This is a genomic window from Gilliamella sp. BG7 (assembly GCF_046635565.1).
GTDB lineage: Bacteria > Pseudomonadota > Gammaproteobacteria > Enterobacterales > Orbaceae > Gilliamella > Gilliamella apicola_P.
In genome coordinates, this window is record NZ_JBIDFB010000002.1 from 230,685 (window position 1) to 285,384 (window position 54,700).

General features: G+C 34.7%; 51 protein-coding genes and 1 pseudogene (1 of these 52 running past the window's edge). 7 read left to right on the forward strand and 45 right to left on the reverse strand.

Annotated features, from left to right (window positions below; all coding sequences use genetic code 11):
* The 20 genes from lpxC to ACGH49_RS02625 all read right to left on the reverse strand — a co-directional run.
* Positions 1–552 carry the 5' portion of a UDP-3-O-acyl-N-acetylglucosamine deacetylase gene (gene lpxC, locus ACGH49_RS02530; protein WP_065607752.1) on the reverse strand. 363 nt of this gene lie to the left of the window's left edge, so 552 of the gene's 915 nt are visible here — the first part of the coding sequence; its start codon is at positions 550–552; its stop codon lies off the left edge, out of view.
* Between the two features lie 69 nt (positions 553–621).
* Positions 622–1,761: a cell division protein FtsZ gene (gene ftsZ, locus ACGH49_RS02535; RefSeq protein ID WP_065607750.1), complete on the reverse strand. Its 1,140-nt coding sequence runs from the start codon at positions 1,759–1,761 to the stop codon at positions 622–624.
* A gap of 81 nt (positions 1,762–1,842) precedes the next feature.
* A complete protein-coding gene (gene ftsA, locus ACGH49_RS02540; protein WP_065607748.1) occupies positions 1,843–3,096 on the reverse strand; it encodes a cell division protein FtsA in 1,254 nt (417 codons plus the stop codon).
* Between the two features lie 21 nt (positions 3,097–3,117).
* Positions 3,118–3,951 carry an FtsQ-type POTRA domain-containing protein gene (locus tag ACGH49_RS02545; protein ID WP_411588124.1) on the reverse strand — a complete coding sequence of 278 codons (834 nt, stop codon included), beginning with the start codon at positions 3,949–3,951 and terminating at the stop codon, positions 3,118–3,120.
* Positions 3,952–3,964: 13 nt separating this feature from the next.
* Positions 3,965–4,873 (reverse strand): D-alanine--D-alanine ligase, encoded by a 909-nt coding sequence (locus ACGH49_RS02550; protein WP_411588126.1) that lies wholly within the window; start codon positions 4,871–4,873, stop codon positions 3,965–3,967.
* Position 4,874: 1 nt separating this feature from the next.
* Positions 4,875–6,323, reverse strand: a complete 1,449-nt coding sequence (gene murC / locus ACGH49_RS02555; RefSeq protein WP_411588127.1) for a UDP-N-acetylmuramate--L-alanine ligase — start codon at positions 6,321–6,323, stop codon at positions 4,875–4,877.
* Positions 6,324–6,483: 160 nt separating this feature from the next.
* On the reverse strand, positions 6,484–7,536 hold the full coding sequence (gene murG / locus ACGH49_RS02560; RefSeq protein WP_411588128.1) for an undecaprenyldiphospho-muramoylpentapeptide beta-N-acetylglucosaminyltransferase: 1,053 nt from the start codon (positions 7,534–7,536) through the stop codon (positions 6,484–6,486).
* The gene (gene ftsW / locus ACGH49_RS02565) at positions 7,536–8,687 is read right to left on the reverse strand and encodes a cell division protein FtsW (protein ID WP_081298061.1); all 1,152 of its coding nucleotides are present in this window, start codon (positions 8,685–8,687) and stop codon (positions 7,536–7,538) included. The genes murG and ftsW overlap by 1 nt, the downstream gene beginning before the upstream one ends.
* A complete protein-coding gene (gene murD / locus ACGH49_RS02570; RefSeq protein ID WP_411588130.1) occupies positions 8,684–10,018 on the reverse strand; it encodes a UDP-N-acetylmuramoyl-L-alanine--D-glutamate ligase in 1,335 nt (444 codons plus the stop codon). Before murD ends, ftsW begins: the two co-directional genes overlap by 4 nt.
* A gap of 22 nt (positions 10,019–10,040) precedes the next feature.
* The gene (mraY, locus tag ACGH49_RS02575) at positions 10,041–11,123 is read right to left on the reverse strand and encodes a phospho-N-acetylmuramoyl-pentapeptide-transferase (RefSeq protein WP_411588131.1); all 1,083 of its coding nucleotides are present in this window, start codon (positions 11,121–11,123) and stop codon (positions 10,041–10,043) included.
* A gap of 4 nt (positions 11,124–11,127) precedes the next feature.
* Complete coding sequence (gene murF / locus ACGH49_RS02580) at positions 11,128–12,501, reverse strand: UDP-N-acetylmuramoyl-tripeptide--D-alanyl-D-alanine ligase (RefSeq protein WP_411588132.1); 1,374 nt, start codon at positions 12,499–12,501, stop codon at positions 11,128–11,130.
* On the reverse strand, positions 12,498–14,051 hold the full coding sequence (murE, locus tag ACGH49_RS02585) for a UDP-N-acetylmuramoyl-L-alanyl-D-glutamate--2,6-diaminopimelate ligase (RefSeq protein ID WP_411588133.1): 1,554 nt from the start codon (positions 14,049–14,051) through the stop codon (positions 12,498–12,500). The genes murF and murE overlap by 4 nt, the downstream gene beginning before the upstream one ends.
* Positions 14,052–14,060: 9 nt before the next feature.
* The gene (gene ftsI, locus ACGH49_RS02590; RefSeq protein ID WP_411588135.1) at positions 14,061–15,812 is read right to left on the reverse strand and encodes a peptidoglycan glycosyltransferase FtsI; all 1,752 of its coding nucleotides are present in this window, start codon (positions 15,810–15,812) and stop codon (positions 14,061–14,063) included.
* On the reverse strand, positions 15,812–16,192 hold the full coding sequence (gene ftsL, locus ACGH49_RS02595) for a cell division protein FtsL (RefSeq protein WP_296208475.1): 381 nt from the start codon (positions 16,190–16,192) through the stop codon (positions 15,812–15,814). Before ftsL ends, ftsI begins: the two co-directional genes overlap by 1 nt.
* Positions 16,185–17,120, reverse strand: coding sequence for a 16S rRNA (cytosine(1402)-N(4))-methyltransferase RsmH (rsmH, locus tag ACGH49_RS02600; RefSeq protein ID WP_296208473.1), 936 nt, complete (start codon positions 17,118–17,120; stop codon positions 16,185–16,187). The genes ftsL and rsmH overlap by 8 nt, the downstream gene beginning before the upstream one ends.
* A gap of 15 nt (positions 17,121–17,135) precedes the next feature.
* Complete coding sequence (gene mraZ / locus ACGH49_RS02605) at positions 17,136–17,582, reverse strand: division/cell wall cluster transcriptional repressor MraZ (protein WP_296208470.1); 447 nt, start codon at positions 17,580–17,582, stop codon at positions 17,136–17,138.
* Between the two features lie 256 nt (positions 17,583–17,838).
* Positions 17,839–18,537 carry a 6-phosphogluconolactonase gene (pgl, locus tag ACGH49_RS02610; protein WP_411588137.1) on the reverse strand — a complete coding sequence of 233 codons (699 nt, stop codon included), beginning with the start codon at positions 18,535–18,537 and terminating at the stop codon, positions 17,839–17,841.
* 13 nt (positions 18,538–18,550) lie between these two features.
* Positions 18,551–20,011: a glucose-6-phosphate dehydrogenase gene (zwf, locus tag ACGH49_RS02615; RefSeq protein WP_411588139.1), complete on the reverse strand. Its 1,461-nt coding sequence runs from the start codon at positions 20,009–20,011 to the stop codon at positions 18,551–18,553.
* A 181-nt stretch (positions 20,012–20,192) separates the two neighbouring features.
* The gene (gene rplY, locus ACGH49_RS02620) at positions 20,193–20,477 is read right to left on the reverse strand and encodes a 50S ribosomal protein L25 (RefSeq protein WP_296208463.1); all 285 of its coding nucleotides are present in this window, start codon (positions 20,475–20,477) and stop codon (positions 20,193–20,195) included.
* A 181-nt stretch (positions 20,478–20,658) separates the two neighbouring features.
* A complete protein-coding gene (locus tag ACGH49_RS02625) occupies positions 20,659–21,531 on the reverse strand; it encodes a D-hexose-6-phosphate mutarotase (protein ID WP_411588141.1) in 873 nt (290 codons plus the stop codon).
* Between the two features lie 180 nt (positions 21,532–21,711).
* Between ACGH49_RS02625 and hemW the strand changes: the two genes are divergently transcribed.
* Positions 21,712–22,839: a radical SAM family heme chaperone HemW gene (hemW, locus tag ACGH49_RS02630; RefSeq protein WP_411588142.1), complete on the forward strand. Its 1,128-nt coding sequence runs from the start codon at positions 21,712–21,714 to the stop codon at positions 22,837–22,839.
* Between the two features lie 240 nt (positions 22,840–23,079).
* Here hemW and ribD read toward each other — a convergent pair whose 3' ends face one another.
* The 13 genes from ribD to rpsU all read right to left on the reverse strand — a co-directional run bounded on the left by ribD (position 23,080) and on the right by rpsU (position 38,632).
* The gene (ribD, locus tag ACGH49_RS02635) at positions 23,080–24,195 is read right to left on the reverse strand and encodes a bifunctional diaminohydroxyphosphoribosylaminopyrimidine deaminase/5-amino-6-(5-phosphoribosylamino)uracil reductase RibD (protein ID WP_411588144.1); all 1,116 of its coding nucleotides are present in this window, start codon (positions 24,193–24,195) and stop codon (positions 23,080–23,082) included.
* A gap of 8 nt (positions 24,196–24,203) precedes the next feature.
* Entirely contained in the window at positions 24,204–24,656 is a 453-nt protein-coding gene (nrdR, locus tag ACGH49_RS02640; protein ID WP_065560389.1) for a transcriptional regulator NrdR, read from the reverse strand.
* A gap of 217 nt (positions 24,657–24,873) precedes the next feature.
* Complete coding sequence (thrC, locus tag ACGH49_RS02645; RefSeq protein WP_411588145.1) at positions 24,874–26,163, reverse strand: threonine synthase; 1,290 nt, start codon at positions 26,161–26,163, stop codon at positions 24,874–24,876.
* Positions 26,164–26,273: 110 nt separating this feature from the next.
* Positions 26,274–27,212 carry a homoserine kinase gene (gene thrB / locus ACGH49_RS02650; RefSeq protein WP_411588147.1) on the reverse strand — a complete coding sequence of 313 codons (939 nt, stop codon included), beginning with the start codon at positions 27,210–27,212 and terminating at the stop codon, positions 26,274–26,276.
* Positions 27,213–29,669 carry a bifunctional aspartate kinase/homoserine dehydrogenase I gene (gene thrA, locus ACGH49_RS02655; RefSeq protein WP_411588148.1) on the reverse strand — a complete coding sequence of 819 codons (2,457 nt, stop codon included), beginning with the start codon at positions 29,667–29,669 and terminating at the stop codon, positions 27,213–27,215.
* Positions 29,670–30,016: 347 nt separating this feature from the next.
* Positions 30,017–30,346: a hypothetical protein gene (locus ACGH49_RS02660; protein ID WP_411588149.1), complete on the reverse strand. Its 330-nt coding sequence runs from the start codon at positions 30,344–30,346 to the stop codon at positions 30,017–30,019.
* A 138-nt stretch (positions 30,347–30,484) separates the two neighbouring features.
* Entirely contained in the window at positions 30,485–31,240 is a 756-nt protein-coding gene (locus tag ACGH49_RS02665; protein WP_075524233.1) for an SDR family NAD(P)-dependent oxidoreductase, read from the reverse strand.
* Between the two features lie 181 nt (positions 31,241–31,421).
* Entirely contained in the window at positions 31,422–31,874 is a 453-nt protein-coding gene (gene uspA / locus ACGH49_RS02670; RefSeq protein ID WP_065560491.1) for a universal stress protein UspA, read from the reverse strand.
* 65 nt (positions 31,875–31,939) lie between these two features.
* Positions 31,940–33,454, reverse strand: a complete 1,515-nt coding sequence (gene pitA, locus ACGH49_RS02675; RefSeq protein WP_411588150.1) for an inorganic phosphate transporter PitA — start codon at positions 33,452–33,454, stop codon at positions 31,940–31,942.
* Between the two features lie 70 nt (positions 33,455–33,524).
* Complete coding sequence (locus tag ACGH49_RS02680; RefSeq protein WP_034914119.1) at positions 33,525–34,496, reverse strand: bile acid:sodium symporter family protein; 972 nt, start codon at positions 34,494–34,496, stop codon at positions 33,525–33,527.
* Positions 34,497–34,569: 73 nt separating this feature from the next.
* A complete protein-coding gene (gene rpoD, locus ACGH49_RS02685) occupies positions 34,570–36,411 on the reverse strand; it encodes an RNA polymerase sigma factor RpoD (protein ID WP_065560489.1) in 1,842 nt (613 codons plus the stop codon).
* An 80-nt stretch (positions 36,412–36,491) separates the two neighbouring features.
* The gene (gene dnaG / locus ACGH49_RS02690) at positions 36,492–38,273 is read right to left on the reverse strand and encodes a DNA primase (protein WP_411588151.1); all 1,782 of its coding nucleotides are present in this window, start codon (positions 38,271–38,273) and stop codon (positions 36,492–36,494) included.
* A 143-nt stretch (positions 38,274–38,416) separates the two neighbouring features.
* A complete protein-coding gene (rpsU, locus tag ACGH49_RS02695; RefSeq protein WP_034882800.1) occupies positions 38,417–38,632 on the reverse strand; it encodes a 30S ribosomal protein S21 in 216 nt (71 codons plus the stop codon).
* 185 nt (positions 38,633–38,817) lie between these two features.
* Here rpsU and hemB point away from each other — a divergent pair, with 185 nt between their 5' ends.
* Positions 38,818–39,831 (forward strand): porphobilinogen synthase, encoded by a 1,014-nt coding sequence (gene hemB / locus ACGH49_RS02700; protein ID WP_411588153.1) that lies wholly within the window; start codon positions 38,818–38,820, stop codon positions 39,829–39,831.
* A 281-nt stretch (positions 39,832–40,112) separates the two neighbouring features.
* Positions 40,113–40,883 carry a transposase gene (locus ACGH49_RS02705; protein WP_411588154.1) on the forward strand — a complete coding sequence of 257 codons (771 nt, stop codon included), beginning with the start codon at positions 40,113–40,115 and terminating at the stop codon, positions 40,881–40,883.
* Between the two features lie 164 nt (positions 40,884–41,047).
* On the opposite strand, the gene nudC is transcribed toward ACGH49_RS02705, so the two are convergent.
* From nudC to epmB, 6 genes are all read right to left on the reverse strand, one after another.
* Complete coding sequence (gene nudC / locus ACGH49_RS02710; protein ID WP_065607693.1) at positions 41,048–41,851, reverse strand: NAD(+) diphosphatase; 804 nt, start codon at positions 41,849–41,851, stop codon at positions 41,048–41,050.
* Between the two features lie 58 nt (positions 41,852–41,909).
* A complete protein-coding gene (gene yidC / locus ACGH49_RS02715) occupies positions 41,910–43,538 on the reverse strand; it encodes a membrane protein insertase YidC (protein WP_065560484.1) in 1,629 nt (542 codons plus the stop codon).
* Positions 43,538–43,780, reverse strand: a complete 243-nt coding sequence (gene yidD, locus ACGH49_RS02720; protein WP_065607689.1) for a membrane protein insertion efficiency factor YidD — start codon at positions 43,778–43,780, stop codon at positions 43,538–43,540. Before yidD ends, yidC begins: the two co-directional genes overlap by 1 nt.
* Positions 43,781–43,827: 47 nt before the next feature.
* Positions 43,828–44,184, reverse strand: a complete 357-nt coding sequence (gene rnpA / locus ACGH49_RS02725; RefSeq protein WP_081298058.1) for a ribonuclease P protein component — start codon at positions 44,182–44,184, stop codon at positions 43,828–43,830.
* An 11-nt stretch (positions 44,185–44,195) separates the two neighbouring features.
* Complete coding sequence (gene rpmH / locus ACGH49_RS02730) at positions 44,196–44,336, reverse strand: 50S ribosomal protein L34 (RefSeq protein ID WP_025314679.1); 141 nt, start codon at positions 44,334–44,336, stop codon at positions 44,196–44,198.
* A gap of 212 nt (positions 44,337–44,548) precedes the next feature.
* Positions 44,549–45,577, reverse strand: a complete 1,029-nt coding sequence (gene epmB / locus ACGH49_RS02735) for an EF-P beta-lysylation protein EpmB (RefSeq protein WP_411588155.1) — start codon at positions 45,575–45,577, stop codon at positions 44,549–44,551.
* A 33-nt stretch (positions 45,578–45,610) separates the two neighbouring features.
* On the opposite strand from epmB, the gene efp reads away from it, so the two are divergent.
* Positions 45,611–46,177, forward strand: coding sequence for an elongation factor P (gene efp, locus ACGH49_RS02740; protein WP_065560482.1), 567 nt, complete (start codon positions 45,611–45,613; stop codon positions 46,175–46,177).
* A 238-nt stretch (positions 46,178–46,415) separates the two neighbouring features.
* On the opposite strand, the gene ACGH49_RS02745 is transcribed toward efp, so the two are convergent.
* Together ACGH49_RS02745 and mazG are read right to left on the reverse strand one after the other, a co-directional pair.
* Positions 46,416–46,856 carry a hypothetical protein gene (locus tag ACGH49_RS02745; protein ID WP_411588157.1) on the reverse strand — a complete coding sequence of 147 codons (441 nt, stop codon included), beginning with the start codon at positions 46,854–46,856 and terminating at the stop codon, positions 46,416–46,418.
* Positions 46,849–47,652 (reverse strand): nucleoside triphosphate pyrophosphohydrolase, encoded by an 804-nt coding sequence (gene mazG / locus ACGH49_RS02750; RefSeq protein WP_411588158.1) that lies wholly within the window; start codon positions 47,650–47,652, stop codon positions 46,849–46,851. Before mazG ends, ACGH49_RS02745 begins: the two co-directional genes overlap by 8 nt.
* Positions 47,653–47,877: 225 nt before the next feature.
* Here mazG and ACGH49_RS02755 point away from each other — a divergent pair, with 225 nt between their 5' ends.
* A complete protein-coding gene (locus tag ACGH49_RS02755; protein ID WP_065560460.1) occupies positions 47,878–49,881 on the forward strand; it encodes an OPT family oligopeptide transporter in 2,004 nt (667 codons plus the stop codon).
* A gap of 146 nt (positions 49,882–50,027) precedes the next feature.
* Positions 50,028–51,950 carry an ABC transporter ATP-binding protein gene (locus tag ACGH49_RS02760; protein ID WP_411588159.1) on the forward strand — a complete coding sequence of 641 codons (1,923 nt, stop codon included), beginning with the start codon at positions 50,028–50,030 and terminating at the stop codon, positions 51,948–51,950.
* A gap of 67 nt (positions 51,951–52,017) precedes the next feature.
* Here the strand turns inward: ACGH49_RS02760 and ACGH49_RS02765 are convergent, their stop codons facing one another.
* Positions 52,018–52,590 (reverse strand): TetR/AcrR family transcriptional regulator, encoded by a 573-nt coding sequence (locus ACGH49_RS02765; protein ID WP_411588161.1) that lies wholly within the window; start codon positions 52,588–52,590, stop codon positions 52,018–52,020.
* 181 nt (positions 52,591–52,771) lie between these two features.
* Here ACGH49_RS02765 and ACGH49_RS02770 point away from each other — a divergent pair, with 181 nt between their 5' ends.
* Positions 52,772–53,323, forward strand: coding sequence for an HPP family protein (locus ACGH49_RS02770; RefSeq protein ID WP_411588163.1), 552 nt, complete (start codon positions 52,772–52,774; stop codon positions 53,321–53,323).
* Between the two features lie 222 nt (positions 53,324–53,545).
* Here ACGH49_RS02770 and nusG read toward each other — a convergent pair whose 3' ends face one another.
* The 3 genes and pseudogenes from nusG to ACGH49_RS02785 form a co-directional block, all read right to left on the reverse strand.
* Complete coding sequence (gene nusG, locus ACGH49_RS02775; RefSeq protein WP_411588164.1) at positions 53,546–54,091, reverse strand: transcription termination/antitermination protein NusG; 546 nt, start codon at positions 54,089–54,091, stop codon at positions 53,546–53,548.
* A gap of 1 nt (position 54,092) precedes the next feature.
* Positions 54,093–54,494: a preprotein translocase subunit SecE gene (gene secE / locus ACGH49_RS02780; protein ID WP_411588166.1), complete on the reverse strand. Its 402-nt coding sequence runs from the start codon at positions 54,492–54,494 to the stop codon at positions 54,093–54,095.
* A gap of 134 nt (positions 54,495–54,628) precedes the next feature.
* A pseudogene (locus ACGH49_RS02785) lies at positions 54,629–54,700 on the reverse strand (elongation factor Tu); the annotation flags it as partial.

A 54,700-nucleotide genomic window follows, 5' to 3' on the forward strand; every position in this document is an offset into this window, starting at 1 on the left:
TTGACGAATAAACGATTCAGACGAAAAATCTAGTTGATAACGTTGTGAACTACTGTCGATAGCCGGATGTTGAAAATCAATAGTGAAATCCAGTTTAAAGCCACTATAAGGTCTTACTTCAGCCCATTTATCACCATTTTCAACTCGAACTGTTTCTTTTACACACAAAAACTTTTTAAATGCGTTTTGCTCAGCTATACCAGCATCAAGCAATAAATAAACAAACGGACTTGCACTACCATCCATAATTGGTATTTCAGGGGCATTAACTTCAATAATAAGATTATCAATACCAAGCCCTGCTAATGCAGCATTAATATGCTCAACAGTAGAAATACGAACATTATCTTCATTTATCAAACAAGTACAAAGCATTGTATCACGCACAGACTTCGCATCCACGGGAAAATCCACATATGGATTTAAATCAGTACGACGATAAATAATACCTGTATTTTCAGGCGCAGGACGTAATGTCAAAGTAACCTTTTTGCCGGTATGTAAACCAACACCAGTTGCTTGAATAGTCTTTTTTAATGTTCTTTGTTTCACTTTGCACCTACTTTTTTGTTTGTTCTTACTGATTTCGACAATAAAAAATCAAATAAGTTCAAATTTACTTTAATTCGCTTGCTTCCGTATGAAAGCAGGAATATCTAAAATTTTATGATCTTCAAGAGGAGAAGCTGTTGGTTCATTAACAACTTTAGCTAATTTATCTTCCTGTTGTCCCAAAGGATTACTTTGACCAAATAATTCATTGCGTGACACTGGTTTAGGCATTTTAACTTCTGGACGTTTATCCATACCAATACCCGTTGCAACCACTGTTACTCTAATTTCATCAGACATATCAGGATCGAAAGTTGTACCAACAACAACTGTAGCATTATCAGAAGCAAATGCTCTAACTGTACTACCTACTGTTTCGAACTCTTCTAAACCAAGATCTAACCCAGCTGTTACATTAACTAATACACCTCGGGCACCAGATAAATCTATATCCTCAAGTAATGGGCTAGAAATCGCCATTTCAGCAGCTTCTTCAGCTCGATTATCACCACTAGCTCGTCCAGAACCCATCATAGCATATCCCATTTCAGACATCACGGTTCTTACGTCAGCAAAGTCAACATTGATATGACCAGGTTTAGTAATAAGCTCAGCAATACCTTGTACCGCACCTTTTAAAACACCATTAGCTGCAGCAAATGCATCAAGTAATTTAACACCTCGACCTAATACTTTTAATAATTTATCATTCGGAATAGTAATTAGTGAATCGACATGTTTTGCTAATTCACAAATACCTTGCTCAGCAAAAGCCATACGCTTCTTACCTTCAAAGCCAAAAGGTTTAGTGACAACAGCAACTGTTAGAATCCCTAGTTCTTTTGCTATTTCCGCAACAACAGGTGCTGCACCAGTTCCGGTGCCTCCGCCCATTCCAGCTGCGATAAAAACCATATCAGCCCCTTCAATTGCTCCACGGATGACCTCTCGATCTTCCTCAGCAGAATTTCTTCCGACTTCTGGATTAGCACCTGCACCAAGTCCTTTAGTAACATTAGTGCCGATTTGGATAGTTTGACCTACTTTAATTCTTTTTAAGGCCTGCGCATCTGTATTTGCTGCAAAAAATTCTACACCTTCAATATGTTCAGCAATCATATGCTCGACAGCATTACCACCGCCACCACCTACACCAATAACTTTAATGACTGCTGCTGGTTCATCATCTGCAACCATAGGTTCAAACATAACTTATCTCCAAATTTACGATCTGCGGATATTGTACAGATAATCGTCTACAATGTCCACGAAGTTCTTGAAATATATTAGCTAAAATTCTTTTTTAAACCATCCGGTCAATCGTTTAGCTATCCCTTTTAATGATGATTTATTACTATCTTTACCATCATCATTTAATAAACTTTGTTTTCCATAATGCAATAACCCTATAACAGTTGAACAATAAGGTTTTTGAACATAGTCGGTTAATCCTGATATATTCAATGGCTGACCAATACGAACTTGATTCTGAAAAACTTTTTCAGCACACTCAACCATTCCTTTTATTTGAGCCGCACCACCAGTTAAAACAATACCTGCAGCTAATTGATATTTGATATTCTGTTTTTTAAGTTCATCTTGTAATACAAGTAATTCTTTTTGTACCAACGCAAGAAGTTCTGAATAGCGTGGTTCAATTACATCAGCAAGAGTTTGTCGTTGCAATGAACGAGAGGGTCTTCCACCAACACTTGGAACATCGATAACTTCATCTTTACCAATTAACGAGCCTACAGCACAACCATAGCGAATCTTAATGTTTTCTGCATCCATAGGTGGTGCGCCAAACGCATATGCAATATCACTAGTAACAACATTTCCAGCGTAAGGAATTACAACAGAATGACGTAAAGCACCACCTGTATATACAGTTATATCCATTGTACCGCCACCCATATCAATTACACAAACACCAAGCTCTTTTTCGTCGTCTGTTAAAACCGCATAACTGGAAGCCAATCCAGAAAAAATAAGTTGATCCACTTTCAAACCACAACGTTCTACTGCCTTCACAATATTTCGAGCCATATCATTATGACAAGTAATTAAGTGAACTTTGGCTTTCATCCTTACTCCAGATAGACCAATAGGATTTTTAATACCTTCTTGCAAATCAATAGAATATTCTTGTGCAATGACATGCAAAATACGGTGCTCATCTAAAATTCTGACTGATTTTGCTGTATGAACAACATTATCAACATCCTCTGTGGTTACTTCTTCATCTTCTATTGGCACCATACCTATTTCATTTTGGCAACGGATATGTTTACCAGAAAGACTTAAATATACTGAGGATATTTGGCAGTCAGCCATTAATTCAGCTTGATCAACCGCTCGTTGAATTGATTTCACGACAGACTCAAGATCGTTCACACCACCTTTATCAACCCCTTTTGATGGACAATGTCCCACACCAATGATATTGACAATACCATCAGGAAGAACTTCACCAACAAGAGAAAGTACTTTGGATGTACCAATTTCTAATCCAACGACCAATTTTTTTTCTGTTGCTTTCATACTCCAGCCTTAATTTATTCCTTACTGCACCATATTTTCTCTTTGCACTGAAATACCATTTTCATAACGTAGATCAGCGACCATTATTCTTTCATTTTCTGACATTCTTGATTGAATTTCTGGAAATAACTTAATAAACTGTTGATATCTTTGTTCAATATCTTCACTACCTAATAGTAATTTTATTTCTTGATTTTCTAGGCAAAAACCTGATATACACTGTTTTACCATCAATTGCCACGCATTACGTTCATCAGTTATTGCTGCTTTAATATGTAACGCCAATTGATTATTAGCGAATTTTTTAGAAAGATTTTCTAATTTATAATAAGTTTCTAGCGCAAACTTTGCCTTACCTTCAGGACCATATAACTTAGGTAACTGTAAGTTGGCAATACGGTCAAGTGGTACGCTAAATACATTACCATTTTTATCAAGTAAAAATAAGTCATTCCAATAAAGCACTGGCTTATATTCTTCCACATAGACAATTAACCTGTCTGGCCACTGTTTACGTACACTGGTTTGTTTCATCCACGGAAATCGCATTACTTCTTGTTGAATATCATTAACATCTTGACCTATATAGGTATTAGGCAATCCTAATCCCAAAATTGCTTCCCGTAGATCATTCTCAGTGGTATAGGTATGCTCTCCATTTAATGTTAATTGAGACAATACCATTTGTTCGGGATCATCCATCCAATTTTTAAAACTTTGAACGACCCATATACTAATAAAAATAATCACAATAAAGAACAAAAATCCTATTAATTGCTCAGTATTACGAAAAATAAGCAGCCGTCTTCTGTTTTTATCTTCTCTTCTATGTGCTGCTTGCCGAACTTGTTTCATAAAATAAGGCCAATTATAAAGTTGCCAAATTTAATATTCTGGCAACAAGTTCATTAAATGACCATCCATGTTCTTTTGCCGCCATTGGTACCAAACTGTGATCTGTCATACCTGGAGCAGTATTAACTTCAAGTAAAAATGGTTTTTGATTAGCATTAAACATAATGTCGACTCTTCCCCATCCTCGACATCCTACTGCTTTATAAGCATCTAACGCTAATTTACGAATTTCCTGTTCTTGTTCATCAGGTAAACCGCTTGGACAAAAATACTGAGTGGTATCAGATAAATATTTCGCATCATAATCATAAAATTTGGTTGCGGGTTTAATATGGATTGAAGGTAAAACCTCTTCACCAACAATTGCTACTGTAAATTCTGGACCAGCTAAAAATGACTCAACCATCACTACACTATCATATTTAAAAGCCGCACTAATAGCTGCTTCCAATTCAGATGCTTCATTAACTCTAGCCATTCCCACACTTGAGCCTTCATGACTTGGTTTAACAAACAACGGTAAACCAAGCTGTTTAACTATAGCACCAGTATCAATTGATTGTGATTTTTCAACCATAACATATTCAGCAACAGGTAAATTGAGTGATTTCCACACTAACTTAGTTTTCAGTTTATCCATTGTTAAGGCTGATGATAAAACATCACTACCGGTATAAGGAATATTTTGATAAGTCAAAATCGCTTGGACAATACCATCTTCCCCACCACGTCCGTGTAAAATAATAAAAGCTTTTGTATAACCTTCTTCTTTTAAATTAGTAATAGGATGATATTTAGTATCAATAAGATGCGCATCGATACCATTTGCCAATAATCCTGCATGTATAGCCTTACCTGACTTAAGTGACACTTCCCGTTCAGCTGAAGTACCACCATACAATACAGCAACTTTATCTACCATTTTATAAAACCTCTTCTGATGATAATTGAGTTTTGACTAATTGGCGCGCTATACGACCAACACTACCAGCACCTTGTGTAATTAATAAATCACCACTTTGTAAAACTTCTTGCATTATTTCGGGTAGCAAATCTAAATCCGAAACATAAATGGGGTCAACTTTGCCACGATTGCGGATAGAACGGCATAACGAACGGCTATCGGCACCCGCAATAGGTTGCTCTCCTGCGGAATAGACATCTAACATAACAAGTGCATCGACTTGAGAAAGCACTTGTGCGAAATCGTCAAATAAATCCCGAGTACGCGTGTATCGATGTGGTTGGAATAACATAACCAATCTTCGTTCAGGCCAGCCGTTTCTTGCTGCTTGAATTGTTGCATTAACCTCGCTAGGATGATGACCATAATCATCAACCATCATTATATCGCCACCATCAACATGCGGGAATATACCTAATAAATCAAAACGCCGACTAGTACCAGCAAATTTAGCTAATGCATTTATAATTGATTCATCATCAATACCATCTTCTGTTGCTGCAATTATCGCAGCCACCGAGTTTAAAGCATTATGTTTACCAGGTGCATTTAACTCAATCTGCAAATCTTGGCGATCAGGGCGACAAACGGTGTAATAGCTTACGCCTCGTTCTTGACGATAATTTTTAATGACAACGTCAGCCTCTTCGCTAAATCCATAAGTGATGATTTTACGTCCCACAATCGGTAGTAACTCTCGATTAATAGGATCGTCGTAACACATAATAGCTAAACCATAAAATGGAAGGTTATGTAAAAATGAAATAAATGTTTGTTTTAGATTATCAACACTACCTTGATAAGTGTCCATATGGTCAGGCTCTATATTTGTTACAATAGATACCATCGGTTGCAAATGAAGAAATGAAGCATCACTTTCATCAGCCTCAGCAATAAAATAACGGCTACTTCCTAATTGAGCATGTGTTCCTGCCGCCTTAACTAAACCACCATTAACAAAGGTTGGATCGAGTTTCGCTTCAGCATAAATAGAGGTAACCATAGCAGTAGTTGTAGTTTTACCATGAGTACCAGCAATTGCTATACCATATCGAAAACGCATTAATTCAGCTAACATTTCAGCACGTTGAATAACAGGTATACGTGCTGCACGAGCGGCAATTACTTCAATGTTATCTTGCGAAATAGCTGAAGATATAACAACAACGCTAGAATTAATCACATTTTCAGCCGCATGACCAATAACAATTTTTGCCCCTAATATTTCTAGATGTTGAGTGACCGCATTTTCAGCAATATCTGATCCACTAATTTTGTATCCTTCATTAGCAAGAACCTCAGCAATTCCTCCCATACCAGCACCACCAATACCCACAAAGTGAATATGTTTGACTCGCTTCATTTCAGGAATAATTGCTCTTAACTTAGCTAATTCCTTTGTATTCACTATTTAACTCCTAAATTAATTTATAGTTTACAGTACATATCATCATTGAACATTTCTATCTTAGTTATTTTTTATTGCTCAAATGAATCATTGACTCAAACATATGTATAACCCGAAACATTTTGACAAAATTATTACATAAATTTATGTCAAAAACTAATCATTTTATCACCGAATCAAGGGCTTTTGCCACTTTCTCTGTGGAATTCACAATAGATAAACTTTTAGTTTTTATTGCCATTTCCATTAATTTATCTCTGTTCAAATTACATAACAAGTTAGATAGCGATTCAACACTGAAATCAGGTTGTTCTATAATACTAGCAGCACCTATATCTGCTAGTGATTTTGCATTCCAAAATTGCTGACGATCTTTATGCATAAATGGAATAAAAATAGCACCAATACCAACTATTTCAATTTCACTGACGGTTAATGCTCCACTACGACAAATTACAATATCTGCCCAATTGTATGCATCTGCAACATCTTGGATAAATTCAGTCACTTTATTATTGGTCATATCGCAATTTTGGTATGACTGAATTACGGAATTCAACATTCCTTTACCTGTTTGATGCCATACTACATATTTATCGGATAATTTTGTTATCACTTGAGGCACAATATCATTAATAACTTTAGCTCCTTGGCTACCTCCCATGACTAATACTCTAATTGGCCCATCACGATCTTTTAATCTTTCTTCAGGTTTTGCCACAGTCAAAAGTTCACTACGAACAGGGTTGCCAACTACTTCTGCCTTAGGAAAAGCAGTAGGGAATGCTTGTAAAACTTTAGTTGCTATTTTAGCTAGATATTTGTTGGTTAAACCTGCTATACCATTTTGTTCATGTACTACAATCGGTATACCAAGCGTTTTTGCTGCAATCCCCCCTGGGCCTGAAACATATCCTCCCATACCTAGAACAACATCAGGACGATAAGTTTTCAAAATTTTTCTAGCTTGTAAAATTGCTTTTAAAATTTTATAAGGTGCTTTTAATAATGCCATAACACCTTTGCTTCGTAGCCCTGATATTTCGATAAAATCAATATCAATACCATTTTTAGGAACTAAGTGTGCTTCCATTCGATCGGCAGTTCCTAACCATCTTACCTGCCAGCCTTGCTTCATTAAATATTGCGCCACAGCAATACCCGGAAAAACATGCCCTCCAGTTCCTCCTGCCATAACTAATAATTTTTTCATTATTTTATTAACCTTATTCTTGCTTGGGCTTGTTGTTGTCTAAATTCAAAATCAATTCGGAGTAATATTGCTGTTGCAATACTCATCACAATAAGACTTGATCCACCATAACTAATAAATGGTAGTGTTAATCCTTTAGTAGGCAACATACCAGATGTAACACCCACATTTACAAATGTTTGAAAACCAAACCATATCCCGATTTCACAGGCTAAATAACCAGAGAACAATGAACTTTCATTCAGTGCTCGATAACCAATTGCAAGCGCCTTAAATGTTAGAAAGAAAAGTAATGACAATAAAGCAACTACACCTATATATCCATACTCTTCTGATATAATTGAGAAAATGAAATCAGTATGACATTCGGGTAAATAACCTAATTTCAGTACAGAATTTCCCATACCTTGTCCAGTAACGCCTCCATTACCAATTGCCATTAATGAGGCGACTAATTGATAACCTGAACCTGTAGCATCTTGCCAAGGGTCAAGAAAGGTTAACAGTCGTGTTAAGCGGTAAGACTCATACAAAATCAAACAAATTACTGCTCCAACTCCCGTTAGCAAAATAGCAATAAATTGCCACAATTGCGCACCTGCAATAAATAAAATGCCAATAGTGACCATAAATAAAACAATAACAGTACCTAAATCTGGTTGTTTAAGTAACAAAATAGAAAGTATAGTCATAACAACCATTGGTTTAAAAAAACCCCAAAAGCCACTTTGTACTTCTTCAGATTTACGTGATAAATAACCAGCTAAGAATAAAAATAGCGCTAATTTTGAAAGTTCTGCAGGTTGAAAATTGAATACTCCTAGAGGTATCCAACGAGATGCTCCATTAATCGAAGAACCAATACCTAACACAACGATTAACATAATAATAGCAATAATAAGTAAAACAGAAGCAAACTGTTGCCAACGTTGCATTGGAATATAAAACGTAATAAACATTAAAAATAATGATAGTCCTAACTGAATAAGTTCTCGTTGTGTATAAAAGAAAGGATCGCTTTCATTAAATGCCATTGAAGAAGATGTCACCATGATCAAACCAAAGATCATTAAACCTAACACAGTCCAAAGTAGCTGGTTGTCAAATGGTATGTGGGGATTAACTTGTTTTTTTAACCAAAAGAGTGTCATTTTGTACTCCTTTGAGTATATTGTTCAGCAAGTTGTGCAAACTGTTTTCCGCGTTCAATATAATTCTTAAACTGATCTAAGCTTGCGCAGGCTGGAGAAAGTAAAACCACATCATTTGGTTCAACTTTTTGAGCAATAACTTGCATTGCATCAGACAATCTTTTAGTTACAGTTGTTATATGAGGGGCTAGCTTAGCAAGGATAAAACGATCACGACCAAAACAAAAAATTTCTAGATTTCTGTTTTCAAAAAAAGGAATCAATGGCGAAAAATCTGCTGATTTTCCATCCCCGCCTAATAATAAAAATAATTTCCCTTTGCAAACCACGCTATTTAATGCTGCTTCTGTACTACCTACATTGGTTGCTTTGGAATCATTAATCCACTTCACTCCATTTCTTTCCAACACTAACTCAAAACGATGTGGTAGGCCATGAAATGAAATAATTGTTGCTATACTGGATTTCCGTGAAATTTTCAGTTTATCAACTATAGCTAAAGCTGCTAACGCATTAAGATAATTATGGCATCCCGCCAGTTTCATTATTTTAGTCGCTACTACTAGCTGCTCTTGTGCAATCAAATGTTCAAAGTGGAAATCTAAATGATAATTCCCTTTATTCACGCCAAATGATACGCAGTTTTTTTGTTGGTCAGTTGGAATGGTTAACTTATCATCATGGTTAATTACACAATACTTGGCATTATGATAAATACGTTGCTTAGCCTCAACATATTGCATTAATCCAAGAGGATAACGATCCATATGATCTTCTGAAATATTTAAGATTGTTGCAACTGTAGCTTTTAAACTCTGAGTTGTTTCTAGCTGAAAGCTAGACAGTTCAAGAACATATACATCGTAATCTTGATTCAATAACGATAATGCTGGCTGCCCAATATTACCACCAATAGCGACTTTAATACCTGCCGACTTAATAATTTCACCAACTAATGTTGTTACTGTAGTTTTACCATTTGCACCTGTAATGGCTACAATTTGCTTACTGTTTTGTTGATTCAATTCACGGCAAAATAGTTCAATATCGCCAATAATTTCAATACCTTTTTTAGCTGCCTGTTGTAGTTCAGGTGTTGATAAAGCAATTCCTGGGCTGACTATTATTAAATCAGCATCAAGCAACCAATCAACATTTAATTCCCCTAAATGGCAAGCAACACGTTTGTCTAATTGTTCCATCCCTGATGGCGACTTACGAGTATCAATAACTTTAGGTATAACATTTTGAGCAAGAAAATAGTCTACACAAGAAAGTCCTGTGACACCTAAGCCAATAATAACGACATTTTTTCCTTGATAGCTAACCATAATTTGATCCTAATATCTTTTATTAACGTAATTTCAAAGTTAATAAACCTATTACAACTAACATCAATGAAATTATCCAAAACCGCACAATAACACGCGGTTCTGGCCAACCTTTTAATTCATAGTGATGATGAATTGGTGCCATACGGAAAATTCTTTTACCCCGTAATTTAAATGATCCTACTTGTAAAATTACGGATAAAGTTTCAATAACAAAAATTCCGCCCATAATCAGTAATAAAAATTCTTGTCGTAATAAAACAGCAATAATTCCAAACACGCCACCTAAAGCTAGCGATCCAACATCTCCCATAAAAACCATCGCCGGATATGTGTTAAACCATAAAAAACCAAGCCCAGCCCCAATAATTGCAGTACAAACAATCATCAACTCCCCGCTGAATTTAATATAAGGAATATTCAAATAAGCAGCAAAATTGACATTCCCTGTAGCCCATGCTACAAGCGTAAAACCAGCGGCTACAAAAACAGTTGGCATAATTGCTAATCCATCAAGTCCATCTGTTAAATTAACGGCATTACCAGCCCCAACAATAACTACATAAGTTAATAAAATAAACCATAGTCCCAATTGAGGCATCACATCTTTAAAAAATGGCACAACAAGCACTGTTACCATGCTATCTTTACCATAAACATAAAGACCAAAAGCAACAATTAATGCAATAACCGATTGCCAAAAGTATTTCCATCTAGCAATTAATCCAGCACTATTTTTACGAATCACTTTTAAATAATCATCAGCAAAGCCAACAATGCCATAACCAATTAAAACAAACAAAGTTACCCAAACATAAGGATTGCGTAAATCTGCCCATAGCAATACCGATAAGGAAATTGAGGCTAAAATTAGCGTCCCCCCCATAGTCGGTGTTCCTTTTTTACTTAAATGGGACTCAGGTCCATCATGGCGAATAACTTGACCAATCTGTAATTTTTGTAGCCAGTCAATGACTTTTTGCCCCAAAAATAATGAAATTGCTAACGAGGTTAATAAACCTAAAATAGCTCTTACTGTTAAATAAGAGATAACATTAAAAAAGGTAAAATGTTTAACTAAATATTCCGATATCCAAAGCAACATAATCTTAATCCTGACTCATTTTGAGTTGTTCAATTTGAATTTTTTCGATAACTTCTTCCATTTTTGCACTACGCGACCCTTTAACTAACATTGTTAAATTTGGTTGTTGGCGTAACAGCATTAATAAATAATTCACTGCATCTTGTTTATTATTGAAATGGTGACCCACACCACTAAACTGGCTAATAAATTGACTTAATTTGCCTACACTTACTACACAATCAATTTTTTCATCATGAGCAAGCTCACCTATTTGGCAATGATATTTTTCAGCTTCTGGCCCTAGCTCTCCCATATCACCGACGACTAAAATCCGATAACCAGGCTGTTTTACCAAAACTTTGACAGCCGCTGACATCGATCCAACATTAGCATTATAAGTATCATCCCAAATTAATTGGGTTTGATTTAATTTTATTGGAAATAATCGTCCTTTTACAGGCTTTAAAGAGGCTAAGCCTTGTTGAATCTGATTCAAAGTCGCTCCGACAGAAAGTGCTAAAGCTGATGCCGCGATCGCATTTGAAATATTATGTTTCCCAACTAGCGATAACATAATCTCACATTCACCTTTAGGTGTATGTAATGTAAATGTTGTATTTTTTTCGTGTTGAATATTACTAGCATAAAATTGAGCAGAAGGGTTCGTTAACGAAAAAGTCCAAACTGTTTTGTTTACTAACTGAGTAAACCATTTATCAGAACAACTATCTAAATTAATAATAGCAATACCACCATCAAGCAATCCTTGAAAGATTTCGCCTTTAGCTTTTGCTACACCTTCAAGTGATCCAAAACCTTCTATATGTGCTTCTGCAATATTATTAATTAAAGCGCTTTGTGGTTTAACAATATTCGTAGTATAGGCTATTTCACCAATATGATTAGCGCCTAATTCTATAACTGCAAACTGGTCTTGTTTAGTTAAACGTAACAGTGTTAATGGCACCCCGATATCATTATTGAAATTGCCTTGTGTATAAAGGGTCTGTCCACAGTGTTGTAATATTGCCGCAGTCATTTCTTTAACGGACGTTTTACCTGATGAACCTGTAAGTGCAACAATTTTAGCTGTACTTTGCTGCCGGATAAAATTAGCGATTACCCCTAAAGCCAAGCGAGTATCCTTAACAACAATCTGTGGTATGGTCTTATTAAGTTTATGATCAACGATTACAGCTATAGCACCATCTTTAATAGATTGTTCAGCAAAAACATGTCCATCAAAATTATTTCCAACAAGTGCGATAAACAGTGATTGTTTTATTATTTTTCGTGAATCAGTACAAATCGTATCAATCACAGCACTTTCGTCTTGAATATAATAAGATTCACCATTAACTATTTTTTTTATTTGCTCAATGTCTAATGGAATCATGATTGATTCTCTACTCCTAGAATTTTTTTCACTGTTTCTTGATCTGAATAGTGATATTTGGTATTACCAATTATTTGATAGTCCTCATGCCCTTTACCTGCAATTAAAATGACATCATTAGGCTTAGCCTGCTTTAATGTTTGTGTAATAGCCTGTACTCTATTGGTAATTATGTGTACATTATCGGTATGATGTAAACCTTGTTGGATATCGTGAATAATCTTCATTTCATCTTCAGTACGTGGATTATCATTAGTCAAAACAATTTTATCGGCAAATTGTTCTGCGATTTCAGCCATTAAATGTCTTTTGCCGGTATCTCTATCACCACCACATCCAAAAATTACCCATAAAGAACCTTTACAATGAATTCGACTAGCTTGCAAAGCTTTCTGTAACGCATCTGGAGTATGCGCATAATCAACAATAACCGTTGAGCTATTTTTTACATGTAAAACCTCCATTCGCCCACATATTGGAGTCAAAAAAGAAGCCATATTAACAACAGCAAAAAATGGATAGTTCAATGTTAAAAGTGTCGCTATTGCCAATAGCAAATTAGAAACATTAAATTCACCTAGCAATCGGCTAATAATAATGGCATTTCCCCAACTTGATTCCATATGAATTTGGGCACCTTTATCATGATATTCGATCATTGATACACCAACATAAGGTATATTTAACGCCTTGAGTCGACGTAATGATTTTGTTTGACATGATACAGCTGTCACTTGTGGAAGTTTTTCAATCCATCTTTTACCATATTTGTCATCATAATTAATAATTGATTTACCCGCAGTTAAAACTTGTTTTTCTTTTTCATCGAGACTAAATAACGACCATTTTGCTTTTGCATATCTACTCATTGTTTTGTGATAATCAAGATGATCTCGACTTAAATTGGTAAATACAGTAGCAGCGCAATTTAGCCCTTTAACCCGATTCATAACAAGCCCATGTGAAGAAATTTCCATCGTTACAACTTTGACCTGTTTCTCTACAAATTCAGCTAATAAAGTTTGTACATCTACTGCCGATAACGTTGTATTAATTGATGGCTCAAGTTCATTATAAATCCCATTACCAATAGTTCCCATTAGTGCTGTTTTTTCATTCAATAATGTTAAACATTGGGCAATAAGCTGACTAACGGTTGTTTTCCCATTGGTTCCGGTCACACCAATAATGGATAAATTTTTTGATGGAAAATGATAAAACTCATTAGCAATCAGAGATAAACGTTGTGAAAGTTGGAAAACACCAATTTGTGGAATTATTGATTTATTTTCATGCTTAATATAGTCAATTTTTAGGTCATTTGATTTTCTACTTGCCTCTACTAAGATAACAACCGCCCCCATTGAAATAGCTTGAGGAATAAATGTTCGTCCATCAACTGTATGACCTTTGATTGCGATAAACACATCATTTTTTTCCACTTTACGACTATCTATACGCAAATGATTAAGTGGAAAATCATCTAGTTTTAAATTACATCTTCCACCTAATAATTCAAATAATGTTTTAAACGAGTTTGTTGCTAACATTTTCACCTACTAATAAATAATCATTTGCCCATCAACTTGACGATCAGGCTTTACATTCATCGTTCTAAGCACACCGCCCATAATGCGACTGAAAACAGGTGCAGAAACCGAACCACCATAATATTGCCCCGCTTTAGGGTTATCAATAACAACAACAAGTGAATACTTTGGTGCTGTTGCTGGAGCGATACCTGCGGTATAAGCTAAATATTGATTAACATACCGTCCACCAGATAACTTTTTCGCTGTTCCTGTTTTAACTCCGACACTATAACCTGGAACCGATGCTTTAGTTCCTCCACCAGTAACAGCTACAGCCTCCATTAATTGAACGACTGTTTTAGCATCTTTTTCAGAAACTACACGTTTACCCTTAACAGGTTCCGTGACTTTTAAAATTGATACTGGTCGGTAAATCCCATAACTACCGATGGTTGCATAAGCTCTTGCTAATTGTAATGGAGTAACACTTAATCCATATCCAAACGCAAATGTTGCTCGCTCAATATCAGCCCATTTTCTGGTTCTATCAGCTGCAATTGAACCACTAACTTCACCACCTAAACCTAATTCCGTTGGTTGACCTAATCCAAATCGACTATAGAATTCTACAAGATCACTCTGTTGCATTTGTAAAGCTAGCTTACTTACGCCAACATTACTTGATTTTTCTAAGATACCTGCCAAATTAAGTGTTTTTTGATATGACACATCTTTAATTTCATAACGATTAACATAAAAAGGTCTAGTATCGATAATAGTATTTAAGTTAGCAATTTTCTTTTCTAAAGCAGCCATTACAACTAGCGGTTTAACCGTAGAGCCTGGTTCAAACGCATCAGTAACTGCTCTATTTCTCAATAAATTATAATCAATTGATGAACGATTATTAGGATTATAAGATGGACTAGTTGCCATCGCTAAAATCTCACCAGTATGTACATCAATCAATACAGCTGTTCCACTGTCTGCTTTGTTAAATTTAACCGCTTGACTAAGTTCACTATATACTAGCGATTGTAAACGTTCATCTATACTTAATATTAAATCTGATGCAGTTTCAGTATCTGTACGTTTCAATTCTTCAATAACACGACCTACCCGGTCACGCCTTATAACTCTTTGTCCCGATTCGCCAATTAACCATTTATTAAAACTTTTTTCGACACCTTCAGAACCTTTTTCAGTACCATTTTCATCAATGTCTGTAAGCCCAATTAATTGGGCTATATTTTCTGCTGCTGGATAATAACGTTTAGATGTTTTCGCAAAAGATATCCCTGGTAATTTTAGTTTTTTTAAATAACCAGATATTGTTGGTGTTACTTGCTTAGATAAATAAACAAATCTCACTGATGGATTACTTAATTTTTGTTCTAGCGTTGACATCGGAATATTTAACGTTTGAGCTAATCCTTGCCATCTAATATCATCAATTTTCACACCACCTTTTTGTACAACAATTTTGGGATCCGCCCAAACATCAAACATCGGCACACTTACCGCTAACGCACGCCCATTACGATCAGTGATCATTGCTCTTGGAGCATCCATTTCTTGGTGACGAAGTGAACGTTTATTTCCTTCAGCTATGAGTTTATCTGGTTCAATAATTTGCAACAATGCCATTCGAACCATAAGACAAATAATCGCTAAAATAATAAGTCCATATACAATATAAAAACGATTAGGTGTAAAAAACTGTTTTTTACTATTCAACTTATTGGTTTTGTTTTTTTTATGTTTAGTGACAGGTTTCATTATTTACTCTTTATCACAATGACTGTTTCATTTTGCGGTGTCACATAAGACATACCTAATTGATTTTTAGCTTTCTCTTCGACACGTTTTGGATCAGCAAGTACATTTTCTTCAATAACTAAATTCCGCCATTCGCTTTCTAACACATCTTGTTCTAATAAAAGTTGCTCACGTTCAAATAACTGTTTACGAATCTGTTGCGTTGTTATTAATACTGCACCGGCAGAAATAATAATCATCACAAGTAATAACAATGAAATTTTTTGATGCCCAAATAAATCCCCAATAATTACACCAAACAAACTTTTACTCGGTCTTTTTTGAAGATTTTTATCAATATAAGTTTTATCTCGAAAAGAATCATTGTTTTGGTTATTCATTTTTCCTTTCTGCTACCCTTAATATTGCGCTTCGGGAGCGCGGGTTATTATTAATTTCAATAGTATTTGGTTTAATTTTGCCAAGGGATTTTAATTTAGTACTACCATATTGTTTAATTTGTTGTTCAGTTAATGGTAATCGTGTTGGTAAATCTGGACCTTTACATTGTTTACTAATAAATTGCTTCACAATTCTATCTTCTAAAGAATGAAAGCTAATAACCGCTAATCTTCCTTGATTGGCAAGTACTGATAAACTACTATTTAACACTTGCTCAATTTCTTCCAACTCACTATTAATATAAATACGAATGGCCTGAAAACTACGTGTAGCTGGATGCTTATTTTTATCCCTTCTTGGTGTAGCTTTTTGGATTAAATTAGCCAACTCTAAGGTTCGAGTGATCGGCGAAATTTTATTCTGCTCGACAATCGATCGAGCAATCCGTTTGGCAAATTTCTCTTCACCAAATGTCTTTAACACCCATGAAATATCGTCTTCATCACTGTTAAGTAGCCATTCACTTGCAGTTAAACCTTGGCTAGTATTCATACGCATATCAAGAGGTCCATCACGCATAAAAGAAAATCCTCTGTCAGGATCATCAAGTTGTGGTGATGAAACACCTAGATCTAATAAGACACCATCAATTTCACCCAATAATTCTAACTCTTCAATATATTGATATAAATTTGAAAACTCACCACGAATAAAAGTAAATCGAGGATCTATTATCTGTAACGCAGTTTGCTCTGCACGCTCATCACGATCAATAGCAATCAATCGTCCTTGTGCTCCTAGTTGTTCAAGTATTAAACGAGAATGGCCTCCTCGTCCAAAGGTACCATCAACATAAATGCCATCTTTTTTTATATTTAATGCACTTACAGCTTCGTTTAATAAAACCGTCGTATGTTGATAATCCATCAATCTTTACTCTTATTAAATAGTTAAATTTTTCAAATCATCTGATAAGTTTTCAATATCGCTTGATAATGAAGCAATATCATCATTAATTTGCTGATACCAACTTGCCTCATCCCAAATTTCAAATTTATTAGATTGACCAACAAACATTGTATTTTTTTCTAATTTTGCATAAGTACGCAATGTAGGTGACAATAAAATTCGTCCAGAATTATCCATTAGGCACTCAGTTGCATAACCCAATAACAATCTTTTTATTCTACGTTCAGTTTCAACAATGGTTGATAAAGTTGCAAGTTGCTGTTCAATACATTTCCATTCGGACATTGAATAAAGTGTCAAACAAGGATGGTATAAACCAATTGTGCAAACCATACCTTCAGATAAGAACTCTCGGTAGCGAGTAGGAATAGCTAACCGCCCTTTATTATCTAAATTAATTGAAATTGCACCACTAAACATAAAGGTATCTTTCTTTATAATTTATTTAAATTTTAATTAATAAAAATCAAAACGTTAATCAGAAAACCCATTTTTACCACTTAACCCCACTTTTTACCACAAAATTTAACAAATTAATAGGTATTTAAAGAATTAATTTATAAATCATTTAAAAGAGTCTTCTAGATTTTTTATATAGGAAATAAATTGATAGTTAAAAAAGAGATGAGAGAGGGGGATTTGCCGATTTAAATCGGCAAATAAAACTGAAAGGAATTTAAGATGCGGTCCAAAACCCGGTTATATTAACTTTATCCTGCTGCAAAACGGCACGAATAGGCATTTGATTAACATCATTATTTTTTTCGGCTTGTTCTAATACACACAATTTGCTTTCACCAACTAAATGTAGGTAGATATTTTTGCTATTTAAAATAGCTGGCAATGTTAATGTAATACGATCTAGTGGTGCTGTTAATGGCGTCATACCAACAACTTTCCGTCCAGATTTCATATCTAAACCGTTAGCCAAATTAGCTGCGCCTGGGAATAATGAGGCAGTATGCCCATCTTCTCCCATACCTAAAACAATTACATCAAATGGCATCGGAATTTTATCTAACACCTTGTCAGTCATTTCTGCGCCATCAAATGGATTGTCACAACTGTTTTTTAAACCGACAAAATTAGCCAATTTAGCATTATTTTGTAATAGATAAGTGTTCACTAACTTTTCGTTACTAGCATCATCAGTATCATCAACCCATCTATCATCCACCAACGTAATAAAAACCCGGCTCCATTCTATATTTTGTTGACTTAGTGAAACAAATAATGGAATAGGTGTTTTCCCCCCCGAAACAGCAATAGAAGCATGTCCTTTTTGTACAATGGCCTGTTTTAATTCATTGACGATATGCGAGGTTAAATCTTCGATCAATAATTGACTGTTTTGATATTTATTTAACGTAAACATAGTTATTTTTCCTTTATTCAAATTCGTGCCATGAATGCCCATCTTTAGTGATTAAGGCAACGGATGCGACTGGTCCCCAAGTGCCAGCTTGGTAGGTTTTTGGGGCATCATTTTCTGATTCCCATGCACTAATAATTGAATCAACCCATTTCCATGCAGCTTCAACTTCATTACGATGAACAAATAATGCTTGACGCCCACGCATAACTTCAAGTAATAAACGCTCATAGGCATCAGCACTTTGTTGGTGAAAAGTTTCGCTGAAACTTAAATCAAGTTTAGTGGTTTGTAAATTATGATTACTATCCAACCCTGGTACTTTATTTAGGATTTCAATATCCATACCTTCATCAGGTTGTAAACGAATCGTCAATTTATTTTGTGGTAATTCTGGATAAAATTCACTAAATAAATTAAGCGGTAATGGTTTGAAATAAACTACAACTTCAGAACATTTACTTGGTAAGCGCTTACCAGTACGTAAATAAAAAGGAACACCTGCCCAGCGCCAGTTATCAATATCAACTCGAATTGCAACAAATGTTTCAGTATTACTTTTTTGATTTGCGCCATCTTCTTCTAAATATCCCGGCACATTAACACCATTAACAAAACCTGCTGTATATTGCCCTCTAACTACTTTTTCACGAATATTGGATTTGTTAATTGGTCTAAGCGCATTAAGTACAGCTATCTTTTCATTGCGCAAACTATCATCTTCAAGATTAGCAGGTGGGGACATGGCAATCATGGTTAATATTTGTAATAAATGGTTTTGTACCATATCACGCATTTGACCAGCTTTATCAAAATATCCCCAACGGCCTTCAATACCTACTTGTTCAGCAACCGTAATTTCAACATGATCAATAGAATTACGATCCCAAAATGACGCAAACACTGTATTAGCAAATCGTAAGGCTAATAGGTTTAATACTGATTCTTTACCTAAGTAATGATCAATACGATAAACTTGCGACTCACTAAAGAATTTAGCCACCGAATCATTGATTTCACGAGATGACTTGAGATCTGTTCCAAGTGGTTTTTCCATCACAATGCGGTTTTGCGATTGATTTAATCCTGCAGCAGCTAAACCTTGACAAATAGTCCCAAAAGCACCCGGGTGCATTGCAAAATAGAAAATAGCTGGATGATTCAAATCAAGTTTATTTTTCAATCCTTCAAAACCAGCACTATCATTAACATCTAGTTTATGAAAGTCCAATCGTTGGCTAAATCGTTGCCAAATATTATCGTCTAACGGTTCCGGCATAAACGAGATTAGCGCTTCTTTTGCTACCTCACAATAAGCAACATGATCCCAATCAGCACGCCCTACGCCTAAAATCTTTGTTTGTTCAGGTAGTTTTCCGTACTTTTCTAATTGATATAAAGACGGTAATAATTTACGTCTTGTCAAATCCCCTTTAGCACCAAAAATAACTAAATCGCAAGCTGGGATATCAGACATGGTTTTCTCCTACGATGGTATAATGTAATTATTCTATTATGTTGAATGGTTGGTGTACACCCGATTAATAGGATAAATCATAGTAATAGGCATTATCCTTTATTTACTCTAAAACAAAAAGGCCACCTCTGGGTGACCTTTTGCTTGAAACAAGTTATTGGGTAATTTCCCAATAAGCAAATTATGCTCGTACAAAATCCATATGAACTAATTTTGGTTTAAATGCATGACGTTGTACTGCTTGCACTTTTACTTTAACTGCTTTTCCGTCAACTTCAACAGTTAACACTTCAGAATAAAATTCTGGTTTTTCTTGCATATTAAAAACTTGGTTGTGATCAAGCACAACAGAGACTGCAGGTTCAGTTCCACCATAAATAATGGCTGGGAATTTACCAGCGTGACGCAGGCGGCGGCTCGCACCCTTACCATGCTCTTTTCTAACTTCAGCTTTGAATGTAAACATATTAATTTCTCTTAATTATTTAAAATAGAAACCAATTACAGGCGACCCAGTAATTGGCTATCAAACTAGTACTTTAAAAAGCGTTGGCGATTATAAAGTGTTATCCCTCTAAACGCAATCAATTAATCATATTACAAATCAGTAAAATATTGATTACGTATATAGAATATTATATGCACACTTAGATCAATTCTATTTTAAAACCATAAGTTGATTTTTTATTCGGTAATAACTTTAATGGTTTTGTAATACAACCTGCTTCGACACAAACCATAGATTTATACTCATCATCACCAAAATCTCCCATTGATTTAGCTTTATTTATCCATGGATTCCAAGTAACAACATCACTTACATTAGTATTAGTTAATTGAATTGTTCGAGTGCCATCAGTAACAGTGATTTGATTACTTGCATTGGTATAAATACGATCGACTTCTTGATTAAATGTCAATTGACCTACAGTCGTTGGTTTGTTTTCAGCAGCAAGTCGTTCTTGGTAAGCTTCACCTAAACCTTTGACTACAACACTATCAATATTATCAACTCCAAAATAGGTATGTAGAGCACTAGTTACATCAAAATCTGCTGAGCAGCTTAAAGAAACTTCACAAGTTTTACCTAGATGAAGATTTAATGATACCGAGAAAGGTTTGCTACAATAAGATTCTGTCTGCGGATTATTAGTGAGCGATAAAACAAGGGTAACGCCTTGCTCGTCCTCTTTACATGAATCTAATGTCCATTCGACAATGCGTGCAAAACCATGAGAAGGATTGCCTAACTGACCAAACCAAGGCCAACAAACAGGCACTCCACCTCGAATAGCTACGCCTTTTTTAAAATTTGTTTTGTTACTCAGCCAAACAACTGGTGTTTTTTCAGTAGATGGTTGCCAAAATAATAAGTGTGCACCTTGTAATGCAACGGCAGCACAACAAGTGCTATGATTAATAACTAAAATTGGCAGTTCACCATAAATTGATTGTTTAATTGATGGGCTTAAGGATACACCTGATAAGCTACTATCTAAAATCTCTTTACATATACTCATATTTACTCCTAAATAATAAATTTAACAAATTATTGATAATTGTATACTTTTTAAGTTAATAATAAAAACATAATAGATGCAAAAGCATTTTTTAAAGAATTGGAGTAAAATAAAGCACTATAAATAGTGAAACAGCACTCTAATTGTTTTTGTCAAAAAGTTTCAGGTAACACTACGTTTATGTATAAAATCCCATTAAGTTTATATATTCATATGCCATGGTGCGTACAAAAATGTCCCTATTGCGATTTTAATTCACATACCATAAAAAAAACGCCAAATTATGAATCTTATATAGAGCATTTACTTAAAGACCTACAAAACGATACAATTTTCTGTTCAAATCGCTCAATTCATTCAATCTTTATCGGTGGAGGTACACCTAGTCTATTTTCAGCCGAGTTGATTGATAAATTATTATTAAATATAAATGAGATCATCCCAATACATAAAGATGCCGAAATCACCATTGAAGCTAACCCAAATTCTGTTGATATAGAAAGATTTAATGGCTATCAGCAAGCAGGTATAAACCGAATATCAATTGGCGTGCAAAGTTTTCAGACCGATAAACTTGTTAAATTAGGACGGGTACATGATCCCAAAGAAGCAATCACAGCCGGAAAAATTGCCAAAACATTAAATTTAAGAAGTTTTAATTTAGATTTAATGCATGGTTTGCCAAATCAAAGTATTGATGATGCTCTATATGACCTAAAACAAGCCATTGCTATTGCACCACCGCATTTATCTTGGTATCAATTAACGATTGAGCCAAATACGCTATTTGGTTCAAAACCACCAGTTTTACCTGATGATGATAAACTTTGGGAAATTTATCAACAAGGTAATCAATTATTAACTAAAAGTGGTTACCAACAATATGAAACTTCTGCTTATGCTAAAGAAGGATCCCAATGCCAACATAACTTAAATTATTGGCGATTTGGAGACTATTTAGGTATTGGATGTGGCGCTCATGGTAAATTAACGCAACCTGATGGGAAAATTATTCGCACTATAAAAACTCGTCACCCAAAAGGATATTTAGAGGGACGTTATTTAGATAAATATTATACAGTTCCAAAAGAGGAATTACCTTTTGAATTTTTTATGAATCGTTTTAGACTTTTTGAACCAACTCCTAAACACGAATTTGAGCAACGGACTTATTTACCTTTACACTCAGTTGAAAAACAAATAACGACTGCCATTGAAAAAAGCTATTTAATTGATGATAAACAAAACTGGCTGATAACTGACCATGGGAAGCTATTTTTGAATTCGTTATTAGAGATATTTCTATAGATAATTATTTGAAATATTTTGACTTATTTTAAATAATATTATTCTTTACATTTATTTAACATGATAGATACAAACTATTTAATTAATCATTCATATATCTTTACAGACTTTTTTTAGAAAAAAGTACATACTGTTTTTCGACAATGCATTATTTCATTGTTTTCCTATTCCTTATGTTTTCCCAATAACCTTGTTATTGGGTTTTTTACATTCAACTTTAATAAAATTTGGAATTAGAAGTTACTTTCTTTTCAAGATAACCCGAAGGTCTTCACCTATCATCACAATCGATTCAAATTGAAATTGTGGTGCTAATGAAAGCTTTTGCAGATTTGGCAATATACACATATCTAACGCATTATGACCAAGTAATTTTGGTGCATAATAAATAATTAATTCATCCACTAAATCTTGTTCTATTAGAGCTCCAGCCAGATGAGCACCAGCTTCAACCCAAACCGAATTTATTTGTTTTTCGGCTAATAATGCAAACAATTTAGATAAATCTATTTGTTTACAACTAGATGATTCTATAATTAATTTGGTATTTTGTTTTGCAATAAGGCTATCTTTTTTTCGTACTACCCATGTTTCACCTGGCTGATTGAAAATATTTTCAGTACCTATTAGCTGATCTTGACTGTCAATAATTACACGAATAGGTTGCCGAATTTTTTCCGGTAGGTAGATTTTTTTTATTTCATCAGGTAATTCGTTATATCTAACTGTTAAACTTGCATTATCAGCTTGCACGGTCGCACGAGTACTTAAAATACAGCTTGCTTGAGCTCGGAACTGTTGCACATCTTCTCTTGCCTTATTTGATGTTATCCATTTGCTTTCACCAGATGCCATGGCAATTTTACCATCTAATGAGGCGGCTAGTTTAAGTTGAATATAAGGCAAACCTGTTCTCATGAGTTTTAAAAAGCCTTTATTAATAGCTTCTGCTTGCTCAGTTAAAACGCCAATGGTGACATCTATTCCTGCTTCTTTTAAGCGTTTAATACCATTACCTGCAACATTAGGGTTAGGATCTTGCATCGCAATTACTACACGAATGATGCCAGCTTTAATAAGCGCATCAGCACAAGGAGGTGTTCGACCAAAATGACTACAAGGCTCTAATGTCACATAAGCTATTGCGCCGATTGCCTCATCACCAGCCATTTTTAGTGCATGAACTTCGGCATGAGGCTCACCAGCTTTTTGGTGATAACCTTTGCCAATTATTTGATCATCTTTAACAATGACACAGCCAACATTAGGATTTGGTGTTGTTGTAAAACGACCAAGCTTAGCCAAATCAATGGCTTGTTGCATATAGAAGTAATCTTTATTGCAAATTGCAGTCATATTGTTGATTATTTTTGTTGTAACTTAGCAATTTCATTACTAAATTGTTCGATATCGTCAAAACTAAAATAAACCGAAGCAAAACGAATATAAGCAATTTTATCTAGATTTTTAAGTTCTTCAATCACATAGTCACCAATTAATTTTGCTGGGACTTCACGTTCACCTGTTGCTCTTAGTTTAGATTTTATACGTGTAATCGCATCTTCAATGGCATCAAAACTCACTGGACGTTTTTCAAGAGCCCTTTTCATACCATTACGTAATTTATCTTCATTGAATGGTTCGCGAACTTTATTGCTTTTAATGACATTAGGCATAATTAATTCAGCAACTTCAAATGTAGTAAATCTTTCATTACATTCAACACATTGCCGTCTACGTCGGACTTGAAATCCTTCACCAACAAGACGAGAATCGATCACCTTTGTATCATCTGCATTACAAAAAGGACAGTGCATAAATGTATCCTTACGGCAACAAAATAATCATTACAATATCTGAAAATTTTGATTTAAACAAGGGTCTAATTGTTGTAACGTTAATCACTATACTAGAAAAAAAGTATGGTTTATTCACCTTAAATGTTAGTTTTATCATCGATAGTATTAAAATATAAGATGATGAAGATTCACTAAACATTCAAAAATTAGCCACCTTTTTGGTGGCATAAAACACTTACCAATTTAATTTAATGAGAAAATCTCTTAATTTAGCAAAATCATCAGGCATACAATGAGAAAGTAACGTCATATCAGCTCGCTCTGCTAACTCTTTAGGCAATGGAACTGATTTACCTAAAATATCTTCAACCACTTCTTTAAATTTAGCAGGATGTGCCGTACCTAAAAATAGTCCATATTCACCCTCTTGTAACTGATCACGCAGTGCTCGATAAGCAATTGCACCATGAGGTTCAGATAAGTAACCTTTTTGATCAAGTTCACAAACAGTTTGCTTAGCAACTTCATCCGAAACAGTAGCATGACCGAGTGATTTAAGATCCCATCCCTCACGCTTATAAATCTCTTCGATACGTGGCCAGTTATTTGGTTGGCTTACATCCATTGCATTCGATAATGTTGCAATGGTTGCGTGAGGTTCCCACTTACCGGTTTCTAAATAACGAGGTACTGTATCATTGGCATTCGTTGCGGCAATAAAGCGTTTAATAGGTAGTCCCATTGTTTTCGCAAGTAGACCTGCTGTTAAGTCACCAAAATTGCCACTCGGTACAGAGATAACCAGCTGTTCACGTTGGATTGATGTGAGTTGTGCAAAAGCTTCAAAATAGTAACAGATTTGTGCTAATAATCGGCTAATATTAATTGAGTTAGCGGAGTTTAAACCGATTGTTTTTTTCAAATCTTCATCATCAAATGCTTTTTTAACTAAGGCTTGACACGCATCAAAGTCACTTTGAATAGCAACTGTATGTATATTATCACCTAAAGTACAAAATAACTTTTCTTGTAATGGACTAATTTTACCTTCTGGGTATAAAATCACGACGCGAATATTTGGTAAATGATAAAACGCATGAGCAACAGCCGCACCAGTATCGCCAGAAGTAGCAGTCAAAATAGTAATTTTTTTGTCAGCAGCAACTTGCACTAAAGCTTGCGCCATAAAGCGTCCACCAAAATCTTTAAATGCTAATGTTGGTCCATGATATAGTTCTAATGAACCAATGTCTGCTTCCACAGAAGTTATTGGAGCAGGGAATTGAAATGCATTTTTAACAAGTCTATGCATATCATCACAGCTAATCTCATCACCAATAAAAGCAGATAAGATTTTGGCACTTCGAGTAATGAAATCAAGTTTTAATAACGACTCAATTTCGGATGATGAAAATTTAGGTAATTGTTGAGGAAAGAATAAACCTTGTCCTCTTCCTAATCCTTGTTGAACTGCTTGTGCAAAGCTAACTTGCTGGGAATGATCTTTTAAGTTATATAATTTCATAATATTTTCCGGTTATCTTTATGCTGTAATATTTCACTCTTCGTAATATCAACTTGTTCAATAATAGTTGGCATTTTTGTTATATTTAACTCTACTTTTTATAGTAAACATTAAATAACTCTTGTTCCTTGAGTATCAATTTTACAAATATGAGTAAAACCTTCATCATTTTGCAAATAATATTTTTTAAGTAATAATTCAATTTGCTGAGCTGTTTCAAGTTTATCTGCAATCACAAACATTGTTGGCCCTGAACCTGAAATACCCGATGACAAAGCACCAAGTTGCTTAACCCGTTTTTGAGTTTCATCAAAATTAGGTAATAATTGTTTACGATAAGGCTCAGCAATATTATCAAAAAGCATTGTGGCAGCCAGCTTAGGTTGTTTGGTATGACAAGCATGCAAAAATCCCCCCACATAGCGACCATGTGTTACACAATCAGACCTTTGATATTGAGCAGGTAAAATTGCACGTGCTTCAGCCGTTGATACCTTTATTCCTGGATAAGCCATCACCCAATACCAATCATCAAAATGCGGAATCGACTCACTAATAATATCCATCTCATTAAGAATAAGTTGCATCCCACCTAAATAGCATGGCGCAACATTATCATAATGCACACTGCCCGAAATACGACCTTCAAGTTCTCCCATCATGGATAACATTTCAAATTCATTAAAAGGTTTATCAAAAAACTCATTTAATGCAACCAATGCACCAACTACTGAGCACGCACTTGAACCTAAACCAGAGCCAATTGGCATATTTTTTTCAAGAGTCATACTAACAGGTAAAGTTTTACCCATTGCTTGACAAAATCGCTGCCAACATTGAAATACAATATTACATTTTGGATCACGTGGTAGCTTTTTGACAAATTGACCTTTGCTAGTAAGGGAAAATTCGTTAGCAGATTTAACTGTAATACAGTCACCAAGCATAGCGCCACTAATCGGGCTAATTGCTGCGCCCAATATATCAAAACCGACGCTAATGTTAGCCATTGATGCAGGCGCATAAACAGTTAAAGATTTATGACTCATTTAACCTCCGATTTTACCTGATGTTGTACGTAAAATATCAGCAAAAACACCTGCTGCAGTAACATCATTACCAGCACCATAACCACGTAATACAAGAGGAATAGGTTGATAATAACGAGTATAAAAAGCTAAGGCATTTTCGCCATTTTTGACTTTATAAAGAGGATCTTCACTATCGACAGCTTCAATTCTAACACTGCATTGATGGTTTTCTATGCTACCCACATAACGTAGAACTTTACCTCCTTTTGCTGCTTGTTCAGATTTTGCTTTAAACTGTGCATCTAACTGCGGTAATTTGGCCATGAAATCATCAATGCTACCTTGTGCATATTCAGGAGGTAATACGGATTCGACATTGATTTGATCCAATTCTAATTGTAAACCTGATTCTCTAGCTAAAATAAGTAACTTTCTAGCTACATCGGTTCCAGATAGATCGTCTCGAGGATCAGGTTCAGTAAAACCTTTCTCTTTAGCCAATTTAGTTGCTTCAGACAGTGACATGCCTTCATCAAGTTTACCAAATATAAAAGAAAGCGATCCAGATAGAATTCCCGAAAACTTGATTAACTCATCACCTGCATTAAGTAGATTTTGAAGATTTTCAATTACCGGTAACCCAGCCCCTACATTGGTATCATATTGGAATTTACGCTTACTTTTTGCAGCTTCTTGGCGTAAGCGTAAATAGTAAGCCATTGAGCTAGTATTTGCTTTTTTATTTGGTGTAACGACATGAAAGCCATTAGCTAAAAAATCAGCGTATTTGTCAGATACTTCGCTACTAGAAGTACAATCAACGAGAATCGGATTAAGTAATCGATTAGATTTGGCAAACTCAATAATACTATCTAATGAATATTTAGTATCACTCTGTTTGATTTGATCACGCCAATTACTAAGATCAATACCGTCTCTATTGGTTATGCTGTGTTTAGAGTTAAACAAACCACATACTCGCAAATCAATCTGTTTGTTTTTAAGCCATTTCTGTTGACGTCCAATTTGGTCGACAAGCGCACCACCGACCCCACCAACACCAATAACAAAGACATCAAGCATTTTATCAGTACCAAATAACATCTGATGCGCAACACGAACGCCCATTACAGCAACATCATTATCAACTACAACTGAAATTGAGCGTTCAGATGAACCTTGTGCTATAGCAACAATATTAATATTAGCTCTGGCTAATGCTGTAAAGAAATTAGCTGATAAACCACGTAAGGTACGCATGCCATCACCTACTACAGAGATAATAGCAAGCCTTTCAATCACCTCGATCGGTTCAAGTAATCCATCTTTTAATTCTAAGAAAAATTCATCACTTAAAGCTTCTTCTGCACGATAAAGTTCTGTTTGTGGCACACAAAAACTAATGCTGTATTCAGATGATGATTGAGTAATAAGTACAACTGAAATGCCAGCATAAGACATCGCAGAAAAAACACGTGCCGACATACCAACCATACCTTTTAATCCAGGACCTGAAACATTGATCATTGCCATGTTATTTAAATTGGTAATACCTTTTACAGGTGTGGTTGAGTCAACAATATTAGCACCAATTAATGTGCCTGGCGCATCAGGATTATTTGTATTTTTGATTAAACAAGGAATCTGAAATTGGGCAATAGGTAAAATAGTTGTTGGATGAAGCACTTTTGCTCCAAAATATGAAAGTTCCATCGCCTCTTGATAAGACATTGTTTTTAGTAATTTGGCATCTGGTACAATACGGGGATCACAAGTATAAACTCCATCAACATCGGTCCATATTTCACAGCTATTTGCTCTTAAACAAGCTGCTAATACGGCTGCAGAATAATCAGAACCATTTCGTCCAAGCACAACTAATTCACCTTTTTCATTACCGGCGGTAAAACCGGGCATTAGAATAAAATTATCTTGTGGAATGTGCATTTCAGCAATTCGATGAGTCGATTCAGGTATATTAACAGTCGATTCTAAATAATCACCTTCTGCAATAAGCATAGCAACAGGATCTATTACCGTGATCGTATGGCCTCTTGCTTTGAGAAGTTCTTGCATAATAGCAATTGATAGCTTTTCTCCACGACAAATAATTGATGCATTGATACTATCAGGACATTGACCGAGTAAACGGATACCTTCAAGTAATTGCTTAACATGCTTTAATTCATTAAGAGCAAAATGCTTCATCGCTTCATAAGCAAAATTAGGGTGAGCTTTTGCAAGACCTGTTAATAGATCTGCAAATATCTTTTCAGCATCATAAATGTTACTTTTGATATCTTGCCCAGCAACCGTTTTTTCAACCATGGCTACTAAATAGTTGGTAATTTTAGCCGGTGCCGATAAAACAGTGGCGGTTTGCTCTTGTTTAGCATTATTTTCAATAATTTCTGCAACTCGCAAAAAGCGTTCTGCGTTAGCAACAGATGTTCCTCCAAATTTTAAAACTTTCATATCACACCTTACTTATTATCTTAGTTTATGCCCATTACTATCTATAATTATAGTTTTTAGAACTTATTTATAGGTATCAAAAATCTTGTAGTCTTATCATGCTAATTCTATTTTTAATTTTTTTGCACAGATTAACTACTTTAGTTCCATGCAAAATAAAAACCCGCCTTTAAGGGGCGGGTTTTTTAATATTTATTGGAAAAATCAACCCACCCTAGATCGCATAATAGTACCTAAGGTGCTAATAATTCCTGTCATACTAACTAAAATTATCATGATTTTTCCTAAGAAATATTTAATTAAACTAAAAACAAAACAGCCCGACATTTTCATGTCAGGCTGTAATTTTAAAAAAACTTTTTGCTATTTTCGTATTCATTAACAACTTTATTCAATGCTTGATATATGCACTTTTCATCTTGTTTTTTTAATGCCTCATCTAAAATATTAAGATACGATAACATTAGCTTTTGATTATCTTCGGCAAATTGCGGCGATACTTCTTGATCTTCATATAACATAACATATGTACGAGCAAATCCAAAAATCAAAAAATAAACCGATGCATTTTTTGGATCTTCTTGAATTAATGCTCTCATTGCCTTTCTTAACTTTACATAACTATCAGTACCAGGCAAGCTCGTTGCAAATGTTTTCGTTACTTCAGAAAATGTCATTGCCATAAACCTCAATCAAAATCACATGAGGAAAGAATAACAACCCATTAGCATAAGTGCAAGTCTATTTTGTTTGCCAAACAAATTTTTTTAATTTTCGCTAAAAATCAGCAAAAAAACTTAATAATGAAAGTTATATTATTTAGCCTCTTTACAAACAGACAATCCTGCCGATGCTTGTGCAACAGGCATTATTTCAATTGAGTTAACATTAAAATGATTTGGTGTATTAATTAACCAAGACACAGTATTAGCTATATCTTCTGGAGTAATAAATTCAACACCTTGATAAACCTGTGCGGCTTTCTGGTTATCGCCATGAAAGCGAACATTTGAAAACTCTGTACCACCACATAATCCCGGTTCGATATTAGTGACTCTAACCTTTTTTCCTAACAAATCGGTACGCAAATTAGCACTAAATTGTTTAACAAAAGCTTTAGATGCACCATAAACATTTCCGCCTTTATAAGCATAAGTACCAGCCACAGATCCAAGATTAATAATATAACCAAAATTGCGCTCAACCATTTCTGGTAAAATTTGTCGAGTTAGATTTACTAGCCCAATAATGTTAGTTTCAATCATTGTTTCCCAATCGTTATAATCTGCTTCATAAGCAGGTTCTAAACCTAATGCTAGACCTGCATTATTTATTAAAATATCTATGGGCTTAAATTCATTTGGTAGTTGCAATAAAATAGTATTTACTGCATCTTTTTTAGTTATATCTAATGGTAATGAAAAGAAATTAGCACCTAAGTCATCTGCAAGGTTTTGTAGTTTATCTGCACGTCTAGCTACGCCTACAACTTTATAACCATCTGCTATAAGCTTACGGCAGATAGCTTGCCCAAATCCAGAGGATGCACCAGTAACCAAAGCTATATTCATATTAAATCCCCTTATAAACTAAGTTAAAATTGGAGTATATTTCGATAAACGACTATATGTATAAACAAAAAGTAGTAAATAAAAATATACTGAAACACATAGTTACCGGAAAGTTTTTTACAAAAAACTATCTAATATCTATAAAAAAACCCGCTAATTAAGCGGGTTGATATTTAATACTTCATTTAGCAGGTTCTTCTGCTAGTTCTTCATCTTTTAGCGGAACAATCAAAGTATCAATATGTGTATTATTGATAAGTTGACGAGCAGAAGACATTAACTTACTCCAAAAATCCTGATGATGACCACACACGACAAGATCAGCGCCATATTCATGAATTGCTTCGATTAATACTTGGTCAAATTCGCCATTCCCAGAAAGAGTATGAGCTATAGGATATCCCGCATCATTGGCTAGTTTATTTAATGCAATATGCGCATCTTCAGTAATTCGGTCTTTCATATCATTCATATTAATATCAACTAAACCAGTATAAAGATCCGAATAATTAATACCAACATGAATCAAAGATATTTGAGCATTATATGGCCTAGCCATAGAAACTGCTTTTTCGACAAGAACTTCACTTTCAGGTGATAAATCTACTGCAACTAATATGTGTTTATAAGCCATGATACATTACTCCTTCCAATTTAACGGTCAGATAAAACTACAAAATTGATACTCTCTTTTTACTACTAAATCAATTTTTGAGCAAGCCAAAAAAGTGACCCAGATAACAAAATTGAAATTGGAAGTGTTAAAATCCAAGTTAATGCAATATTTTTAATGGTCTTACTTTGAACGCCACCACCATCAACAATCATTGTACCTGCCACAGATGAAGAAAGAACTTGAGTTGTTGAAACAGGCATACCTGTATAACTTGCAATCCCAATTGATAAAGCCGTAGTGATTTGTGCCGACACGCCCTGTGCATAAGTCATCCCTTTTTTACCAATTTTTTCACCAATAGTAATAGCTACACGACGCCATCCTATCATTGTTCCAATCGCTAGCGCTGAAGCTACCGAAATAATGATCCAAATCGGCGCATATTCAACAGTTTTAAGTAAATCGTTATTCAAAGATTTCAGATATTGTTTTTCCTCTGCTGTTACATTAGCTTGTTTAGCAACATGCGAAACAGTATCCGATAAACATAATAATATGCGTCTAGCTTGTGAACGTTGTTCAACAGTGAGTGATTCATAATTATTCATTTTATTAAATAAATTATGAGCAATACTCAGTGTGATAAATGAATGTGAATAGTCACAATGATACTTATTCAAATCGCCTTCTGGAATACTTGTGTCTAATGCAGGTTGTTTACCTATTATCGTAGTTAGATCATCATTGTGAGTAACAAAGTACTCCTGAATATTATCAATAGCATTACGAGTGTTAGTAATATCATAGGTAGACGCATTCATATTAACAATAAAGCCAGCAGGAGCAATACCCATCAATACTAACATTAATAAACCAATACCTTTTTGTCCATCATTAGCACCATGAGAAAAACTCACACCTGCAGCAGAAATAATAAGCATTATTCGGATCCAAAAAGGTGGCTTTTTCTTACCATAAAGTTTTTCTCGCTGCTCTGGAGTCATAAAGATGCGTTCTCTTTTTTTACTACTTTTTTTACTTTGCCCTTTACGTGTCCAATACTTACGCAGACAAAAAATCATTAACCCAGCAATAACAAGACCAACTATTGGTGAAACAATCAAGGATAAAAAGATTTGAATCATCTTAGGAATATTAAGCGCATCAATAATTGATGTATCCATAACCAATGCATTTGCAAGTGCTACGCCAATAATAGAACCAATTAAAGTATGTGAACTTGATGCAGGAATACCAACAAACCAAGTACCTAAATTCCAAATGATTGCTGCAAATAAAATAGAAAATACCATAGCAAGCCCATGAGCAGAGCTTACATTAAGTAATAAATCAGTTGGTAACAAATGCACTATAGCATAAGCCACACTAAGCCCACCAAGTAGTACGCCAAAGAAATTAAATACTCCGGCCATAAAAACGGCAAGTTGTTCTTTCAATGCCCTTGTATAAATAACAGTGGCAACAGCATTAGCAGTATCATGAAATCCATTAATAGCCTCATAAAAGAGTACAAAAAGTAAAGCTAAGACTAATAATATAATGGTTGAAAATTCTAAATCAGCAAATAGATGAAACATAATATATCTTTCTGTTGTTAATTAGCGCCACTATTATCCTTGAGAATAAGCTAATGAGCAAAACAATTTTTTACATTTTTCGTTTAGCATAACGTGCCGCCAAAAAAGCACAAATCATTAATTGGATTTGATGAAAGATCATTAAAGGTAGGATCAAAATACCCATCATCGACATGGGGAAGATAACACTTGCCATTGGAATACCACTTGCTAGGCTCTTTTTTGAACCACAAAATACAATTGTGATTTCATCTTGTTTGCTAAAACCAAAAAATCTTGCACTATAAGTGGTAATAAATAAAACTATAACTAACAGAATAATTGAGAAAAATATAATATTTAACAAAGATAAAAAACCGACTTGCGACCATATACCATTAACAACTGCATCACTAAACGCGACATAAACCACTAATAAAATCGACAAACGATCTGTTTTAGAAATAATATTTTTATACTTATCTACCCATTGACCAATAAAACGTCTAGATAAATGCCCGACAACAAAAGGCAACATCAGTTTCAGCATAATAGAGGTAATGGCATCAATTATGTTCATTGATGCCGAGGTTTGAGTATGTATTAACAATCCAACTAAAAGCGGGGTAATAAACACCCCCAATAACGTTGATGCTGAGGCACTGCAAATAGCTGCTGCCACATTACCTTTAGCTATTGAAGTAAATGCTATTGCAGACTGCACTGTTGCTGGTAAAACACAAAGATAAACAAAACCTAAATAAATATCATGTGATAAAAAAGTGGGCACTAATAACTGCATCATCATGCCTAAAACTGGGAATATTACAAATGTAGTTGTAAATATTAACAAATGTAATCGCCAATTTTTTATACCAGAGACAATTGCTTGAAAAGAAAGTTTTGCACCATGCATAAAAAATAGCAAGCCAATAGCAAAAGTTGTAAGGTATTCAAAAACCGTTTTAGCCTGCCCTTCACAAGGAAAAAAGCTAGCTGTAATCACAACACAAATTAGAATCAATAAGAATGAATCAATCTTAACACGTTGAAATATATTCATGATTTTTAATATCTTTGATTAACAAGAATAAAAAAATCGCCACAAAAGTGGCGATATACAAGAAAGATAAAATTTATTCTAAGAAACTACGAAGCACATCAGATCGACTTGGATGACGTAATTTTCTCAGCGCCTTAGCCTCAATTTGACGAATACGTTCACGAGTTACATCAAATTGCTTACCAACTTCTTCTAGCGTATGATCTGTATTCATATCAATACCAAATCGCATACGTAACACTTTCGCTTCTCTAGGCGTTAATCCTGATAAAATATCGCGAGTTGCGCTACGTAAACTCTCAGAAGTCGCCGCATCTAGCGGTTGCTCAAGAGCTGTATCTTCAATAAAATCACCTAAATGCGAATCTTCGTCATCACCAACTGGTGTTTCCATAGAAATTGGCTCTTTAGCAATTTTAAGCACTTTACGAATTTTATCTTCAGGCATTTGCATGCGTTCAGATAACTCTTCAGGTGTTGGTTCACGACCGATTTCCTGTAACATTTGGCGAGAAATACGATTTAACTTATTAATTGTTTCAATCATATGTACCGGAATACGGATTGTCCTTGCTTGGTCAGCTATAGAACGAGTAATTGCTTGTCTTATCCACCAAGTTGCATAAGTTGAGAATTTATAACCACGACGATATTCAAATTTATCAACTGCTTTCATCAAGCCAATATTACCTTCTTGGATAAGATCTAAGAATTGTAATCCTCGGTTGGTGTATTTTTTCGCAATAGAAATAACTAGTCGTAAGTTAGCTTCAACCATTTCCTTTTTAGCTCGACGAGCTTTAGCTTCACCAATAGACATACGGCGATTAATATCTTTAATTTGCTCAATAGAAAGGCTTGTTTCAGTTTCGATTTGTTGTAGCAAATCAACTTGCGCAGCAATTTGAGTTTCAAAATCTTTTAAATTAGCCGCAAACGCACCTTTCGACGTTAAAGCTTTCTTAAACCAATCCATGTTATTTTCGTTGCCGGTAAAATAAGTCATAAACAGTTTTTTCGGCATTTTGCATTTTTCAACACAAATCTTCATAATAACACGTTCATGAGTTCTAACACGCTCCATCATGCTTCTCATGTTATTAACAAGAATATCAAACTGCTTAGCAACTAAGCGGAATTGTTTAAATATTTCTGATAGGTTTTCGATCTCTTGTTGTGCTTTTTTATGAGCTCGACCATATTTTTTAATAGCATCAGACGTTTTGTCGTGCTGCTCTTTTAATTCGGCAAATTTAGCTTTAGCAACTTCGGGATCGATAGAAACATCATCATCAGTTGATGCCTCGTTTTCGTCATCCTCGCTCTCATCATCGCTATCATCAATTTCAATTTCGGTTTCACTAACCTCTAAATCTTCAGGTAACTCTTCAGCAACTTCTTCAGCATTTGGATCAACAAAACCTGTAATCAAATCAGATAAACGAACTTGTCCGCTTTCGATTAAATTATATTGCTCTAAAAGATAAGTTATTGCTTCTGGATATTCCGATACTGAAGTTTGCACTTGATTAATGCCATCTTCAATACGCTTAGCAATATCAATTTCGCCTTCACGCGTTAACAGTTCAACCGCCCCCATTTCACGCATATACATACGAACAGGATCGGTTGTTCTACCAATTTCTGACTCAACATTAGATAATACTAATGCTGTTGCTGCTTCAACGGCCTCTTCATCAGGGACATTATCTGAAAGTAATAACTCATCAGAATCAGGGGCTTCTTCAAGAACTTGAATCCCCATATCATTAATCATTTGGATAATATCTTCAATCTGATCTGAATCAATAATCTCTTCAGGCAAGTGATCGTTGACATCAGCATAGGTCAGGTATCCTAGCTCCTTACCTCGAATGATTAGGAGTTTTAACTGTGATTGAGAATTTTGCTCCATAAAGGTATCCATTTTAGTTATTTGGTCATTTATATTATGCATGTAGAACAATATCTGGAATCTACACGTATTCTATATATTTAGTCTTTTTTTGATAAAACAAGTATTAAAGTCGCCAATTCTTTTTTCTCTGCGGTGCTTAAGCCGGAGACTCTCTCTTTTGCGATTAGTTCATCTTGCCTTTGGGCGAGTATATTATCATATAACTCTTTTAAAGTATGTGAAAAAATTGAGCCTATTTCGCCATCTTGATAATGACACTCCCAGGTGGATAAACGATTCAACTGCTTATAAAACGGTCTATCCATACACTCTATTAATATTTGTGCAGTAGTTATATTGGGATAACGTTGACATAGTTCAAGTAATTCAACAAAAATCTCGATCCCGGCCATTTTAACCTGGCGAATCACATTTATATCAGAAACTTGCTCTGCAAGATTAGGATATTGAAGTAATAAACCAATTAAAACTCGCATCGTTGTTAATTTCATTTGTGATGTAGGCGTTTTTTCATTTGCCTTTTCATCACGTTGGGAACGATTTTCTTGAATTAATTGTTCTAATTGAGATACATCAAGTAAACCTAAATAATTACCGAGCTTCTGCAATAAATTTAATCTAAAGGCTTTTGCCTTAATTTGATCAAGTAGCGGTAAAGCTAGCGAACTCAATTTTGCTTTTCCTTCAGCTGTTTTTAAATCAACCTGTTTCAAAAGTTCATCAAATAAAAATTTCGACAAATTTGAAGATTCATTTAAATATTTTTCAAAATTATCCTTACCGACTTTACGCACAAAACTATCAGGATCTTCATCTTGAGGTAAAAAAGCAAAAGTTATTTTCTTACCATCGATTAAGCAAGGTAATAAAACATTAAGTGCCCGCCAAGCAGCGCTTCGTCCAGCATTATCGCCGTCATAACAAAATATTACCGAATCTGTTGCTCTAAATAATAATTTAATATGCTCCTCTGATGTAGCCGTACCTAAAGCAGCAACAGCATAATCAATGCCATATTGAGCAAGCGAAACCACATCCATATAGCCTTCAACCACCATCAGTTGTTGAGGATTACGATTGACTTCTAGCGTTTCATAAAGTCCGTAAAGTTGAAAGCCTTTATGAAATATGGGGGTTTCTGGTGAATTAATATATTTTGCAGAATCATTAATGATAGTTCTTCCACCAAACGCTATAACATTGCCTTGTCTATCGCGAATAGGAAACATGATTCTTCCACGAAAACGGTCATATTGATTACCCCTATCGTGGCTGACTTGCATACCGGCTTGTTCATAAAGTGCTTCTTCAGCTTTTGTTTTAACCACACTTTGTGAAGTTAAACGCCAGTCATTAGGCGCAAAACCAATTCTATACCGTGCTATAATTTCTGCATTGAGTCCCCGTTGCTCAAGGTATTTTTGAGCATCAGTGGATGTAGATAATGCTAATTGTTGCTGATAAAAATCGGTGATTTTGCCCATCAAAGTATATAGATCTCGACGTACATTTCTAGATTCAATGTGCTTTGCTTGATCAATTTGATTTTTATCGTCATCAATATAAGGGACACGAATTCCTTGCAAGCTAGCTAATTCTTCAATAGCTTCAGGAAAAGATAACCGCTCATATTGCATTAGAAAATTAACAACAGATCCTGATGCGCCACATCCAAAACAATAAAAGATCTGTTTTTTCTCATTAAGAGAAAAAGAAGCTGTTTTTTCATCATGAAAAGGGCAACAACCAAAATAATTATTCCCCTTTTTTTTCATTTTAACCCGTTTGCCAATCACATCAAGGATGTTGGTTCGAGCAGTTAGATCCAAGATGAAATCGCGAGGAATAAGACCTTTCATGATAAAACTTTAACCAATTATGGTGTTATAAAAAGACAACAAGCCGTATCAAAATACGGCTTGTTAGAATTCTTTATATCAAAAAGATAATAAATTGATTTTTAATATCAATTCTAGTTTTCAGTATAAATAATCTTAAAAGATTAATATAAGCGAGTACGACGAGCGTTTTCTCTTTCTAATTTTTTAGCATGGCGTTTAACAGCTGCTGCTTTAGCTCTTTTACGAATAGTAGTTGGCTTTTCGTAAAATTCACGATTACGAACTTCAGCTAAAACTCCTGCTTTCTCACACGAACGTTTGAAACGACGTAACGCTACATCGAAAGGTTCATTTTCACGTACTTTAATTACTGGCATGTGCCTCTCACCTCAAATTTGTTTAATATCACAAGGGATTAAAATTAGTGCGCAATTTTACCCTCAATCGATATATGTTGTAAAGTAAAAAATAGAATTATTATAAGATAACAAATTAATTTGCTAATAAGCATATAGGGTCAGATAATAAAACAAATCTAATTGAAAATAAACAGGAGTATTTCATGTCATCATTAATTACTGGTCAATATCCAAAGCGCCGCTTACGCCGTAATCGTGCCCATGACTTTAGTCGTCGTATGGTTGCAGAACATAGTTTGACGGTCAACGATCTAATCTATCCAGTTTTTATTGTTGAAGGCAATAATATTACTGAATCAATTACCTCGATGCCAAACGTTAATCGAATGAGTATTGACGTATTGTTAAAAGAAGCGGAACAAGTAGCTAAACTAGGAATTCCTGTTCTTTCACTATTTCCTGCTATTGAACCATCAAAAAAATCTTTATTAGCACAAGAAGCATATAACGAAAATGGGTTAGTACCAAAAGCTGTTCGAGCATTAAAAAAAGAAATTCCAGAGCTCGGTGTACTAACTGATGTCGCACTTGATCCATATACCACGCATGGACAAGATGGCATTATTGATGAACAAGGGTATGTACAAAATGATATCTCTGTTGAAACGCTTGTTAAACAAGCGTTAATGCAAGCTCAAGCAGGTGTAGATATTATTGCGCCAAGTGACATGATGGATGGACGCATTGGAGCAATACGTAACAAACTCGAAAAGCACGGTTTTTTTAACACACAAATTATGGCTTATTCCGCAAAATACGCATCAAGTTTTTATGGCCCTTTTCGTGATGCTGTCGGATCAGCAAAAAATATTAAAGGTGGTAATAAAAAAACTTATCAACTCGATCCTGCTAATAGTAATGAAGCATTACAAGAAATCTATCAAGATTTAAGTGAAGGCGCAGATATGGTCATGGTTAAACCTGGTATGCCTTATCTTGATATTGTTCGAAGAGTGAAAGAAACTTTTGCCGTCCCAACTTTTGCTTATCAAGTTTCTGGCGAATATGCTATGTTAACAGCGGCAATTCAAAACGGTTGGTTAGATGAAAAATCAGCAATTATGGAATCTTTACTTTGCTTTAAACGTGCAGGTGCCGATGGCGTATTAACCTATTTTGCCAAACAAGTAGCCGAATGGTTGCATCAGCAAAAATAATATTTTTTAAATGCTGCTCTTTCCAAATAGGAAAGAGCATTTAATTACCTATATAGCATCTCATATTCATCAAATCACATTATCAATCATACTATTTTAGAGCAATTTTTTACTTCTTCTTAATTCACCAGTCTAAGAAATCTATAATAAACATTAATTATCATATTTATACTAAGTCAATTATTATACTTTACTAGAAAGTGTAAAAAAGTTTCAGGGAAGCTATATGTTTACGTAAAAATCTGATAATATTTACTAGGATAAGCGATAAGGGAATAAAAATGATTTATGAACTCGTACCGAACGAATTACATGATGAATTTAAAGCTTTTCATCATGACCTAGAAAAATTAACATCACAACATGTGCAATCTTGTCCCTTTTGTAAAAAAACTGAATTCTATATAATTCGTTCAAAACCTAATAAAACATATCGTTGCAAAGGCTGTCATAAATATTTTACCGTTTCAACCAATACTCCTTTCAATCGTTTAATGCCTTATAATTGGTTTGAGTTTATTTTTATTAACCGAATAAATAAAATGGGTTATAAAGAAATTGCGGACCGACTCGAAACCTCACTCGAAAAAGTTACACGACGAGATCGAGCTATTATTAACTATCTTCAAAACCATTATCCATCATTACATAGCTGGTATATACATCAAAAACAAACTAAGTTAATGCCATCTTTAGAGGAACAATATAGCACCATTAAAGCTAAAGTAACCGCCTTATTGAATGAACAAAATCCAACTTGTAAACACTGTGGTTCTAACGAAACAACCAAAATAGGTTCTCGCACTTGCTATCGCTGTAAGCGATGTCGACATAGCTTTAACCTTTTAAGCAACACTGGTTTAAACCGTATACCCAAACCTGAATTGTGGCTACAATTCATTGATTTACTTGTTTCTGGAGCTAATAATTCACAAATAGGAAAAGCTCTAAATTTACACAATGATACAGTTCGTAAATGGCGTTCAGCTTGGTACTACATGATGATAGATTGGCAATGTGAAGCGCTTGCTATTTGGTGTAAAAATAAATAAGAAAATAGGATAAAAAGAAAATGTTCAGTATATTAGCTCTAGAAAAAGATAACGCATATATAACGCAAACCCGTAATTTAAAAAAACATTAACAAAAGCTTTTAATTAGCATCAAACAGTGACGAATCAAAAACAGTTAATCTAACAAGAACAATTCAATATAATTAGTCATTGCCATATTCATCATATTCGCGGCAAAGTATAATTGTATCCTCAATTAATCGTCTAGCAATGGTGCCATACTCAGGAATTTTAGGTAACTCTGTATAATGGTACCAATTTGCTTCAATGAGTTCGTTTTTATCTACCACTATTTCACCACTATCATAATCAGCTAAATAAGCCATCATTAATGAATTTGGAAATGGCCAAGGTTGCGATCCAACATAACGAATATTTTTAATTTTTATTTTTGATTCTTCAAATACTTCTCGTTCAACGGCTGTTTCCATTGTTTCGCCGATTTCAGTAAAACCAGCTAAAACGGTATATAAGTTATCTTGATTATGCCTAACATGTTTTGCTAATAAAATTTTATTATTATGACGAATAGCCACAATAATAGATGGTGAAATTTGTGGATAATAACGCTCTTTGCAGTGATCGCATAGACAACACCATTCCGTGCTACTGATATACATCTCATGTCCACAATATCCACAATATTTGTGGGAACGATAAAACTCAGAAAGTTGCACTGCTCGACCAGCTAAATTAAATAATGATTGATCTGTTCTATCAAGTAATGAACGAACTGAGCTCATCGCATTTTTCATTTCATCACAAATCAGCCAAGCTGTTTTCCCATTCCATTCACCTATTGGTTGAGCAAGTTTATTGATAAAACCAAATTCATCAGCACGCCCAACAGGAACTTCACCATTAGGCAACCATAATCGTCCATTAGCACTTACAAACCAATAACCGTTTTCATTACCTATCAAATTAAATTGTTGCTGTATATTCATATTATTAACACCAAAGATAAAAACAAAAAAGGAGGATTACTCCTCCTTTTAATCAATACTATTTCTTTTTCTTCTCGTGAAGTCCCTTTTTTTCAAGTTCCCAGTAAATAATTCGTTGCTGAGCAATTGTAAATAAGTTACTAACGATATAATATAAAACCAAGCCCGATGGGAACCATAAGAAGAATACCGTAAAAATTAATGGCATGTAAGTCATTAATTTTTGTTGTAATGGATCGGTAACTGGTGTTGGTGACATTTTCTGAATTAAGAACATAGTACCGCCCATTAATAAAGGCAAAATATAATATGGATCTTGTGCTGATAAGTCATAAATCCATAGCGCAAATGGTGCATGGCGTAATTCAACTGTATTACCTAGCATGTAGAACAATGATAGGAAAATCGGCATTTGAATAATTAATGGCAAACAACCACCTAATGGATTCACTTTCTCTTGCTTGTAAAGCGCCATTGTTTCCATACTCATTTTTTGCCTATCATCACCATAACGCTCTTTCAGCGCTTGTAAGCGGGGTTGTAATAGCTTCATTTTCGCCATTGAACGATACTGAGCACGAGTTAATGGGAATAAAATACCTCGAACAATAAATGTAATAACAATAATTGAGAAGCCCCAGTTACCAACAAAACTTTGAATAAATTTTAATAAATAAAACAACGGTTGTGATAAGAACCATAACCATCCATAGTCAACAATTAAGTCAAGATGATTGGCTGTTTCTTTCAATTGGCTTTGAATTTCTGGTCCTAACCATAATTTTGCACCAATAATTTGAGAACTCCCCGCAGGAATAACTGCTGATTCACTTTTGAAACCAATTGTTGCTTGAGAGTTATTAGCCGTTGCACGAGAATAAAATAAATTATTTTTATCCTGTGCGGGTACCCATGCAGAAGCAAAATAGTGTTGCAACATCGCAATCCAACCCGTTTGGGTATCAACCGATAAAGCTTTATCTTTGATGTCATCAAAACTGTATTTGCTATAATTAGTACTAGAACTAGAATAAGCTGTACCACGGAATGCACTTTGCCCTAATCCACTACCGCCTTCGGTTGGAATATCATCAGGTAATTTAATTGTCTGTTTTAATTGACCATACATGGCAACATCAACAGATGCACTGCTTTGGTTATTAATAGCATACTGAACATCAACAGCATAACTACCACGGTGTAATATATAATATTTAGTATAACTTACACCATTAACTTGATAAGTAAGAGGAACACGCAATTCATCTTGCCCATCAGCTAAAACATATTCTGAATTTTCAGTTTGATAGACAGGACGTTTTGATCCTTGAGTTGCATTATCAGGACCATCCTTACCGGTTAATCCACTTTCAGCAACATAAACAAAATCAGGACGAGATGTTAACAATTGGAAAGGCGTACCAGAATGAAGCGTTTGCTCATATTTCAATAATTGTGCAGCTTGAACATCCCCGCCATAAGTATTAATAGTGAGTGACAACACATCCGATTTTACAATAATTGTTTTACCTTGTGCTGCACCAGCTGTTAACTCATCATCACTTATTTGTTGTGTTAATTGGTTTTCGATTGGAGGTTTAGGAGCGTGATCTTCTTCCCACGCTTTCCAAATAAAAAAAGATACAAAAAGTAAAGCAATGACTAAAATATTACGTTGAGATCCCATTAGTGTTTTTCTCTATTGGTTTTAGTTTTTGGAGGAACAAAATCTTCTCCCCCTTCATGTAAAGGATGACATTTTAATACACGTTTAACGGTTAGCCAACCACCTTTTATTAATCCAAAGCGTCTTAGTGCAATTATTGCATACTGTGAGCACGTCGGTGTAAAGCGACATTTAGGACCTAATAAAGGGCTAATAAAACGTTGATAAACACGAACAAAAAGCACAAAAACATTAACTATCATATAGTTACACGCATAAACATGCTGTTTGATAATCAATTTAAATTTATTTAAGCCTCGTATTTGGCTATGATTCGTTGGCATAATTTATTCAATGTTTCAACGAGTTGCTGATTATCTAAGTCGATAACTGGCTGTTTAGCCATCACAATAAAATCAATATTAGGAAATTGATGTTGGTGAAGCCGAAAATACTCTTTAGACAGTCGCTTTATACGATTACGCTCATGAGCCCGTTTCACTTGTTTTTTAGCTATAGCAAACCCTAACCGCATATGATTACAGTTATTTTTTCGTGCAACTAAAGTTAAAAACGGAGAACCAGCCCGAATAGACTCTTGGAAGACATGATTGAAATCAAAGGGAGTTAACAATCGTAACTCCCGAGGAAAAGTGAACTTAATCACCCAACTTTAAATCAGCTAGCAACAGTTAAACGAACACGGCCTTTAGCACGACGGCGAGCAAGAACTTGACGACCGTTTTTAGTTGCCATACGAGCACGGAAACCGTGAGTTCTATTGCGTTTTAATACTGATGGTTGAAATGTGCGTTTCATGACGATTTATATCCAAATCTAATTATCAACAGGTTGCAGAGTAAAAACTCTACAGCATTAATTAAAGAGGTCGGAATTATAGTGCCTATTTTATTTTTCGTCAATGAGATTTTTACAGATTAATCCCATTAACACCTAGTTACCATACGATAAAATAAAATAGAATAAAATAGATTATAAAATAATAAGTTATAACTAAAAAAAACAATTAACTAATTCCAAAAAGTAAGTACTTGTTTGCTTTTCTCACCACCGATTTCGCGCGCTAATTTAGGCACTAAATAACCCGACACTTGCTCGGCAAGCTGTTTCATTATTAATTTAGCTGATTTATCATCAACTAAAAAATGAGCAGCACCTTGCACTTTATCTAATAAATGAATGTAATAAGGCAAAATGCCAATATCAAAAAGTTTATTACTTAACTGAGCCAAAACATTGACATTATCATTAATATTTTTCAGTAATACACTTTGATTTAGCACAATCACATCACTCTTTTTTAAAAGCCCAATTGCGCCAGCAACTGCATTATCAATTTCATTTGGATGATTAATGTGAGTAATTACTACAATTTGCAACCTACTTTCAACAAATAACCTACAAAGTTCAAGCGTTACTCGAGAAGGAATAACAACGGCCAAACGCGTATGAATCCGTAAACGCTTAACATGAGAGATTTTTTCAAGTGCATTAATCAAAAAAGCCATTTCATGATCTTTTGCCATTAATGGATCACCTCCTGATAAAATAATTTCATCAAGTTCAGGATGATTCGCAATATATTCAAGCGCAACAGCAAGATTCTTTTTAGTACCTTGATTATCATAATAAGGAAAATGCCGTCTAAAACAGTACCGACAGTTAATTGCACAAGCGGTCTTCGTAATCAATAATGCGCGATTGTGATACTTATGCAATAATCCGGGAACAGCGTTATCTTGCTCTTGTAATGGGTCATGACTATACCCTTCAACTTTTAATAACTCCCTATCATCACAAAGCACCTGTAACAAAAGTGGGTCATTACTATCCCCCTTTTCCATTCGATTAATAAAAGCCCTAGGAACCCGAAGCGGAAACTGTTTTTTCGCCTGTTGCATAGGGATTGAGATGGTATTAGGATCTAGTTCTAAATAGGAGTATAAAACATTGATATCTGTTACAACATTGGCAAGATCAAAAATCCACTCATCTTTATTATTTGGTAGTTCAACTTTTTGCTGTATAATATGGCTCATTTTTTGTAATTCAGAATTTTAGTTGGAGCTTTTATGGCATCTTATAGTACTAATGAGTTTAAAGCTGGTCTTAAAATAATGCAAGACGGCGAACCGTGTGTCATTGTTGAAAATGAGTTTTATAAACCGGGTAAAGGTCAATCTATTAATCGTGTAAAAATTAAAAAATTACTTTCAGGCAAAACTGTCGACAAAACATTCAAATCAGGCGAATCAGTTGAAGCTGCTGACGTTATTGATATGAATTTAACTTATCTTTATACTGACGGTGAATTTTGGCATTTTATGAATAACGATACATTTGAGCAACTTTCGGCTGACGCCAAAGCGGTTGGCGACAATGCAAAATGGTTAGTTGATCAAGCGGAATGTATTTTAACTTTATGGAACGGCCAACCGATTGCAGTAACACCACCAAATTTTGTTGAACTTGAAGTGATCGAAACCGATCCAGGTTTAAAAGGCGACACAGCAGGAACAGGCGGTAAACCAGCAACATTATCAACTGGAGCAGTTGTTCGCGTGCCTTTATTTGTACAAATTGGTGAAATACTTAAAGTGGATACTCGTTCAGGCGAATATGTATCACGCGTAAAATAAGTTAACGTTTATTCCAAAAAGAGAGGTTTTTAACCTCTCTTGCTTACCTAACTAAATAGCTCATATTTAAAATTCAATTTTCTATTTTACATAGTATCTCAAATTTCTCTCGAAAAATTTAAGCATAGCGAAGATACCTCAAAGATTCGAGGCTATCACACGACTAATTCAGAGATATTTTAGAGTTTGTTAATTAATGTAGTCGATAAAGTTCGTCTATTACAATGAAGTCTTTTTATTATAAATAAACCACATGAGTACCTTTTTCGGGTTGAAAAGTAGCTTTGCCAAATTCATCTAAGAAATAAGCAATATGATCGGCTTTATCCCCTACTAATCGTCCTTTTACTTTGTTCCATGTCATGAGGACTATCATGGCATCAGGTTCACAGCAAATTAACATGGGTTGTTGAAATTCTTCGTTCCAATAAAATTCACCTCCGTATATTTTATGGGCGGTGAGCAATAAATAACATCCGTATTCTTGCGATATCATGTTGAGTTGTTCTTCTGGAATGCTAAAGTTTTTTTCAGCCAGCTCACTGATGATCATTTCAACAATCGTAATACTTTTTTCAGAGTAATCGAGCTGATTAATGCTCCATTTTGGACTATTTAATATCGCATTTTGTGCCCATGCTTCGATCTCTTGATATAATTCATTTTTTTGTTCAGTCATTTTTATTCACTTCTCTATTGAGTTTAATCTGTTCTAATTGCTTAACACTTTGCCACGCGTCTTCCATTTGTTCAAGCGTTGCATCAATTAAAGATAAGTTTTTTTGTTTGAGTATCGATTCTACTTGTTGAAATCGTCGGGTAAATTTTTTATTGGCTTGCTGTAAACAGAGTTCTGATTTAACTTTTAAATGCCTAGCTAAATTGACGGTAGCAAACAATAAATCACCTAACTCTTCTTCAATTTTTTGTGGATCTTGTTTGGCTCGTTCTAATTCTTGCTCAACTTCGCCAAGTTCTTCTTTTACTTTATCAAGCACAGGTTTTATATCATGCCAATCAAAACCAACCGAGGCACAACGCTTTTGAATTTTTTCTGCTTGCATTAACGCTGGTATTGCTTGGGGTATATCGTCAAGCAATGAGTATTGCGCTTTTTGGTCTCGTTCTTTTTGTTTAAGTTGTTCCCAGTTAGGTTTTTCAACCTTATTTTTGGTGAAAATATGAGGATGACGATAAACTAACTTATCAGCAACCGCTAAACAGACCTCATCTAAATCAAAGCTTCCTTGTTCTTCGGCTAAATCAGCATAAAAGACAATGTGAAATAGTAAATCACCAAGTTCTTTTTTTAGCTCATCCATATTTTGTTTATCAATGGCATCAAGTACTTCGTACGTTTCTTCTAATGTATATGATTTTAAAGATGCAAAAGTTTGAACTCGATCCCATTCACAACCATTAACAGGATCACGAAGTTGTTTGATAATAGCTTGTAAGCGCTGTAATCCGTTCAAAATATACCCCCACAAATAAGTCATTGATCAGTGTCATTGTAAAGGTTTCATAACAAAATGGTTATTTTTTTAAAGGTTAATAGCAATATATTTTGATGTTATTGCTAATTATTTCACCAAAAATGATGATAAAAGCGACTGAAATGTAGCTATTTACGGAACTTCTAGCCGATAAATACTAATTAAGTATATAATATACCCCTATTAAATTAACTTTATTGATATATGAATAATTTACGTGAACTTACTTTAAGAGGTACCATCCTTGGTGCTTTTATTACTGTCATTTTTACTGCATCAAATGTTTATCTTGGTTTAAAAGTGGGATTAACGTTTTCATCCGCAATCCCTGCTGCAGTAATTTCAATGGCAATATTGAAACTATTTTCGGGTTCAACTATTTTAGAAAATAACATGGTGCAAACTCAAGCATCAGCGGCAGGTACATTATCTTCAATTATTTTTGTGCTTCCGGGTTTGTTAATGATTGGTTACTGGCAAAACTTTCCATTTTGGTTAACCTTTGCAATATGCGCCGCAGGTGGAATGCTTGGGGTTTTATTTTCAATTCCATTGCGACATGCCATGGTCGTTAAAAGCAATTTGCCTTATCCTGAGGGGGTGGCTGCTGCTGAAATTCTAAAGGCAGGCTCTAAAACCGATAATAAAGAAGCTAATGATGGTTTAAAGGATATTTTATTTGGCGGCATCGTTGCCTCCACAGTCAGCCTTTTTACTAATGGTTTTCGTGTGTTATCTGAAAGTACTGCTTATTGGTTTACTGCTGGCAAATCCATTTTTCAACTTCCTATGGGATTTTCGTTAGCGTTACTAAGTGCAGGTTATTTGATTGGGATTATGTCAGGAATTGCCATTTTAATTGGAACCATTATTGGTTGGGTATTTGGCGTTCCAATTTTAAGTGCAATTACCGATTATGATACTAGTCTGCCTTTATCTAAAGTTGCAATGGGATTTTGGGAAAAAGATATACGCTTTATTGGTGCGGGAGTCATTGCTATTGCAGCAGTTTGGACACTATTTACATTAATCAAACCAATGATTGAAGGTTTAAAAATATCATTTAAAAGTATGCGTTCAGATGCGTCTGACGATGATATTGCATCAACCGAGCGGGATTTATCACCTAAAACTATTTTATTAATTATGGGTGGTATGTTAGTTATTTTGTTAGTCACTTTTTATAGCTTTATTACAGATAGTGGGCTATCGGCAGGCGTTGCTTGGTCATTAGTGTTTTGCGCTACATTGTTTGCTTTTATTATGGGCTTTTTAGTGGCTGCCGCTTGTGGCTATATGGCTGGGCTTGTTGGTTCATCGGCTAGCCCAATATCAGGCATTGCCATTGTTGCTATCATTGTTATTTCATTAGTTCTATTGGGCTTAGGTGAAGCTAATGGTATGTTAGCTTCTGCCGAGGGCTCTAATTTTGCCACAGCTCTTACGCTGTTTACTACCAGTGCAGTGTTATCAATAGCCTGTATTTCAAACGATAATTTGCAAGATCTAAAAACAGGTTATTTAGTTCATGCTACACCATGGAAACAACAAGTGGCGTTATTAATTGGCTGTGTTGTTGGTGCGATTGTTATTGCGCCTATTTTAGAAATTTTATATAACGCTTACGGCTTTACCGGTGCGCTTCCACGCCCTGATATGGATCCAAAACAAGTTTTATCAGCACCTCAAGCAACATTGATGACAAAAATTGCCAAAGGAATAATTTCAAATAATCTTGATAAAACCATGATATATATCGGGCTAGGTATAGGTGCTATTATTATTATTATCGATTCAGTTTTAGCAGCTAATAAAGCTAAGTTTAGGTTGCCAGCGCTTGCTGTTGGTTTAGGTATTTACCTACCACCAAGCATTACCATGCCTATTTTCATTGGTACTTTCTTATCATGGATAATAAAACGTTATGCTTATAAAAAAGCACAATCACAAAATTTAGATCCAGAACAGCAATTTAAGAAAGTTGATCGTAAAGCAGCATTGATTGCGTCAGGGCTAATCGTTGGCGAAAGTTTAGTGGGCGTATTATTGGCGGTTGTAATTGTTATTAGTATTACAAGTGGTGGAAATGATGCACCGCTTGCAATTTCGGCTGATTTAGGTATGTTACCTCAATTTTTAGGCCTCTTTGTTTTTGTTGGTATATGTACGCTCTTTATTCGTCGCGCTTTATCAGCAATTAAGAAATAGCCCTATTGAATAATTAAATTTGAGCCCTTTTCGTTTTAACAAAGGGCTTTTTTATTTAAATTGATTGTTTTATAACATTCCTAATTTTGAATGATTAAAGCAATCTTTTATTAACCTATTTTACTTTGAATAATAGACAAAATATCATGATAGTTTTTGATTCAATCCAAGTGCGCCGAGGCGTTAACTTGCTTTTAGATAATGCATCAGCAACCATTAATCCTCAACAAAAAGTTGGGTTAGTAGGTAAAAATGGTTGCGGAAAATCGACGCTGTTTTCACTAATTAAAGGTGAAATTCAAGCTGATGCCGGCACGTTAAGTATACCATCGCAATGGCAACTTGCTTGGGTCAATCAAGAAACACCTGCATTAGATATCCCAGCGATTGAATATGCTATTGATGGTGATCGTGAATATCGTCAATTAGAAAAGCAGTTAAATATTGCCAATGAGCAAAATAATGGTCAACAAATTGCGGTCATTCATGAAAAGCTTGATACCATAGATGCATGGACAATTCGTGCACGAGCTGCAACATTATTACATGGATTGGGGTTTTCTAATGAGCAATTAATGTCACCCGTTAAATCCTATTCTGGTGGTTGGCGAATGCGATTGAATTTGGCACAAGCGTTAATGTGTCGTTCTGATTTATTATTGCTTGATGAACCAACCAATCACCTTGATTTAGATGCTGTCATCTGGCTTGAAAAATGGCTAAGCAACTATCAAGGAACTTTAATTTTAATTTCTCACGATCGTGATTTTTTAGATCCTTTAGTCAATAAAATTATTCATATTGAACAAAAAAGTTTATTTGAATATACGGGCAATTATTCCTCCTTTGAGATCCAACGTTCAACTAAACTTGCTCAACAACAGTCTCTTTATGAAAGCCAACAACTCAAAGTTGCACACTTACAAAATTATATCGATCGCTTTAGAGCCAAAGCAACAAAAGCTAAACAGGCACAAAGCCGTATAAAAATGCTAGAAAGAATGGAACTGATTGCACCTGCTCATGTTGATAATCCATTTCATTTTAATTTTAAGCCATCTGAATTCTTACCAAGTCCTTTGTTAAGGATGGAAAAAGTTGTAGCGGGTTATGATGATAAAATTATACTAGAAAAAATTAAGCTTAATTTAGTCCCTGGTTCACGCATTGGCTTATTAGGACGCAATGGTGCTGGGAAATCAACACTGATTAAATTACTGGCCGGAGAACTTGCACCTAAAGAAGGCCATATTAATCTCGCTAAAGGCGTTCAATTAGGCTATTTTGCTCAACATCAATTAGAATATCTACGCCCCGATGAGTCACCACTTTGGCATTTAACGCAACTTGCCGAACCGAAAAATACAGAGCAAGAACTACGTAATTATTTAGGTGGATTTGATTTTCAAGGCGACAAAGTCACCGAGCCAGTTAAAACTTTCTCGGGTGGTGAAAAGGCGCGACTTGTTTTAGCTTTAATTGTCTGGCAAAAACCAAATCTTCTTTTATTAGACGAGCCAACCAATCATTTAGACTTAGATATGCGACAAGCTCTAACTGAGGCATTGATTGATTTTGATGGTGCATTAGTGGTGGTGTCACATGATCGCCATTTGTTGCGTTCGACCACCGATGAATTCTATTTAGTCCATGATCATAAAGTTGAACCATTTGACGGCGATCTTGATGATTATCAAAAATGGTTAGCCGAAGCACAAAAAGATGATAACCAATCAAATGACGAAATAAATTCACCCAAAAAAGAAAATACAAGTAATATATCAGCTCAAGATCGTAAAGAGCAAAAACGTAAACAAGCTGAATTACGTGCACAAATGCAGCCAATAAAAAAACAGTTACAAAAAGAAGAACAGATGCTTGATAAATTAACCCATCAATTAAAGCAAATTGAAGAACAACTGTCTGATCCTGCAATCTATGATGCGAGCAAAAAAAACGAACTTACAACTTTGTTACTAGAGCAAAGCCAACTTAAAAATCAATTAGAAGAAACAGAACTACAATGGTTAGAATTACAACAACAATTGGAATCGTTTAACTTAGATTAAATTGATCATTTCGGTTAATAGGCTTGAGGTAATGGCTATCCATTGTCTATAAGCCAGCTATTTAAATTCATAGGTTATCCTCGCCAATGTTATCGACGATATCATAGATGTACATTTTTGCCTGTTCAAAATCATATCCCTCAATACCAAAAACGGATGTGCAAGATATCATACCTTCAAGTATTAACATAATTAGGCAAGATGCTTGTTCACATGACTTTGTGCCTCCTAGACATTCAAAAATCCTATCTTGAATCCATTTTTTATGTTCACTAACAATAGCGCATATTTCTTCGCTTTTATTGTTATATTCAGACTTAGCTCGTACAAACATGCAACCACAGTAATTATCATTCTTAAACCATTTTATATGCCATGAAATAATTGCATTGATTTTGTCTTTTTTCTCAGAAAAAACAGCAATAACATCTGTAAGTGATTTTTTAAAAAAATCATTCCGCCTAAGTAATACTTTACTTACAAGCCCATTTTTATCACCAAAATATTTATATAATGTTCTTTTTGATACACCTGCATTTTCTGCAACAAGCTCTAAACTAACAGGATGATAACCATATTCATTAAACAGCGATTCAGCCGCAGCAAGTATCGTATCAACAATTTCTGGCTTCAATTTCATTTTTTACTATTTGTAATTGCTAGAATATTTTTGATTCTATCACAATAACTCTAATATAGTTAATTATAAATAATATTTGACCTTTATAGTTAATAAATATACATTAAATAAACGATATCGTTTATTTAATGGAATTACTAGTTTTTATTAAAATCCTACATTAACCAAACAGGAGAGATTTATGCTAGAAAAATTAAAAGGAGGAGAGGTGATGCCACCTAAACCTCACGCAGTAGCTATATTGAGAGGATTTATTGGGGGTGCTTTAGGGATTTTGACTTTGCTCGTAATCACTCAGTGGGGAGATACATTAGCAATTATGGCTCCATTTGGTGCAACATGCGTCTTGTTATTTGCTGCACCTAAATCTCCATTAGCACAACCAAGAAGTGTTATAGGAGGGCATTTTATTTCGTCTTTTATAGGTGTATTGTTCATTAATTTATTTAGTAATGGAATTATACCGATAGCATTAGCAGTTGGGACATCTATCGCATTGATGCAGTTACTACGTGTAGTTCACGCTCCAGCTGGTGCAAACCCTATTCTAATCATGATGTCCGGAATTACTGACTATTCATTCTTGATAACACCAGTACTTACAGGTTCGGTTTTATTAGTCATGGTTGCTTTAATAGTTAATAATATAGGAATCGAAGCACGTTGGCCTAACTATTGGTTGGGATATCACTTTGATATGGGTAAAAGAATAAAAAAATCTAAAAAAGAATAGATTGTCTGTATTATATTAATAATAAGTTAAATTATGATCCGATAGTGGTTTTATCTACCTTGGCGACTCACTTTGATTAAATATATTAGAAACAGAACTATTATTCTCAAATTCTCGAAAGGCATTATATTTATTTTATAAAAGAAAAACCACAAGATAGACTCTTGTGGTTTTGTAAAAGATACTGCTAATTCAGTGAAAAGACTACATCAAAAGAAAAAGTTAGCTCTTTTCAACTTGACTAAAATCTAGCTCTACAGGCGTTGAACGTCCAAAAATAGAAACCGATACTTTTAAGCGACTTTTTTCATAATCAACTTCTTCTACTACACCATTAAAGTCAGCAAATGGACCTTCGTTAACACGAACAAGCTCACCTGGTTCAAATAGTGTTTTAGGGCGTGGTTTATCGCCTATTTGTTGTAAACGATTCATGATTGCATCAACTTCACGTTGGCTAATTGGTGCAGGACGATCCGAAGTACCACCAATAAAGCCCATTGTTCTTGGTACGCTTTTTACTAAATGCCAAGTTGCATCATTCATCATCATTTCAACTAATACATAACCAGGAAAGAATTTACGTTCACTTTTTCGACGTTGACCACTTTTCATTTCAACAACTTCTTCAGTGGGTACTAAAACTTCACCAAATGAATCTTCCATATTATGTAATTTGATATATTCACGTAATGATTGTGCAACCCTAGCTTCATACCCAGAATAAGCTTGAATAACATACCATCGCTTTTGTTGTGTTTCGCTCATATTAACGCCCTATTGATGTTAAATAAAAGATAATTGAACGGAATACTGAATCCATTCCCCAAAGCGCTAAACCAACAATAAGTGTGATAGCTGCAACCAGTAAAGTTGTTTGTGCTGTTTCTTTACGAGTTGGCCATACAACTTTTCTTAACTCTTTTCTAGATTCTTGTAAAAATAACAAAAATGACTTACCCTTGTTTGTTGTAATTGCAATTAACAGGGTTAATAACGAAATTACAACAACTGCAATAATCCGAACGATTGTATTAGGTTGATATATATCATTAGGTTCAGCAAAATAAAAATTTCCCCAAACAACAAACGCAATCAATACTAGAGCTAGACACCACTTTAATTTGTCTAGAATAGTATTTGTATCTTTACTTTCGTTACTTACTAGCATATAAAACCCATAATTATGTTATTTATAGTAATATCTATTTTCCAAAATGCTCTTTTATCAAAAACATTTTGCTAAACAGACTAGATAAGAAAGGGCATCTATCGATACCCTTTCTGTGGTAGCTAATACTTTGATTACTTAATAACTTTAGCAACAACACCTGCACCAACAGTACGACCACCTTCACGAATCGCAAAACGTAAACC

Excerpts from the sequence above, each read along its gene's own strand:
- rpoD (WP_065560489.1), bottom strand. The coding sequence starts at position 36,411 with ATGGAGCAAAATTCTCAATCACAGTTAAAACTCCTAATCATTCGAGGT.
- ACGH49_RS02550 (WP_411588126.1), bottom strand. The coding sequence starts at position 4,873 with ATGGTAGATAAAGTTGCTGTATTGTATGGTGGTACTTCAGCTGAACGG.
- efp (WP_065560482.1), top strand. The coding sequence starts at position 45,611 with ATGGCATCTTATAGTACTAATGAGTTTAAAGCTGGTCTTAAAATAATG.
- rplY (WP_296208463.1), bottom strand. The coding sequence starts at position 20,477 with ATGTTTACATTCAAAGCTGAAGTTAGAAAAGAGCATGGTAAGGGTGCG.
- hemB (WP_411588153.1), top strand. The coding sequence starts at position 38,818 with ATGTCATCATTAATTACTGGTCAATATCCAAAGCGCCGCTTACGCCGT.
- ACGH49_RS02625 (WP_411588141.1), bottom strand. The coding sequence starts at position 21,531 with ATGAGTATATGTAAAGAGATTTTAGATAGTAGCTTATCAGGTGTATCC.
- uspA (WP_065560491.1), bottom strand. The coding sequence starts at position 31,874 with ATGGCTTATAAACACATATTAGTTGCAGTAGATTTATCACCTGAAAGT.
- ACGH49_RS02765 (WP_411588161.1), bottom strand. The coding sequence starts at position 52,590 with ATGAAATTGAAGCCAGAAATTGTTGATACGATACTTGCTGCGGCTGAA.
- ACGH49_RS02665 (WP_075524233.1), bottom strand. The coding sequence starts at position 31,240 with ATGAATATAGCTTTGGTTACTGGTGCATCCTCTGGATTTGGGCAAGCT.
- thrA (WP_411588148.1), bottom strand. The coding sequence starts at position 29,669 with ATGAAAGTTTTAAAATTTGGAGGAACATCTGTTGCTAACGCAGAACGC.
- ftsZ (WP_065607750.1), bottom strand. The coding sequence starts at position 1,761 with ATGTTTGAACCTATGGTTGCAGATGATGAACCAGCAGCAGTCATTAAA.
- mraY (WP_411588131.1), bottom strand. The coding sequence starts at position 11,123 with ATGTTGCTTTGGATATCGGAATATTTAGTTAAACATTTTACCTTTTTT.
- nrdR (WP_065560389.1), bottom strand. The coding sequence starts at position 24,656 with ATGCACTGTCCTTTTTGTAATGCAGATGATACAAAGGTGATCGATTCT.
- pitA (WP_411588150.1), bottom strand. The coding sequence starts at position 33,454 with ATGTTTCATCTATTTGCTGATTTAGAATTTTCAACCATTATATTATTA.
- ftsI (WP_411588135.1), bottom strand. The coding sequence starts at position 15,812 with ATGAAACCTGTCACTAAACATAAAAAAAACAAAACCAATAAGTTGAAT.
- ACGH49_RS02760 (WP_411588159.1), top strand. The coding sequence starts at position 50,028 with ATGATAGTTTTTGATTCAATCCAAGTGCGCCGAGGCGTTAACTTGCTT.
- ACGH49_RS02660 (WP_411588149.1), bottom strand. The coding sequence starts at position 30,346 with ATGACATTTTCTGAAGTAACGAAAACATTTGCAACGAGCTTGCCTGGT.
- ACGH49_RS02770 (WP_411588163.1), top strand. The coding sequence starts at position 52,772 with ATGCTAGAAAAATTAAAAGGAGGAGAGGTGATGCCACCTAAACCTCAC.
- murF (WP_411588132.1), bottom strand. The coding sequence starts at position 12,501 with ATGATTCCATTAGACATTGAGCAAATAAAAAAAATAGTTAATGGTGAA.
- ACGH49_RS02680 (WP_034914119.1), bottom strand. The coding sequence starts at position 34,496 with ATGAATATATTTCAACGTGTTAAGATTGATTCATTCTTATTGATTCTA.
- nudC (WP_065607693.1), bottom strand. The coding sequence starts at position 41,851 with ATGAATATACAGCAACAATTTAATTTGATAGGTAATGAAAACGGTTAT.
- zwf (WP_411588139.1), bottom strand. The coding sequence starts at position 20,011 with ATGTCTGATATCCCAGCTTGCGATTTAGTTATTTTTGGTGCTAAAGGG.
- pgl (WP_411588137.1), bottom strand. The coding sequence starts at position 18,537 with ATGTTTACGTTAAATAAATATCAAAACAGTCAATTATTGATCGAAGAT.
- murD (WP_411588130.1), bottom strand. The coding sequence starts at position 10,018 with ATGGTTAGCTATCAAGGAAAAAATGTCGTTATTATTGGCTTAGGTGTC.
- ribD (WP_411588144.1), bottom strand. The coding sequence starts at position 24,195 with ATGACTGCAATTTGCAATAAAGATTACTTCTATATGCAACAAGCCATT.
- secE (WP_411588166.1), bottom strand. The coding sequence starts at position 54,494 with ATGCTAGTAAGTAACGAAAGTAAAGATACAAATACTATTCTAGACAAA.
- ftsW (WP_081298061.1), bottom strand. The coding sequence starts at position 8,687 with ATGACACTCTTTTGGTTAAAAAAACAAGTTAATCCCCACATACCATTT.
- ACGH49_RS02755 (WP_065560460.1), top strand. The coding sequence starts at position 47,878 with ATGAATAATTTACGTGAACTTACTTTAAGAGGTACCATCCTTGGTGCT.
- ACGH49_RS02545 (WP_411588124.1), bottom strand. The coding sequence starts at position 3,951 with ATGAAACAAGTTCGGCAAGCAGCACATAGAAGAGAAGATAAAAACAGA.
- ftsA (WP_065607748.1), bottom strand. The coding sequence starts at position 3,096 with ATGAAAGCAACAGAAAAAAAATTGGTCGTTGGATTAGAAATTGGTACA.
- mraZ (WP_296208470.1), bottom strand. The coding sequence starts at position 17,582 with ATGTTTAGTGGTGCAATTTCAATTAATTTAGATAATAAAGGGCGGTTA.
- murG (WP_411588128.1), bottom strand. The coding sequence starts at position 7,536 with ATGAAAAAATTATTAGTTATGGCAGGAGGAACTGGAGGGCATGTTTTT.
- yidC (WP_065560484.1), bottom strand. The coding sequence starts at position 43,538 with ATGGGATCTCAACGTAATATTTTAGTCATTGCTTTACTTTTTGTATCT.
- thrB (WP_411588147.1), bottom strand. The coding sequence starts at position 27,212 with ATGAGTCATAAATCTTTAACTGTTTATGCGCCTGCATCAATGGCTAAC.
- dnaG (WP_411588151.1), bottom strand. The coding sequence starts at position 38,273 with ATGAAAGGTCTTATTCCTCGCGATTTCATCTTGGATCTAACTGCTCGA.
- nusG (WP_411588164.1), bottom strand. The coding sequence starts at position 54,091 with ATGAGCGAAACACAACAAAAGCGATGGTATGTTATTCAAGCTTATTCT.
- rpmH (WP_025314679.1), bottom strand. The coding sequence starts at position 44,336 with ATGAAACGCACATTTCAACCATCAGTATTAAAACGCAATAGAACTCAC.
- murE (WP_411588133.1), bottom strand. The coding sequence starts at position 14,051 with ATGTTAGCAACAAACTCGTTTAAAACATTATTTGAATTATTAGGTGGA.
- epmB (WP_411588155.1), bottom strand. The coding sequence starts at position 45,577 with ATGAGCCATATTATACAGCAAAAAGTTGAACTACCAAATAATAAAGAT.
- ACGH49_RS02745 (WP_411588157.1), bottom strand. The coding sequence starts at position 46,856 with ATGACTGAACAAAAAAATGAATTATATCAAGAGATCGAAGCATGGGCA.
- rsmH (WP_296208473.1), bottom strand. The coding sequence starts at position 17,120 with ATGGATTATCAACATACGACGGTTTTATTAAACGAAGCTGTAAGTGCA.
- thrC (WP_411588145.1), bottom strand. The coding sequence starts at position 26,163 with ATGAAATTATATAACTTAAAAGATCATTCCCAGCAAGTTAGCTTTGCA.
- rpsU (WP_034882800.1), bottom strand. The coding sequence starts at position 38,632 with ATGCCAGTAATTAAAGTACGTGAAAATGAACCTTTCGATGTAGCGTTA.
- yidD (WP_065607689.1), bottom strand. The coding sequence starts at position 43,780 with ATGATAGTTAATGTTTTTGTGCTTTTTGTTCGTGTTTATCAACGTTTT.
- hemW (WP_411588142.1), top strand. The coding sequence starts at position 21,712 with ATGTATAAAATCCCATTAAGTTTATATATTCATATGCCATGGTGCGTA.
- ACGH49_RS02705 (WP_411588154.1), top strand. The coding sequence starts at position 40,113 with ATGATTTATGAACTCGTACCGAACGAATTACATGATGAATTTAAAGCT.
- ftsL (WP_296208475.1), bottom strand. The coding sequence starts at position 16,192 with ATGAATAACCAAAACAATGATTCTTTTCGAGATAAAACTTATATTGAT.